Raw genomic sequence first — 57,671 nt, 5'->3', positions numbered from 1 at the left:
CTTGCAGATATCAGACAAATCTTCCTTTTCATCGCACTCATTTGCAATAATATCGAACACACTGGCTTCCAAATCCCTCCCATAAACCACATACTCTCTGGACACATAGGCGAGATACGCCTGTTTCAGACGAAAATACACATTATCCGACAGATAATAATCCTCAAATATCTTCTCTTCCTGAAATAAATTTTCCGAGAAAAGCATCTGCGTAATAATCCGCTCCCCTATCTTATAGGCAGGAATCCCATTCTCCTTCAACGCCTTCCAGAGAAATTTCATTTCCCGCGTAGGGCCGCAGTAAAAATTCGCAAGATACATCAGCGTCACCTTGTCGAAATGCTGCCGCCGGAACAGCTCGAAGCACAGATAACTTAAAAAACTGTCCTCCTCGTAGTTCTCCTCCTTGATGCGTCTAGTCACAAGACGGAACACATCCTTTCCTTCAAATGCATCCAGCCCTTTTTCCAGCAGCCCCTCAAAGGTGGGCGCCTCTTTCTCGTTCTCCTGCTCCCATACGCCCGTCGTTGCGGCATATTTCCGGCACATCTCCACGAACCGCGGCTCGTAGAAAAGGCGTTTCGTCTCATAAACAATGGAGTCCGTATAATGGCGCCCCTCCACAGACTCCCACACCACCCTGGATTCCTTGTCATACAGGCGAATTACCGTCCCCTCTTCTGCATCATAGGGAATCCGCTGGCGGATCTCACCGTCCTTATCTATGACCAGGACGCATTTCATATTCTTCACCCGCGTAGAAATGGAATAGGAATAGCAGATGTCACGCATCGCCTCCATCCGTTCTGCCGTCATCTCCTCGGGCTGGCAGAACCGCTTATACAGGATTCTGAGGGACTCCGTAATGTGCCGCTGCATCAACTGTTTCCAGGTAAATACCACCATCTGCTCACGGTAATTTAGATACAGCTCTCCCGCCTGTTCCTCATAGGTGACTAGATTCGCATATAAAAACGCCGCCTTCTTATAGTTCAATGAATTGCCATGCATGAAGTATAAAAGGATTACCTTAGGCAGCGGTCCCCGGAACTTATCCTCATCGATAGTCATCATATAATATTCATAGAGCTGCGCAATCCTAAGTTCCGAGTCTACCGCCTTCTTATACCAAGGAAAATCCCGCTTCTTTAGCTTATTGCCCCGAATCAACAGCGTACAGATAGTATTAAGAATCATGGGTTCGTCGTACATCTTGTAGATGCGTTCCAGAATCCGGAACATCTTGTCACTGTACTGCTTCTGCTGGCTGGCAAAATTCGCCACATAAAGGGCAAGCTCCTTGGTCATCAGACGGTATTTGGAAGCGAAATTAAGCACCTGCATCTCGAAAGGTCCCAGCTTTTTCAGGAGCGTCGGCCTGTCCTGATAGCACAGATAAGCCTCCAGATAAAAAATCACCCCGTGCATCTCATACTGGAACTGCTGCTCTAACAGCTCAATTCTCTTATAAGAGGTCTTGTATCTGGTATCCAAATCTAACAGCATGTAGAGTAAAAGCAGCGAATCCTGATGCCGCATATAGGTCTTCCCCACCTCGTCCAACACACGCTCCGCATGGATTCCCTTCCCCCGCACCAGTGCGGTCAGGTACAGGTAATAACAGTTGGTCAGCGGGTCCTTGCCGATAGCAAAACGGTTGTAATTATAATTCTCAAGAATCCACTTTGCCTCCTCCACCTTGCTGCCCACCAGATAGACATGGGCCTGCATCAACTGGTACAACTCGCTGTGGGGTTTCAGTTTTCTAAGGGAAATCATCTTCTCCACGGCGCTTTCCAGCCAGTTCCCCATCTCGATCCTGCCCGCAACCAGCCCAATGTATTCCTTCAAAATCTGGGCAAGGAGCAGCTCCGGCTTCCTGTGGTTCTCATTCAAATCCTGGTTCTGCAACACCTCAATATCATAGGTAAGCGTCTCATAAGGCGTAATAAACTTGAGCATGCCAAAATTACGTCCGCCATGCAGACGGTCGGGACGTACCACGTATTCAATCTCATGGGCATTTCCCACAAAATCATCCGTACTCGTCTCCGGGCGGAGTACCTTGATGAATTCCCCTTCCGCCTCGATGTGAATCGGCATATATCCCCAAGTATTCTTCACAATCGTCAGCGTTCCCTTGGTCGGCTCCGAGATATCCTCAAAAAACATCCCTTCGCCGGGAAGAGTCAGGAAAATGCACTCCTTCTGCTTGATTCCTACCAGGAACTCTTCCATCGCCTGATCCCCAAGGGTCCATTTTCGCATATTATCATACAGATAAAACGTCCGTTCATTCTCATATTTTAAAATCTCATAGAATTCCCTGGCGCGGAACAGCCGCCCCGCCTCCGAAAAATCCTTGATAGCAAGCTTCCGGAAATCATCCGTACTCTGAACCTTCCCATAGGATGTCATGACATAAGGCTTCTCTATAATTGCTGTAACCGAAAGCTCATATTCCCCGCCGCCGCATACCACGGTAAACCTTCCGTCCTCCACATGCCCCGGCCGAAGTCCCTTGCCGTCATAAGTAAATTCTACCTTCGCAGGATTTCCGTCAAACCCCTGATTCTTAAAATGCACACGAAAAGAAGACGAGTACGCCAGTCCCCGTATCTTCTTTCCGCTTTTCGTCCTGATTGTAAAACTCCCCCGATATACTTCCCCTTCTCCGATAATGAGTACTAGATTAGTCTCATCAAATATGACATCAGGTTGTGATAACTGAAAATCTCCTTTGGAAAATTTCTGGATTTTATTTTTCAAGTCTGACACCTGCTTCTTTCGCTGCTTATTCGTAAACAATACTACAGAAGATTATAGCATTGTTTGATTGTGAATGGCAATGGCAGAAACATATTTTTTTACTTTTTTACTTTTTTAGTATCAGCGCTATGAAAGTCAAATCTTCTGCCCCTGTGTTCTTCATGCCGTGACCATCGCCGTCTTTGCAGTAAAATACGTCTCCTGCCTCTGCCGGAATTGCCTTGCCGTTGTCGTCGTACATCCCTTTGCCGCTCAGGATATAGTACGTCTCTGTCTCGCCATGATGTTCATGATGGCCCAGTTCACAGTTCGCAGGCAGGGTCACTTTGCTGAACATCCTGCAATGTTCCCCCAACTCTCCTGCGTTAAGCAATGCCTCTTTCATAATGAATCCGGCTCCGCCGCCTACGTGTTCTGCTTTTACAACTTCCCTCTCTCCTGCTTTTGTCATGGTTTTCTCCTCCTTTTCATAAAGGTTCTATGCCCCTAATTATATCATAGGCAGGATATCTGGTCTATCTAAATCATTCACATCAATTCACAATTTTATAGTATTCCCTTGCCGTCAGCGAAAATACGATTCCATAGAAAACCGCAAACACGATGACCGTCGCAACCGTACATATAAGGAACAGCGGTACATTCGTCAGATTCAGCACTGCCAGGAGCTTTGTGACCACGCCGAACGCCACCGTGATGTGGATGACTGCCGCCACAAGTGGAAGGAAGAATACCATTAGGACCTGGCTGCGAATGGATTGCTTGACCTCCCGCTTGCTCATGCCCACCTTCTGCATAATCTGGTAGCGTTCCCTGTCGTCATACCCTTCGGAAATCTGTTTATAGTACATAATCAGTACCGTTGCCATCAAGAACAGCGCGCCAAGGTAAATGCCGATGAACAATAACCCTCCATAGAGGAAGTAAAAATCCCCCCTGCTAAGCTCCTTGCTTTCACAGAATCCGGAGTAGACTTCCCCTTCTACCCTTGCTTTCATGGCCTTAACTGCCTTCAGGCAGTCTTCTTCCTTCCCTTCTAAATCGAAGGTTACACGATAGTTCAGATTTGACATCTGTTCCACCCATTCTGCCTGCATCTCACTGTCTTCGTAGGTCTTTGCCAGGACTTCCTGTATCTGCGCTGCATCGGAGACGATCACATAATACCCGTCCGTCAAATTCTGCTCGTTCTTAGACACTATCTTCATGTCCTTTAACTCTTTTGCCACGCGGTAGGTCCGGCCGCCAATCATAACCGTATCCTTGCCCCATTCTTTGCCCGTTCCGTACACAAATACCTCATCCGGCGCAAGGGTGTCCTTCGTACCTTCCATCTGGTTATAATCTTCTATCGGTATCATAAAGACCTCCACTACATCATTGGCCCCGTAATTTCCAAACTTCTGTAGTGCAAATCCATTTTCCTGAATCAGCGCCGCCATTCCTCCGTCATGGTACCTAAGCAAAGACTTAGGCTTTACTCCCGCGTTCGCCAACTCTTCCTCAACAATCCGGTCCACCGCCTGGTCTGACTCCGGTGTGGAAATATTCGTCTTAGCCTCGAATTCCCGCGGGAACCTCGTATCCAGCATATCTTCCATCCCCACATAGAGAGAAATCGTGGTGGAAATCATCACCAAAACCATGGTGCTTAAAATACAGATGTTCGCAAGCCCCACCGCATTCTGCTTCATACGGTAGATCATCCCTGCTACCGAGCTGAAATGCTTTGTCTGGTAATAAAATTTCTTGTTCTTACGAAGTCCCTTTAAAAGAGCAACGCTTCCTGCCGTAAAAAGTGCGTACGTGCCAAGAATCACGCATACGACGGCTACAAAGAACGCCTGAATCGCCGCCAGCGGATGGTCTACCGTAATTGCGATAACATACCCCACACCCAGGGACGCTATGCCGAACAGGGCCATAAACCACTTGGTCTTAGGTTCTTTCTCCCCCTGGCTGCTTCCATGGAGTAGCTCTACCGGATTAGAAAGCTGAATCTGGAACAGATTGTAGATCAGTGTCATAATAAAAATTACCAGAAAAAAGACCAGTGTATACAGCAATGTAGATATTGAGATTTCAAAATCCATCCCGATATCATAATTCAGGATTTTTAACAGGATGAGAAACATAAGCTTGCTGAATATGACTCCAAAAAGAATCCCGATTCCGATGCTTACTATCGCCGTCACCATCGTCTCAACGGTAAGCATCTTTGCAATATGCCGTTTTCCCATACCAAGGATGTTGTAGACACCGATTTCTTTCTTCCTCCGTTTAATCAGGAAACTATTCGTATAAAACAAAAAGATAACCGAAAATATAACGATGACCATTCGTGCATAGACCAATATCAAATGCAGGTTTTGCTCGCTAAGCGCCGAGTTCCTGACCAGCCCATCCATGATATAGTACATCATGACGGTCAGAATTGCCGTCAGGATATAGGGGATGTAGGTCTTCCGATTGTTCTTTAAATTCGTCAACGCCAGTTTTCCATAGATAGAACTACTCACTCCTCTCACCTCCCGTAGCCAGTACCGTCAGCGTATCGGATATTTTCTGGTACATCTGTTCGTTGGTCAGGTTTCCCCGGTATAACTGATGGAATACTTCTCCATCCTTGATGAACAATACCCGATTCGCGTTGCTTGCCGCCTTGACGCTGTGTGTTACCATAAGGATGGTCTGACCCTCTTCGTTGATTGCCGTAAACAGATTCAAAAGCCCGTCTGCGGCGCGGGAATCCAATGCTCCGGTGGGTTCGTCCGCCAGAATTAACTGGGGCTTTGTAATTAAAGCCCTTGCTACCGCCGCCCTCTGTTTCTGTCCTCCGGATACTTCGTAGGGGTATTTTTCGAGAAGCTCGTCAATTTCCAGCATTTGGGCGATGGGAACGAGCCTTGTCTCCATTTCCTCATATTTTTTTCCGGAAAGTACCAGCGGGAGGAAGATATTATCTTTGAGAGAAAACGTATCCAGAAGATTAAAGTCCTGAAACACGAACCCAAGGTTCTGCCGTCGGAACGCCGCGATTTCTTTCTCTTTTACTGTATTTAAATCTCTGCCCTTCAAGTAGACCTTGCCGCCTGTTGGGCGGTCAAGGGCTGCAAGGATATTGAGCAGAGTCGTCTTGCCGGAGCCGGATTCCCCCATAATTGCCACGTATTCCCTCGGCTCTACGGAGAAATTGACATCCCGTAACGCCTCCACCTGGTTCCCGCCGAATCTGGTGGTATATATTTTCTTTACATTTTTAACTTCTAATAACGCCATAAGATTTCCATCCTTTCCTGTCAGTCATGTTTCTGTTGTCTTCTTGATTACATGGCTTATTATACGGGAAAAGACGGTGGCTTTCCATTGATTCAGGTTACATTTTCAGTCCGGAAACTTACATTCCTGTAAGGAATGGGGACTTGATATATCTTCTTATAACTTCCCATATCCTTATGAAACCCTAATAGAAAAATCATCATAAATTCCAACTGGTATATCTTCCTTAAAAGAATACTGTTCCATTGTCTCTTTTTCAAACCTATACACCATTACTAACTCTTTTGTTGGATCAACAATCCAATACTCCCTAACACCCGCCGTTCGATACTTAAACAACTTTTTATAGTAATCCATCTGTCTGCTTGTAGGAGACACAATTTCAATTATCCAATCAGGCGCACCATAACACCCCTTTTCATCCAACTTTGAAGGGTCACAGATAACAGATATATCAGGTTCTACATAATTGACATCATCATTATTTAAGAATACGGCAAATGGAGCTATATCTACTTCACAATTTCCACCTTTAGAATCAATATAATCTGCAATCTTTCTACTCAATGAAAATAAAATTCTCTGATGTGTCCGACTTGGTGTCGCAAGATAATAAATCTGGCCGTCAATCAATTCTGCCCTCTCACCATCTGGCAGAGCGTATATATCATCTATTGTATAGGTTTCTTTATAAGTCTCTTCTTTTCTTACTATGTTCATACGTTCCACCTCCAATCTTGGTTAATATTATAAGGTACTTGGACAGAGAATACAACTTATTTCTCATATCCTTGAAAAAATGCATTGAAATACACATGAAAAAATCTTAGTTAATGCTATAAATAAATCCACACTTGGATTATTCAATCCCATTTCTACGCAAAGCTAACTCGACTTCCTTTAGATGAGTCTGTACCTACTGATGATAATGAACCTCCTATAGAAGGATATAGCAGTGCAATCGAGAGTTTTAAGAACGGATATGTGCAAGATGTATCGCCTTTAATAATTCAATAAAGACTTTACACCTTATAGGTTACTGTTTACTTGTATAGAAGAGGCTACCAAGGAAATCAATGTCGAGTATGAAAAGCTATTCAAGAAATTAAAGGACAGCCATTCAAGACAGAATACGGCAGAAGGCCTCGAATAAATCCCTCAAAACTATCTGCTAAGGGAGTAATTTTGTAGTCACACTGTTTTTTGTACCCATTTATTTATTACAACTCACTCATGCTGCACTTTTTTTCTCCCAAGCGACAAAAATACTTTCGTCCCTTTTCCTGACTCAGACTCAATCCAAATCTGGTGCCGCAGCTTGTCTATCACAGACTTGCACAGATATAGCCCGATTCCAGTAGATTTCTTATCCCTGCGTCCATTATATCCGGTAAACCCTTTCTCAAAGACCCGCGGCAAATCCTCCTGCCAGATGCCGATTCCAGTATCTTCTATCACGAGACAGATCTCTTTTTTCTGTCTTTGTCCGGAATCCATACTCTCCCTATCATCATATCCTTCCCGCGTCCGAAAAGCATCCTTTACAGTAAAAAGTCCGCCCTCTTCCCAGAGGCTCATATCAAGGGGCGCCTTTTGGAAATGCTCTTCCAGATAGATTCTAATCATCCCAGTCTTCGTGTATTTCAACGCATTTGACAACAACTGTTCCAGCACAAAAACCAGCCACTTCTCATCGGTCAAGACATTCATCTCTACTGGGTCATATTCAAGCCGGATTTTTTTGAGTATAAACATCTGCGAATATTTACGCACAGCCTGTCTGATGATGGAATCCAGAGAATATATTTCAAAAGAAAGATCCGAAGATAACGCTTCCATTCGCAGATACGTAAGAACCATTTCCACATATTGCTCAATTTTGAATAGCTCCATCCTCATCTCTTTCGTGTACTTGTGGTTTTCAACCAGAGCGCCTTCATCAAATTGGCATCCTTCCACAGCCTGCATCAACACACGCAGAGCCGCAATAGGCGTTTTAATCTGATGCACCCACATTCCATAGTAATCCTCCATCTCCTGTCTGGCAATCCGTCCCGCTGATTCTGCCTCGCTCTTCTCCTCATATAGCCTTGTAATGATTCTCTGGTAATCTTCCTCAATCAACGACTCTGCATCCGGCAGCTCTTCCCCTCCCGAAGCAAATCCATCCACTGCTTCAAGCAATTCCTTATGTTTTCTTGCGAACCTAAGATAATCTGGTATGCCCGTCAACAGTATCCAGACTGCCGATAACAAAAAGGCATACTCCACGGCGTCCATACGGATATTATACAGATAAGAAACTCCTGCAAAAGTTCCCAGAAGTCCCCCGCAAAGCCAGAACTCCCGTTTCCGTTCTTTTAAAAATGCTCCTGCTGCTCTCATTGTTCCACCATATACCCGATTCCCTTTTTCGTCCTTATCATCTTTTCAAGCCCAATCTGCTCCAGTTTCTTCCTAAGCCTGGCAATATTTACAGTGAGCGTGTTATCATCAATAAACTCATCACTCTCCCACAGCCTGGTAATAATACTATCCCTGGATACAATCCTGCCGACATTTTCTAATAGCATCTGAAGGATGCGGAATTCGTTCTTCGTAAGCTCTGTCTTCTGTTCCTCATATGTTAGCGTCGCATCATTTAAGTTCAGGACAGCCCCATGGTATTCCATCACATTTACCGTACCCTGATAGGAATAAGACCTCCTCAGGATTGCTTGTACCTTCGCCGTTACCACATTGAGGTCGAAAGGCTTCTCGATGAATTCATCCCCGCCCATGTTCATTGCCATAACGATGTTCATATTATCATTGGCAGAAGACAGGAAAATAATCGGCGCTTCCGATATCTTCCGGATTTCCTGACACCAGTGAAATCCATTGAAGAACGGCAGCATGATATCCAGAAGAACCAAATGCGGCTCAAACTGCCGAAACTCATCCATGATATTTTTTAAATCCTCCACACATTTCGTCTCATAATCCCATCTGCGCAAATGTGATGCAAGAGCCTGAGCGATGATTCGGTCATCCTCTACGACTAAAATTTTATACATTGCTTCCACTCCTTATCATTCAGCCTATTCTCTCATCCTATCCCCACAGGATAAAGTATACCCAAAGGGCATCCCGTGATGCATGCCCTTCGGGCGGGCGGACTTTGTCCGATAAGGTATACCCTCCGGGCATCCCGTAATGCATGCCCTTCGGGCGGGTGGACTTCGTCCAATAAGGTATAAAAGAACGGCGTAAGCAGGTAATACCTCCCGCCTACGCCACGAATCACGCTTCTATATCTTATTCACCGCCGCCGGCAAATACTCATTGCTGATCTCATGGAACCTCTCTTGCTCCACCGCCTCTGCAAGTCTTGCATCTATCGGCATCTTACCCAATACAGGAATCCCAAGCTCCTCTGCCGCCTGGTCAACATGACTCTCACCGAACACGGGAATCTGTTTCCCACAGTCCGGGCACACCAGATAGCTGTAGTTCTCTACGATTCCCAGCACCGGGATATTCATAGCTTTTGCCATATTGTAGGCCTTCTTCACAATCATCTGCACAAGATCCTGAGGAGACGTCACGATTACCACGCCGTCCACCGGAAGAGACTGGAATACCGTCAACGGTACGTCGCCGGTTCCCGGCGGCATGTCCACAAACAGATAATCCAATTCGCCCCACATAACATCTGTCCAGAACTGTGTCACAACGCCTGCAATCACCGGACCTCTCCAGATAACCGGATCGGACTCATTCTCAAGGAGCAGGTTCACAGACATAATCTTCGTGCCGTCCTTCGACTCACAAGGGAAGATTCCTGCCTCATCTCCTTTTGCCTTCTCATGGATTCCATACATCTTAGGAATGGAAGGACCGGTCACGTCAGCATCCAGGATGCCGACAGAAAATCCCTGCTCCCTCATCATCCTTGCAAGGCTTGCCGTCACCAGGGACTTGCCCACTCCGCCCTTACCACTTACGACTGCAATCACTTTCTTTATCTTAGAAAACGGATTCGCCGGCTCTCTCAAATCCTGAGGCTTGCTGCTGCATGACCCAGCATGAGCACATCCGGCACAGTCCGATGATGTACAGCCATTCTGCTGTTCTTCTGCCATGATACTTACCTCTCTTCTGCAACTGCAATCAGTTCTACTTCACACTTCACATTCTTCGGCAGCGTCTTCACTGCAACGCAGCTTCTCGCTGGCTTAGACGTGAAATACTTCGCATACACTTCGTTAAATGCTGCGAAATCTCCCATATCTGCTAAGAAGCAGGTGGTTTTCAGTACTTTGTCAAAAGACGTTCCGGCTTCTTCAAGGACTGCGCCTAAGTTCTTGCATACCTGCTCTGCCTGTCCCTCAATCGTCTCTGCCTCCACATCTCCCGTCTCCGGATTAATCGGAACCTGTCCTGCAGAATAGAAAATTCCATTATGCACATATCCCTGTGAATATGGCCCTAATGCTTCCGGCGCTTTCTTTGTCGCTACTACTTTCATGATGATCTCTCCTTTACTTTATATTATTCCGTGTAATACATCTCTCACATCTAGCATTGTACTACTTTTACATCCAGATTATCAATAGTTTTTTTTCAGATAATGCACCGCTAACTGCGTTCGGTCCCTAAGACCCAGCTTTTCCAGAATATTACTGATATAATTACGCACTGTCCCCTCGCTCAGGAACAATTCTTGGGCGATTTCCTTATTACTTAGCCCCTCCGCCACCAGAGACATGACCTTTAGCTCCTTCTCACTGATTTCATAAGCCGCCCAGTCAAATGTCTTCTTTTCCTGTAAAAGCTGCGGTATCTTCGATACGATTTCCGTCCCGAACACGGTCTGTCCTGTACACACCGCCCGGATTGCGGGAAGAATGCTTGTGTAATCCTGCTTGAGCAGATAGCCTTTGACGCCGTATTTTAGAGCTTTCACAATATATTCATCGTCGGCAAACGTTGTCAAAAGCAATATCTTCGCTTGAGGATATTCCTCAAGAATCTGTTTTGCCGCCTCAAGACCGCTAACCTTCTGCATCCGGATATCCATCAAAAGCACGTCCGGCAAATGCTGCCGATACAGTCCAAGCGCATCGCCCCCATCCTGTCCCGTCCCGGCGACCGTAACGTCTTTGTCAGCCTCCAAAATCGTTTTCAACGCTCCTGCCACCAGCATATCGTCGTCCACAATTACAATCCTCATAAAGCCATCCTCTTTCTCTTTTCCATTGCATCCGCTTCCTACATATCTTCCTAAACTGAATATCCGAATCTCGGGCCCCCCTTAGCCTGCTTTGGCACGGTAATATAAATCCGCCAACCGCCTTGCATCCGAATTTCAAGATTCCCGCCAAACCCATCCACCCGCTCTTTCATGTTGCGGATACCGATTCCCCTGTTTTCCTCCTGCCCCTTCACCGGATTCGCCATTCTTCTATCCAATCCCATACTCTTTGACGTCCCGTTATCCTCTACGATTAACTGATAAAGCCCCGGATGCTCCCTGGCAATCACCTTCACCCAAGTAGCATCGCTGTGCTTCATCACATTGTTCAACGCCTCCTTGACGATTGCAATAAACCCGTACCGGATCTCCCGTGGAACATCATATCCCATATCATACGCAAGCTGCGCCTGACAGAACGTAAATTCCCCCACCAGACTCTCCAGAACTTCCTTTAAGTTGATCGCCTCGTCATGTAAATCATGGACACTCTCGCGCACACTGGTCATGGCGGCGTTTAGGGTGTCCTCCAACTGGCACAGCGGTTCCTTTAGATTACCTTCCTCATGGATCGCCTTCATCGCCCCTACCATTAAAATCGACCGGGACAGCATATGACCTACGTTATCATGAATTTCTCTTGCAATCCGATTCCTCTCCCTGAGAGTGGCCGTATAGATCTCATAGTCCTGCTTTTCCAGAATGCTTTGATTCTTCTCCCTAAGAAGGAGGTTCTTCTCCACGCCGTCATCCCTGATTCTCCGGTATCTCATATCCAACAGGTCATACCGCCTGGTCTGATACTGAATCACCCCCGCAATCAAACAGCCCACTGTTTCAAAACAGACCGCCGTCCGTTCAGACAAAACATAAAAAGCTGCGACCAAACAACAGGCTGCGAGCCCCAACACAAACACATATCTGCGTGTATCCAATATATCACACCCCCAGGACGACTCGCAAGACATATCTCCATTCAGTCCGTTTGAATTACATTCAACAGCCGTGGGTTGGACTGCGTCCAACAAAGTATATACCACAAGAGGTGCAAACACCAGCAAATATTGGTATATCATAGACAGCGCAAGAAACACCGCCGTCATTCCAAACCTTGCACGCCCCGACCGGGCCAGACAGCCGCCGCATGCATAGACCACCGCAGACAGCGCCGCCGCCACAAAGGGAATATTGACCGGCAGAAACACCGCCGCCACCAGACAATAAATCCATAACACTGCTAAATCCAACGCACGCTTCATTCCAACTCCTCCTGTCTAGTGTGCTCCATCCGACTCACTATTCCATTGTTTTCTGGCAAAAGCTCAATCCCCTTCAAACTTCACTGTGACCGCACAGATCTCCGCAATCGTCCCGACCCGCATATACGGTCCGAATATCCCCACGCCAGACGTGACGATATTATGCATATCCCCTTTCTTCAAATATCCGCATGCGTTCTCCCACATCAACCGTATGGTCAGATTCCCCGGCCACACCTGCCCGTCGTGGGTATGCCCGCACAAATCCAAATCCACGCCTGCATCTGCAAGCTCTTGAAGCTCCTTCGGCTGATGGTCAATCACGAACACCGGCTTAGACAAATCCATCCCTTCCGTGACCTCCTCCGGCGTCTTCCGCTTCTTTATCCCCCTTCCGGGACGGTGCCTGTCCGGACGCCCATAGAGATAAATACTGTCCGCGATCAGCACAGACTCATCCCGAAGCAGGGTGACTCCCGCCTTCTCAAGGAACTCATCCATTCGGATGTCGCTTTCCTTCTTCCGGCTCCCTCCAAACGTAAACCCGGCAAGAATCCTCTCCTTGATGTCATGGTTCCCGTAACAGGCGTAAACCCCATATTTACTTTTAATTCCTTTGAAAATCGAAATCAATTCCTCCGGGTCTTCCAACGCTTCATACTCATTGTCGAAAATGTCTCCCGCAAACACCACCAGATCCGGCTCTTCCGCGTTTATCTTTTCCACCATTTCCCGGATATGACCGCACCCGATGTTGTATCCCATATGCAGGTCGGCCGCAAGAACCACCTTCATCTGCTTGATATCGCCCGCATTCTTCTCAATGACCGCCTCATACCTTGTAGTACGAATATTTCCTGCATTCACCATTCCCCAGATACTAAGCGCCGCGATCCCGACGGCACAGATAATCCCTGACACCACGAACACCTTGAAGCTCCTCAGTTTCTCCTGATTAAGCCTCTTGCTTCTTTTCAATATCACATGAACGGCATCTGCAGCGCCGACCACCAGAATCGTATAGAGCAGAATTCCAAGCCAGTAATTCCCAATCTTTACAAAAAAACGTTTCACAGCTCCCGGCGGCAAAAAGAACCCAACCCCCATCGCACTGGCAAAAAACAGATACACCGCAGAAACAATCAAGCGCCCCCGAAACTTCCGAAACTCATGCCTGCAGGCGCCAAGCCACCGGATAATCCAGCGGATAATATAAACATTTACCAACACATACAGCGGGGATAGCAGTATCGCCAGCATAATCTCCACACCTCCCATACTTGATTTCCTCGATAAATTCCCCGAATACTTCCTGGCTGCCGAAATCCCGGGACACAGGCTCATAGTCCGTAATCCCCTTCCCTTCATTGGGATGCCCCATAGAATATCCGCAATCCGCAGTATACAGACAGAGCAGTACCAAACAACAGCACACCAGAACATTTTTCGGTATCCCGCGTATCCGGTTATCCAAAAGAGGCGCGGCAATATACACGATAACCATGCCTCCGATCCCGAATACCAGCAGGCCCTCCGCACAGATCCGACCGTTCAGATTCAGAAAATATCCACTGTAATCCCACCATTTCTTTCCGTCATACACGACCTCAAGATAGTAGGACGTCCAGTATTCCACCATCCCGCATACGAAAATAATACTAAAGAACTGCACTACCGGATGATTCCGCACCCGGTTCAGCAGCGTAAGCAGCAGCACCCCGCCTCCGCCGTAAATAGGCAGCCACGGTCCATGGAGCGTCCCCCGGTTGACGAACACCCCGTCCAAAACCAGATGGATGCTCACTTCCCAGCACCAGCCCATTATAGAAAAAAAGAAAAACAACATAATCAGCGACCATACGGAATAATGGCGCATATAATGGAACGTCCCCACCCGTTTTTGCTTCTCCGTCTCAGGGAAATGGGACAGCCTTCCTGGATAGGCCCTTCCTTCCACCACATCCTTACACATTCCAAGCCGCATCTGAAGCTCTCGGTTCTCCTCGTATCCCCGTTCCTCTTCGGAATCTCCAATGAAAATACCGAGCCAGTCGGAAAGGACGCCCCGGAATCCCTCCGGCTTTTTTACGTTTTCCTTCTGCCCATTCTTCCATTCCACCACATCCTCATAGGTTTCTGCCAGAAGTTCCCCTGACGCCTTCTCGTACAGATAGGTATCATTGAGAAACTCCGCCCCAGGGATGCCCGCCGCCTTCGCCTGCCGCCGCAGTCCCGCATAATACTCACTGAACGCCGCCATCTGATAGGGAAGGGAGTAGAATACTTCCGTAAGCCCAAAGGTAAACGCCCCAAGGACGCTCCACCCAAGAAACGAACATTCCATCACAAAACACTCCCACTTATGCCCCCGCATCATTTTCCGCGACAGCGTGACCGCCTGCCGCCCGCTAAGAGATGGGTTCTCCGCCAGGATATACGGTGCCAGGTAATAGGAATAATATTTCACAATACCGCCGATAATGGTCAGCATCCACAAAAATTCATAGGCCGTGTACACCAGCATGGCAATGGAAACTTTCATCCAACGCTTCCTGCGCAGTAAAAATACAAACCGGTGAATCGCCAGCTTCTCATAGCATCTGCCCTCAAGGAACATTCTCGCCGCAATGACGGTATAAGTATTGACTACCAGCAGATAGAAGCCGAACACTCCGGCAAAAGCCAGCAAGACTAAAAGCAGGCTCCCCAGATTATCCGAGCCGAACAGGGAATTAATTCCCGACACGAACATCACAAGAAAAGAACCGGACGTGACTCCATTGACAATCTTTGATAATGCGCCCCTGCTTCTTCCCAGGGCCCGGTTTCCCTCTTTCGACCGTTCGATTTCCTGCTCTTTCAGTTTCTCCGAGAGTTCTCTCCCTTTTTCTGGATCGCCCATCAAGATATGCCGCACCACGTCAACCAACCCGATACTGCCCATGGCGACCCTTGTATCCGCCATTGGTTCCGCCGAATACATCCTCACAAAATTATCAAAGCTCGAACTCTGCAGCCCCAAAAACACGGCAATCAGCCCTGTCATTACAAGAATCATATAATGCTTTTTTACGTTCTGCCTTGCCCTGGCCTTTATCTCTCTTCTAGTCATAACCATCCTCTTTACGTATATCTTATTGGACGAAGCCCATCCGTCCCGCAAGGGGCATGTATTACGGTATGCCCTGCAGCATCTTTTATCATACAAGATTTTGAACACAATGAAAACGAAATTAAGAATATTATAAGATAAAAAACTGTGATACAATATTTCTATAAGAAATCTATCACATTAGAAAGAAGTGAACCAAACTATGCAGTCACAGCAAGTTGATTTTGGAAATGAAAATGTATCCCGCAATATCCTCTCCGTAGCGGTCCCTATGCTGGCAGCGCAGTTGATACACCTGCTCTACAACATTATCGACCGCATCTACATCGGAAAAATCCCCGGCGAAGGCACTCTTGCCCTGGCAGGGCTGGGACTATGTTTTCCTGTAATCACCATGGTAACTGCCTTTTCCAACCTGTTCGGGGTCGGCGGCGCGCCTCTGTGCTCCATCGCCAGAGGAAAGGATGACGCCAAGAAAGCACAAAAAATCATGAACCATGCATTTTTCATGTTGGTCGTTACCGGGCTTTTCCTAACGCTTTTGGGGCTTATCTTCCATAAGCCGCTGCTCTTTTTGTTCGGTGCAAGCACGGCCACGTACCCTTACGCCTCCGGCTACATGGCCATCTACCTGCTCGGCACCGTCTTTGTAATGATTTCCCTGGGGATGAACCCCTATATCAACAGCCAAGGATTTGCCAAAGCAGGCATGAAGACCGTGCTGCTTGGAGCCGCGTTAAACATCATCCTTGACCCCATTTTCATCTTCCTGCTCCATATGGGAGTGAAGGGGGCGGCGCTTGCGACGATTATCTCCCAGTTCTTCTCCGCCGTATGGGTCCTTCGTTTCCTGACCGGGAAACAGGCGGAACTGACCCTTGATTTTCATGGATTCTCCCCAGACCTCTCCTGCATCTGGGAAATCGCAAAACTGGGAGTCTCCACCTTCTGCATGGCGTTCACCAACGGCCTGGTTCAGATCGTCTGCAATTCCACCCTCCAGATTTTCGGAGGCGACCTTTACATCAGCGTCATGACGGTCATCAGCTCTGTCCGGGAGATTGCCCAGACGCCGGTGATGGCAATTGCAGAAGGAGCCTCCCCCATCATCAGCTATAATTACGGGGCTGACAATATGCGCCTGATGAAACGGGCAATCCGCTTCATGACCCAGTTGGGTTTCACATATACGCTGACAATCTGGGGACTGTTTTCCGTCTTCCCAGAATTCTTCATCCGCATCTTCAACCACAACGAAGGACTGATTGCGGCGGCAGCGCCATCTATGCACGTCTACTTTTTTGGATTTTTTTTCATGGCGTTCCAGTTCGCAGGCCAGAGCGTATTCAAGGCGCTGAACCGCCCAAAACAGGCGGTATTCTTCTCGCTTTTGCGGAAGGTGTTCATCGTCGTTCCGCTGACGCTGATTCTCCCACGAATCGGAAAGCTAGGCGTGACAGGCGTCTTCCTTGCCGAACCCATATCCAATTGTATCGGCGGGCTCTCCTGTTACATTACAATGCGCGCCACCATCCTGAAAAAACTTCCGCCCGAATCCGAAATGTAATTCTATTCCTGCCAGTGCAGCGCCTGATGTTCCGGCCTTCCGTCCCGGAGCATCAGCTCGTTCACTGCCTCCCTCGGGTCTTTCCCTTCAAACAGCACTTCACTCACCTTATCAATAATCGGCAGCGACACTCCGTATTTCTTTCCCAGCTTCACCGCAGCCTTTGCAGAATACACGCCTTCCACCACCATCTGTACCTCGTCCATGGCCTCCTGCATACTCCTGCCCTGCCCGATGAGATACCCAGCCTTTCGGTTCCGGCTGTGGACACTGGCGCAAGTCACAATCAAATCCCCGATTCCCGTAAGCCCGGTAAAGCTCTCCACTGCGCCTCCCATCTTCACGCCAAGCCTTGCAATCTCGGCAATCCCTCTGGTAATCAGCGCTGCCTTCGTGTTGTCGCCATATCCAAGCCCGTCTGCAATTCCCGCCGCCAGCGCAATCACATTCTTGAGTGAGCCGCCTAACTCCATCCCCCGCATATCCGGGCTGATATACACGCGGAACACCTCGTTCATGAACATCTCCTGAAGATACTCGGCAATCTCTTTCTTCCTTGCGCCTACGACCACGATAGTCGGAAGCCCTCTTCCTACTTCCTCCGCATGGCTCGGTCCTGACAGGACTGCCACCTCGGCCTTGGGAATCTCCTCCTCAATCTGCTGCGAAAGCGTCATCAGCGTACTCTCCTCAATCCCCTTCGCCACATCCACGATAATCTGACCATCTGCCACATAAGGGCTCATATTGCGGGCAGTATTCCGTGTAAACGGAGACGGCACGGCAAGCACGATAAAATCCTTCCCCTTCACCGCACACTCCATATCTGTTGTGAACAACATATCCTCCGGAAGTTCCACTCCCGGAAGTTTGCTCACATGTTCCCGTTTCTCAGAAAGCATCTTCACTTCCTCTTCACTGATTGACCAAACCGTGACCTGATGCCCGTTCCTGTGAAGCAGAAGAGCCAGAGCCGTTCCCCAGCTTCCCGCCCCCATAATTCCTACATTTGCCATAGCCTTCCTATCCTTTCTTAAATTGATATTGAACCAATTCGGTTACTTACTCTTCCCTACGCTTAGCTTATTCTCCGTCCCAGACAATAGCCGCTTAATATTCGCCCTGTGCTTGAAGAACGCCGACACCATCAAAAATGCCGCAATCCCGTACATCTCATAGAGATAATTCTGCGCAATCCCATAAAACCCGGTCTGTCCAAGCCAGATTACCTCGCCGAGGTAAAGAACCACCACTACCAAAGAGCCTAAGGACACATATTTCGTCCCCGCCACAATTCCCAAGAATACGGCAAGACAGAGCAATACCATCCATGCATTGGTGGTACTCAGCAGAAGCCCGGCAGTCGTGGCAATCCCTTTCCCGCCTTTGAACTTCATATAGAACGGATAGTTATGCCCCAGAACCGCCCCCATGCCCGCATACATAGACAAAAGCGGCAGCATGTCCCCATGGCTCTCCCGGTAAATGAAACGCACCAGCAAAACCGCGAACACACACTTGAACGCGTCTCCAAAAAGCGTCACCACGCCCGCCTTCCACCCCATCGTCCTGAGCGCATTGGTGGTCCCGGCATTGCCGCTTCCTTTGCTCCTGATATCTATATTGTGCAGTTTCCCGTACAAATATCCCGTCTGTAACAGTCCAAATACGTACCCTATCAACACACTGACCAAGCGTTCCATAGCTAACGTCCCTTTTCCTTTCTCTCCCGGATGAAGAATTTCAACGAAGTCCCGCGGAAACCGAATGCCTCCCGAATCTTATTCTCAAGATATCTGGTATAAGAGAAATGCATCAGCTCCCTGTCATTTACGAAAATTACAAAAGTAGGCGGTTTCACGGCAACTTGCGTAATATAGTAAAGTTTCAGCCTCTTCCCCTTATCGGACGGCGGCTGCTGCATCGCCACGGCCTCCATCATAATCTCATTGAGCACGCCCGTCGCCACACGCAGGGACTGGTTCTCGATTACCATATCAATCATATCATACAATTTGACTAACCGCTGTCCTGTCTGCGCAGACACATACATAATCTCCGCATAGGGCATAAATGACAGCACACGGCGGACTTCCTTCTCGTACTCCCGCATCGTCTTATCATTCTTCTCGATTGCGTCCCACTTATTGACCACAATAATCATCCCTTTGCCCCTCTCATGGGCAATCCCGGCAATCTTCGCATCCTGCTCCGTCACGCCTTCCACGGCGTCGATTACCATCAGCACCACATCTGAACGCTCCACGGCGGATACAGCGCGGATGATGCTGTAACGCTCCAGCTCTTCCTTAATCTTGCTCTTCCTGCGAAGCCCTGCAGTATCGATGAACACATATTCTTTCCCGTTATAAACAATGTCCGTGTCAATGGCGTCCCTGGTGGTCCCGGCAACATCCGACACAATGACCCGCTGCTCACCGAGAAGTTTATTGATGATGGACGACTTTCCTACGTTAGGCTTCCCTATGATTGCCACCCGCGGCCTTTCATCCTCCTCTTCCTCCTGTGTTCCTTCGGGGAAATATTGAACCAGCTCATCCAGCATGTCCCCAAGCCCCAGCCGTGACGCGGATGAAATCGGATACGGTTCCCCGATCCCCAGATTGTAGAACTCATACACATCCGGCATGAACTTCTCGAAATTGTCCACCTTATTCACCACCAGTAAAACTGGCTTTGACGACCGCCTCAGCATGTCTGCGACCTTGGAATCCGCATCCACCAGACCCTGTCGGACATCCGTCAGGAACATAATGACGTCCGCCGTATCAATCGCAATCTGCGCCTGCTCCCTCATCTGTGATAAAATAATGTCCTTGCTCTCCGGCTCGATTCCACCTGTATCTATCAGGGTAAATTCCCGGTCAAGCCAGGAAACATCCGCATAGATACGGTCCCTGGTCACGCCCGGCGTGTCCTTCACAATCGAAATCATCCCGCCCGCCAGTGCATTAAAAAGGGTCGATTTTCCTACGTTGGGCCTTCCAACAATCGCCACTACTGGTTTACTCATACTCTATCTCCTATTCTATTCCATTTTCTTCTATCTCTTCTCCGTCCTGTCTGCGCTCTCTGCCCTCACGATTCAGATACCCTTAACAGCCTCGATAAAATCCTGTCCGCTTGATTTTACAATATCTATCTTCACTTGTAAAGCCTCTTCCAATTCCGGAAGCGTAATATCATCCAGAAAGACTTCCTCCCCGCTGCGGAACATATTGCAGGGCAGCAGCAATCTTTCCCCCAATTCCTTTCCCCTAAGCTGTGCAATCAAATCCTTCCCTGTAATCAGACCTGACACCGTAATCAACTCTCCAAAAAACTCATTCCTGATTGGATATATGAAAATCTCGGTGGCCGGGTACTTCTCCCTAAGCTGCTTCGCCATTTCCCGGATATAAGGATACGCCAGAAGCCCTGTCGCCATAGAAAGTTTCCTTGCCCTGTCGTCGCCTTCTGCCGCTTCATAAGCCTGCCGGAACTCATTTTTAAGCAAGCGCAGCATCCCTACGCCATTCTCAAGCTGTAAATATCCGTCATACCGCTCTTCCTCCGGCAGTTCTTCCCCCGCCAGGATGTACCACTCGTCGCCCCCGTGGATAAAATGAATCCCATGTTCCTCATAAATCCGCTCCTGCCAACGGTGGATGGTATCCAGAACTTTCTTCGCATCCTCTTTCTGAAACGGTTCTAAAGGATACAGCCCTTCCCGGTACTTCGTAAGACCCACCGGAACTACGGACACGCTCTCCAGACAAGGGATGTATCTGGTCAGTTCACGGATACTGCGCTCCAGTTCTTCCCCGTCGTTGACGCCTTTGCACAGCACAATCTGGCCGTTCATCCGAATCCCGCCTTCATAGAGCCTGTCTACCTTCTTCAAAGCCTCACCTGCAAAACGGTTGCACAGCATCCTGCATCTAAGTTCCGGGTTCGTGGTATGGAACGATATGTTGATAGGCTCCAGATGATAATTCACGATCCGTTCGATATCATGGTCACTCATATTCGTAAGCGTCACATAATTTCCCTGAAGGAAAGAAAGCCTGGAATCATCATCCTTAAAATACAGCGTCTTGCGCATCCCTTGGGGCATCTGGTCGATGAAGCAGAACATGCACTTGTTCCTGCAGGAACGGTACTCATCCATCAGCCCTTGCTCGAATTCAATCCCCAAATCTTCCTCGTAATCCTTCTCTATCTCAAGTTCCCACTCCTCACCGTCTGGCTTCTCGATGAGAAGCGTCAGTTCCTCGTCATTTACCAAAAAATGATAGTCGAACACATCCCCGACTTCGTTTTCATTGATGGAAATCAGCCTGTCGCCCGCTTCAATTCCCAATTCCTCTGCGATACTTCCCGGCAGTACGCCTTTTATTACATGCTCATGCTTCTTTCTGCTCATCTTAAATTGATTCTCCCCATATTTTCCTCTAGTATAGCACATCCCTATCTCAATTTCCAACACATTCACGAATCTATAGTTGACCTTCCTCCCCCAAAAGTGTTATAAATATCTTAGGATTGTATCAACAAACACACATAGGAGATTAACATGCCAAACATTAAACTAATGGAAACGGCGCTTCCAATTGCGCCTCTGAAAATCGCTGCCCTTGATTCCTGCAAGGAACTGGGGCAGAGAGTGGATCAATACATTGTGCGGTTCCGCCAGGACACCTTGCGGGAATCTCTGGATTCCCCGCTTTTTTCCAGCTATCGGCTGGATTCCTATCTGGTGGAATCCCAATGCCCGCGCTTTGGCACCGGGGAAGCCAAGGGCCTGATTCACGAATCTATCCGCGGCAAAGATCTATTCATCATGGTTGACGTATGCAATTACAGCCTGACTTACACGGTCAACGGGCACCCAAACCATATGTCTCCGGATGACCACTACCAGGATTTAAAACGAATCATTTCGGCAGCCAACGGCAAGGCTCACAGATTGAACGTACTCATGCCGTTCCTGTACGAGAGCCGCCAGCACAAGCGCACCAAGCGGGAATCTCTGGACTGCGCCCTGGCACTCCAGGAATTAACGGATATGGGCGTGGACAATATTATTACCTTCGACGCCCACGACCCCAGAGTGCAGAATGCCATCCCGCTCCACGGTTTCGACAGCTTCAACCCGCCTTACCAGTTCATCAAGGCTCTCTTGCGCGCCGAGCCTGAGCTCATTGTGGACAAAGACCATCTGATGATCGTAAGCCCTGACGAGGGCGCTATGCACCGTGCCGTCTATTTCTCCAACGTGACCGGCGTGAACATGGGGATGTTCTACAAACGCCGTGATTATTCCACTGTCGTAAAGGGAAAGAACCCGATTGTCGCACATGAATTTTTGGGGGATGATATTCATGGGAAAGACGTTATCATCGTGGATGATATGATTTCCTCCGGGGAAAGCATGCTGGATGTGGCAAAACAGATCAAAGAGCGGGGCGCGAACCGAGTATTCGTATGCACTACCTTTGGCCTGTTCACGGAAGGTTTCGGAATCTTTGACGATTATTACAATAAAGGCTATATTGACCGTGTCATCACTACCAACTTAACTTATCTGCCGCCGGAAGCCTATGAAAAACCCTACTTCGTAGTCGCAGATATGACCAAGTTCATTGCACTGATCATAGATTCCATGAATCATGATATTTCCATCGGAAAAGTCTTGAATCCGACAGATAAGATCCATGCGCTTCTGAATGAACACAACCGCAGGCTAACGTAATCATTGTGTTTCACTGTTAAGGTATACCCACAGGGTGAGTAGAAAGAGAGACTGTCAGAAACCACATTGTTTCCTGACAGTCTCTCTTTTCTATCCCTTACTTACAGAAATCCGTATAACTCGTCCCGTTCTGCATCCCAATTCCCCGCGCCGCCGCAAGCTCGGAAACTGTGACCAACTGATACCCCGCCTCAATCAGCTTAGGAATCAGCACAATTGCCGCATCTATGCTCTCCGTGTGGATATCGTGCATCAGGACAATATCCCCGTCCTTTACCTTCTGCATCACATTGTCAATCGTTGCCTGCGCATTCCTGGTCTTCCAGTCCAGAGTATCAATATTCCAGAGAATCAACGGCAACCCAGCTACGGACTTCAATGTACTTCCAATCGCACCATAAGGCGGACGCAATACAGATGCCGGCTGCCCTGCCGCATCCTTTAGATTCTGGTTCGTGCGGTCGATCTGGTCACGTATCCCTGCCGCATCCATCTTAGAAAGGTCTGGATGGTCAAAAGAATGGCTTCCAAGCTCACACCCAATCTCCTTCATGCGCTTCACTTCATTCTGATATCTCGGCACATTCTTTCCCTGCATGAAGAAGGTAGCATGGGCATGGTTCGCCGCAAGCACCTCCAAAAGCTCCCCAGTACGTTTCCCCGGTCCGTCGTCAAACGTCAGCGCAATCATAGGTCTTGCCGGGTCTACATCACTGTCCTCCATGGATGTAAGTACTCCCTCCTTATCAAAAGAACACTTCGTCATCCCTATGTATAACTCTCCCTTTGCCATCTTCCCTTCCTGGTCAAAATAGTATGTCTTCTCCTCAATATCTTTCCAGCCGGTCACCATATGCCCGTCCCCTTCAAGATAGTATCTGGAATCATCTACATCCACCCATCCGGTCTTACGGATTCCATCTCCGTCCATATAATATCTGACGCCCCCGGCATCCACCCAGCCAGTCGCCTTATTGCCTTCTCCGTCAAAATAATAGGTGTTCCCTTTGGAAACCACGAAATCGTTGGTGACATATGAGCCGTCATACTTCCGAAATCGGTCGCCATCCCACTCGCCGACAGCATTCTTCACCGTCAGCATCGCATCCAGCGTATCCACCCTGACAAGCCCCATCCATTCCTTTCCTAAAGCTGCCTGTATCTCGTCCGAAAGCTTCAAGTGCATCGGGTACTCTCCCTCTGTGGCGACATCCGCCTCACATGTAACCGCATATCCCTTCCCACTCTCGAAATCTTTCAACAAATCCTCCGCCGTATAACCAGACTCCCCGTCCAGAATCACATCGCCATTCCCCACAAGTTCCCCTTCTATCCCGAACGCCGGAAGCTCTTCCCCCTGTAGGATGGAGGCTTCATTAAGCTTGAGATAGATAGAAACTTCCTGCCGGGAAGCGGTGGCCGTAGTCAAAAAGAGAAGAGGCATCACACAAATCATCAAAAGAGTCAGAATACGCAAGCACATTCTCACTCTCCTTACCTTCCGGATTCTCTTCTCTTTTAATAATCTTCTCTCCTTGCTTCTATCATTCGTCATTCCTTACATCTCCCCTGTATATCCAAGCCGCCCCGTCATGTCACTTAGGTAAGAACCGTACGAAAATCAATTCTCCCGGTTCCTTAGCTGAGTATACAGGAAAACGAAAATCAATTCAATAAAGATTATGTTAAGAATATTTAATTATTCTTTAATATTTACTATCTGATAATCCGGACACGCAGCACTTCCCTGACCTTAGCAAGCTCTTCGGACACATTTTCCGGCACCGGACTGTCGATATCAATCATGGTATACGCATACTTTCCTTTACTCTTATTCGTTAAATCCGCAATATTCATATTGTCCTTCGCCAGAATCTTCGTGAATTGCCCAATCATATTCGGCACGTTCCTATGAAGAATGAGAATCCGGGTATTCTCTCCCGGGATACCCATATCACAGTTGGGATAATTGACCGAATTTTTAATATTCCCGTTCTCCAGGTAATCCCTTAACTGCTTCACCGCCATCTTCGCACAGTTATCCTCCGACTCCTCCGTAGACGCCCCCAGATGCGGGATGACAATGGCGCCTTTGACCCCTGCGGTCACAGGCGTCGGGAAATCCGACACATAGTGCTTCACATGTCCTGACAGCAGCGCATCCACCATAGCCTCTTCGTCCACCAGCACATCCCTTGCAAAATTCAGCACCACCACGCCTTTCTTCATAAGGCTGATGGCATTCTTGTCAATCATCCCCTTGGTCTGCTCCATTGCTGGGACATGAATCGTAATATAGTCACAATTCTGATACAGTTCATCCACCGTCTTCGCATGATGGATACTCCTTGACAGCCTCCACGCCGAATCCACGGAAACATAAGGGTCATATCCATATACATCCATCCCCAGGTTCGTCGCTGCATTTGCCACCAGCACGCCGATTGCCCCCAGGCCGATGACGCCCAGCTTCTTGCCCTCTAACTCGCACCCGGCAAACGCCTTCTTCGCCTTCTCCGCATCCTTTGCAATATTGCCGTCCTCCTCGTTCTCCTGTACCCAATTAATACCGCCGATAATATCCCGGGACGCAAGGAACATTCCTGCGATAACCAGCTCCTTCACTCCGTTGGCATTGGCCCCCGGCGTATTGAACACCACGATTCCTTCCTCCGCACACCGCTCCAACGGAATATTGTTGACCCCTGCCCCTGCACGGGCGATTGCTTTCAGGTTCTTTGAAAAGTCCATCTCGTGCATGGCGGCGCTTCTTACCAGCACTGCGTCCGCCTTTTCCACAGTCCCCGCCGGAACATATTCTTCTGTCAGTTTCTCAAGCCCTACGTCAGAGATTGGATTTAAGCAATAATATTTATACATGATTACAGATTCTCCTCTTCAAACTTCTTCATAAATGCCACAAGCGCCTCGACCCCTTCTATCGGCATCGCATTATAAATACTTGCGCGCATGCCGCCTACGGTACGGTGTCCTTTCAAGTTCTCGAATCCCGCCGCCTTTGCCTCTTTCACAAATTTTGCGTCCAATTCCTCATTTCCCGTCACAAACGGTACATTCATCAGCGACCGATCTTTTGGCACTACGGTTCCCCGAAACATCCTGCTCGTATCAAGATAATCATACAGAACCTTCGCCTTCTTCTCATTATGCACCTTCATCGCTTCAAGGCCTCCCTGCTTTTTCAGCCACTTGAACACCTTGCCGCAGATATAGATTCCATATGCCGGAGGCGTGTTATACAGAGAACCTGCGTCCGCGTGGGTCTTGTACTTCAACATGGTCGGAGTCCCAGGAAGCACATCGTCCGTAATCAAATCCTTCCTCATAATTACAATTACCGTTCCTGCAGGGCCGATATTCTTCTGTACCCCTCCATAAATCACCCCGTACTTTGTCACATCCACCGGCTCGGACAGGAAACAGGACGAGACGTCCGCCACAAGAAGCTTTCCCTTTGTATCCGGCAGTTCCTTATATTTCGTCCCGTAAATCGTGTTATTCTCGCAAATATACACATAATCCGCATCTTCGGAAACCGGAAGACTGCTGACATCCGGGATATAGGAAAATGTCCGGTCTGCGGAAGAGGCTATGATATTCACCTTTCCGTACTTCTTCGCCTCCTCGCTGGCCTTCTTTGCCCACTGCCCGGTCACAATATAATCTGCCACACGGTTCTTCATCAGATTCATGGGAATCATGGCAAACTGCTGGGACGCCCCGCCTTGCAGGAACAGTACCGCGTAATCATCGGGGATTCCCATCAAATCACGCAGATCCGCCTCTGCCGTATCAATAATCTCCTGAAATGCCTTTGAGCGGTGACTCATCTCCATGACGGACATCCCAGTCCCCTTATAGTCTAACATTTCCTCTGCCGCTTCCCTCAACACTTCTTCCGGCAAAACTGCTGGTCCTGCTGAAAAATTGTACACTCTGCTCATCTTCATTCCTCCACTTTCTAACTTTTTCCTACTTACTTTCTTCCAAATCCTTCTCGTCGAACACTTCGCTGATTGCCTTCCCCGGCGCCACCATTGGCCATACCTTGTCGTCAGAATCAATCTGACAGTCAATTACCACAGGCCTTCCCAAAGTCAGCGCTTTTGCAAATGCATCCTTGAATTCTTCCTGAGTCGCCGCCCGGATTCCCACTGCGCCCATCGCCTCGGCAAGTTTCACGAAATCTACCGCGTCGTTTAACACCGTAGCCGAATATCTCTGCCCATAGAAAAGGTTCTGCCACTGGCGCACCATCCCTAGCACATGGTTATTGACCACTACTTGAATGACCGGGATGTTATGGCGCACTGCCGTCGCAATCTCATTCATATTCATACGGAAGCATCCGTCTCCCGCAATATTCACCACAATCTTATCCGGCATTCCCATCTTCGCCCCAAGGGATGCTCCAAGCCCATACCCCATGGTGCCAAGCCCGCCGGAAGTCAAAAGCGTCCTTGGCTTCGTGTAGCGGTAGAACTGTGCCGCCCACATCTGATGCTGCCCTACTTCCGTGACCACAATCGCCTCGCCTTTGGTCTGGCGGTACACCTCCTCCACCACGAAAGGCCCGGTCAGCACGTCTGGATGATAGGACAAGGGAAAACGCCCCTTATATTCCATGATTTTTTCAATCCAGTCCTTGTGTTCCTGCTGGGATAATCTGGCATTCAAGATTCCTAAGATTTCCCGGATATCGCCCACGACCCCGGCTGTAATCAACACATTCTTATCCATCTCCGCCGCGTCAATGTCAAACTGTAAGATTTTTGCATGGCTGGCAAATTTCTTCGCATTGCCGGTCACACGGTCGCTGAATCTTGCACCGATGACAATCAGCAAGTCGCACTCACTGACCCCATAATTGGACGTTTTTGTCCCATGCATCCCAAGCATCCCGGTATAGAGGGGGTCTGTTCCCGGAAACGCACCTTTTCCCATGAGGGAATCCGTCACAGGTGCATCTACCTTCCTGACAAATGTAACCAATTCCTCGCTTGCATCCGATAAAATGGCGCCGCCCCCCACAAAGATATAAGGTTTCCTGGATTTTTCAATCAACTTCAGGGCTGTCTCAATCTCTGCCTCGCTCACATCAATGGAATGAGGGATTGGTTTCGGCTCTTCCCTGTGATATTCCGCCTTATTTGCCGTCACATCTTTCGGGATATCAATCAGAACCGGTCCAGGCCTTCCCTTCTTTGCGATGATAAAGGATTTCCGTATGGTGTCGGCAAGGTCGTTTACATCTTTTACAATATAATTATGCTTTGTAATGGGCATTGTGATTCCTGCAATGTCGATTTCCTGGAAACTGTCTTTCCCCAGAAGGCTGACCCCCACATTACAGGTAATGGCCACGATTGGAATCGAATCCATATATGCCGTAGCAATCCCCGTGACAAGGTTGGTAGCCCCCGGACCGCTGGTGGCGAAACACACGCCCACCTTCCCGGTCGCCCTTGCATATCCGTCAGCCGCATGGGCAGCCCCCTGTTCATGGGAAGTCAGGATATGCTTTATCTCGTCGCTGTGCTTATATAACTCATCATATACATTCAGGATGGCGCCGCCCGGATAACCGAACACCGTGTCCACACCCTGCTCTTTTAAACATTCGATCAAAATCTCTGATCCTGTCAACTGCATATTCTGTCGTTCTCCTTCTATATTATATATGTTGTATTCTGAAAATTATCACGGCAAGCCTGCCATCTTCCGGTTCTGCAATCCGCTCGGCTTTCCTTCCGGACTTACTTCTGCCCTGGAATCTCAAGAATCGCCCCCCTGTTTCCGGAAGTCACCATTGCCGCATATCTCGCCAGATACCCTGTCGTAACCTTAGGTTCTCTCGGCTGCCATGCTTCCCTTCTCTTCGTCAATTCTTCCTCTGGCACGTCAAGCTCCAGTTTCAGGTTTGGAATGTCAATCTTGATGATATCCCCCTCTTCCACCAGCGCAATCGGACCGCCGACTGCCGCCTCCGGGGATACATGGCCGATGGAAGCTCCTCTGGAAGCGCCGCTGAATCTTCCGTCCGTAATCAGGGCCACGCTGGAGCCAAGTCCCATCCCTGCAATCGCAGAAGTCGGGTTCAGCATCTCCCTCATGCCAGGGCCTCCTTTCGGTCCTTCATAACGGATGACAACAACATCTCCTGCCACAATCTTACCGTCCTTAATTGCGTCGATTGCATTCTCCTCACAGTCGAACACCCTGGCAGGGCCTTCATGGACGAGCATTTCTTCCACCACGGCAGAACGCTTTACCACGCTTCCGTCCGGCGCAAGGTTGCCCTTTAACACCGCAAGCCCGCCGGTAGGCGTGTAAGGATTGTCGATTGGGCGGATGACATCCGTATCCTTATTTACCGCATGTGCAATATTTTCCCCAACGGTCTTGCCTGTAACAGTCATACAATCCGTATGGAGCAGCCCCTTCTTATTCAATTCTGCCATCACCGCATAGACACCGCCCGCCTCGTCAAGGTCTTCCATATAGGTGGGACCTGCCGGCGCTAAGTGACAGAGATTCGGCGTCTTCTCGCTGATGCCGTTTGCAAAATCAATCTCAAAATCCATGCCGATTTCATGGGCAATCGCCGGGAGATGCAGCATACTGTTGGTAGAACATCCAAGCGCCATGTCTACCGTCAGAGCGTTGAGTATCGCATTCTCCGTCATGATGTCCCTTGGACGGATATCCTTCTCTAATAATTCCATAACCTTCATGCCCGCCTGTTTCGCAAGCCGGATTCTTGCAGAATAGACTGCTGGAATGGTCCCATTTCCCCCAAGCCCCATGCCCAGGACTTCGGTCAGGCAATTCATACTGTTTGCCGTATACATACCGGAACAGGAACCGCAAGTCGGACAGGTCTTGTTCTCGAACTCGCACAAGTCTTCATCGGTAATCATACCCGCCGCATTGGCGCCTACCGCCTCGAACATACTGGAAAGGCTGGTCTTCTTGCCCTTCACATGCCCTGCAAGCATCGGCCCGCCGCTGACAAATATGGTCGGCACATTAATCCTCGCCGCCGCCATCAGAAGCCCCGGCACATTCTTGTCACAGTTCGGCACCATGACCAGTGCGTCGAATTGGTGTGCAATCGCCATCGCTTCCGTAGAGTCTGCAATCAAGTCTCTCGTCACCAGTGAATATTTCATGCCAAGGTGTCCCATGGCGATTCCGTCGCACACTGCAATTGCCGGGAACACGATAGGCGTACCGCCCGCCATGGCGACTCCCTGTTTTACCGCATTCACAATCTTATCCAGGTTCATATGCCCTGGGACGATTTCATTATAAGAGCTGACGATCCCCACCAATGGACGCTCCATCTCCTCCGGCGTAAGCCCTAACGCGTTAAATAAAGATCTGTGGGGAGCCTGTTGTTTTCCTTTTGTAACTGTATCACTTCTCATTGTTTTCCTCCTAAACCTCTTCTCTACCGGATAGATCCGGCAATCAAATCGCCCATCTTCTCTGTGCCAACCTGCTTCTTTCCTTCCGACATGATGTCAATCGTCCGGTATCCTTCCGCAAGGACTTTAGCGACGGCACGTTCTACCGCATCCGCCTCTTTGTCCAAATCAAAGCTGAACCGCAGCATCATCGCCGCAGACAGAATCGTAGCAATCGGGTTCGCAATGCCCTTGCCAGCAATATCCGGCGCAGAGCCGCCGCTCGGCTCGTAAAGACCGAACTTCGTCTCATTCAGACTGGCGCTTGCCAGCATCCCGATGGAACCTGTCACCATGCTCGCCTCGTCAGACAGGATATCCCCAAACATGTTCTCCGTCAGAATCACGTCGAACTGTTTCGGATTCTTCACTAACTGCATAGCACAATTATCCACAAGCATATGTTCCAACGTCACTTCCGGATACTCTGCGGCCACTTCCTCCACGACCTTTCTCCAAAGCCTGGAAGAATCTAACACATTCGCCTTATCCACGCTGGTCACTTTCTTCCTGCGCTTCATAGCAATATCAAATCCCCGCTTCGCAATTCTGCGTATCTCATTCTCATTATATGTAAGAGAGTCGTATGCCGTCATGACCCCGTGTTCCTCCACGGTCTTCCGTTCGCCGAAATACAGGCCTCCCGTCAGTTCCCGCATAATCATCATGTCGAAACCGCCCTCGGTAATCTCCTCTTTCAACGGGCATGCGCCCTTCAGCTCATCATAAAGAATTGCCGGCCTTAGATTTGCAAAAAGATTCAGCTCCTTGCGGATACGAAGCAGACCTGCCTCCGGCCTCTTCGACGGCTCCAACTGATACCATGGCGATGTCTTCGCATCCCCTCCGATGGAACCCATCAATACAGCGTCACAGCTTTTTGCAGCAGCGACCGTCTCATCTGTCAGGGGGACGCCGTGTACGTCAATGGAAGCCCCGCCCATCAAAAGCTGGGTATAATCACAGGTATGTCCATAGATCTTTGCCACCTGATCCAGTACCTTCATTGCCTCCGCCACGATCTCCGGTCCAATCCCGTCTCCCTTAATTACTCCGATATTCAGATTCATAGTCCTCATCCTTCCTGCAATGGCGCGCTGGCATTCCTACATCAATCGGCCTGCGCCAGCCGCCGCAAACTTTATCATCTATATTATCCTATTTTAGTGCAGGTTTCAAGACTTTAATTCGTCAAATTGCGTGTTTCAAGACAAAAAAATCTTCCATAGCACGCGTAAACGCGCCATGGAAGATTTCTTCCTCAGAACATCCTTTTCTTACATCCCTGTCTTTGGTGACTTGTCAGGACTCTGTCCGGAAGGTGTCGTACCCTTTACAAACGCAACTGGTGATAAGCTCGTGAAAGTTGCTGATACGTACTCTGTATCAACCTTATTCGGAGTAATTACTTCCCAATTTTCATTATCATAGCAATGAAGTACGAAAATCGTATCACCTGCGGCAACCCTTGGTACATTAAAAGCAACAGCTAGAGGATTGTCTTTTGTTACCTTTCTTACCGGCGTTACTTCCGTAACATACAGCAGTTCCAGAGTCATTCCTTCTCTGTACTGATTTCCCAGAATCCGTCTCAATCCAGCCGTTGTGCGAATCTTAGCATCTGCTATAGGGTATGCACTCCGATTATATCTGCTGAGTTTAACTTCGGTAGACGTTGAAGATACGATGCCATCCGTTGTCACTGTGCCTGTAGACGCGCTGCCTGTGCCAATACCAACTACAGGTTTTCCCTCGGAATCTATGGCTCCTGTATTTGAACTGTAAATAGTACCGTCATCGACGCCATCTGAAGATGCAAAACTTACCATCCCCATACTAAAAGTTAATCCCAGAACAAGTGCAAGGGAAACCATCTTTTTACCCAATTTAACCATCGGATATCCCTCCTTTCTTTTGTTATTCTATATTAAGCCCCTTAAAGGTCTTAATACCCATCTCATTCGTCCCTTTCTGTGTAGAACATTTCTAGCGTCAGCCGTTCCAGCGCATCTTCATCCGCATAGAACTCTTCATGGGACTCTCCCAGGATGCGCTCTCCCTCAATCGATACGATTGCATCCTCAAAATCCAGCTTATCTATATAAAAGTAAAACGACGGCAATTCTATTTTCCCGATATCCGTTGTCATATTCTCATTCAGAATCGTGTACATCTCAGACAACAGCTTCGGTTCCGTCTTCATCTTTTCTTTCACAGCCCCAATATACCCTTTGATATATTGTTTCTGCCGTTCCGCCCGTTCCTCACAGCTCGCAAAGGCGTGGATATCCCGCACATGGAGGTAAACGAAACTATACCCTCCCGTCAGATGGACCGTATTCCCCGGCGTGAACATAGGGTCTAGTTTCCTAAGTTCTGCATCCACATGCTCCGGATCCATCTGCACCGTGACTCCTCCCACAGCGTCGTTGAGCGCCGGGACTGCATTAAAATTAATGGCGCAATACCTATGTATCGGAATGCCCAAAAGAAGCGCAGACACACTTTCCGCCGTCTTCTTGCAGCTGTCGTCTCCATCCATCCCATAGGCATACTGCAGCGTAATCTGCATGGTCTTGGTGTTGAAAAAATCACCGTCCGAATCATAGATATCCACCGGCATCATCAAATCCCGGGGGATATTTAAAATCTTCATCTCCCGGGTCTTCGTATTCAGGCTGACAAGGAAAATCGCGTCGGACTGCCCCCGATCTCCCGGCAGCACATCCTGGCTCAAGGCATTGTCATGGTCGATCCCAAGGCAAAGGATATTGATCAAATCCTCGTTATATACATAATGCTTCCCCTCATATTGAACCGGCTGCGCCGTGCCTTCCACCGCCTTGTCCCGTTTCAGCAAGGCCGAAGACCGCCACAGAACATACAGGATGCCCCCGGCAATCACAGCCGCCCCGGCAATCACCAGAATACCTATGAATATTTTCCTACGGCTCTTCATCATCCCGCACTCCTATAATCAGCCACCGGTTCGACGGCTGGTCGCTGATACAGGTAGACAGCGTAATCATCGAATCTCTGTCCGTCGGTGCAAATTCCTCGTTAAAATACGCCGGCTGCTGCCCGAAATTCTTAATATCTTCAATAAACCGGGTCCTATCCTCCAAAGTGTCAAAATTGTAGCTCTTAGGGATATAACGGTCGTCAAAAACCACCGCCGCATAGACGTGATATTTGATTGCCTCATCCGGCAGATAAATCAAAATCTCTGAATTTTCCCGAAAAAAGGTCTCGTCATCATAGTCATGGAGGCTGCCGAACATGGAACCGTCATTCATGTCGTGCCCATAGATGACGGTATTGTTCTCATGGAAATCCCGGCTGTTCACGTTCTCCGTATAAATGGAACCCGGCAGCCCTTCCGCCTTCTCCAAGGTTGTGTTGAGATAATCAACACTGCCATCCACACTCTGAAGGATTGGATAGGAAACCTTTGTTCCCGGTATCTCAATATAAGCATAGACATCACTGTTGACTGCCCACAATTCTTCAAAATCGATCGGAATGTCAACCTTTTTCCTCTCATCCGCGTCAAGATTCAGCTCTTGGACCTCTGTCTTCTCCTCTTCCTTTGAATTTCCCGCAAAAAAAATAACTCCCACGATGGCAGCCGCTACTATAACCGTTGCCACGACCCCTATCTTTACGTATTTTTCCACAACCATTCTCCTCACTCATTCATTCGTACCATAAGATTATAATCTTATAAAGTTTAATTGTCAACACCTTTAAAGGTTTATTTTTCTGTACAAACTATTGTTAAAATATCCATGAAAGGGTGTGATCTCATGAAAAACCTGAAATTATTACGAATCCAAAAAGGATTAAGTCAGCAAAAACTTGGTGATATCTTGCACATCAGCCAGCAGTCTGTCTATAAGTATGAAAACGATATTACATCCCCGGATATCGAAACACTCAAAAACATTGCAGATTTTTTTGAAACCTCGATCGACTATATCGTTGGTTACACAGATCTTCCTCACAAGATTGAACCAACCGTCAAATTATCCCTGAACCAGGATGAAGTGAAGTTAATCGAAAAGTATCAGAATCTTTCGCCGAAACGCCGTTCTGTCATCCATTCTGTAATAGACAGCTATTCTGAAACTTACGAATGATTAGGAATATTTCCTGCATTCCTGTGCATACTAAAAAACGGGGTGATACCATGACTTTTCAAGACGAATTTCCAATCGGATTTACCATGTCTCTGGCGCAGCACACCGATGTCCTGACCCGGTTCGCTTCCCTTTCTCCGGACGAACAACAGCGGATCGTGGACGGTTCCCGCCAGATGAAGAGCCGCAGGGAGATGCAGAATTACGTGGAGAATATATTTCAGGGATAAGGCAAGCCTTATCCCTGTTATTATTTTCCCCCATCCTTTCCGTCATCCTCTCTATGCTCCTTCTGATAACGGACAGCCTCCGGGTCTTTCATCTGTCCTACCCGCGTCCACTCCTTTGTCCCATCGTCACGCTCTACTTCCGACTGATGCTGGTATAGAAACCTTACCAGTTCATAGCAGCTTACCCAGATTTCATTGTTCCCATCCCTCTGGGACTCATCAAAAATTAACTGAAGCCCGAAATGCAGATGGTATTCATCGATATTATTTACATTCTCTTCTTTACTGTAACCGGTTCTCCCAATATAACCGATTACATCCCCCGCCTGCACCACCGCTCCTTTCTCAAGCCCCTGGGCATAAGGACGGTCTTGCCGCAGATGTGCATAGTAATAGTATCGTTTTCCATCAAAACTGTTGATTCCCACGCGCCATCCCCCATACTGGTTCCAGCCAAGCTCCGCCACGTAACCAGATTCCACGGCAATGACCGGAGTCCCCACCTGCCCCATCATATCATGTCCCAGATGGTTCCGCCGGTATCCGTAAGTCCTTGACACACCGAAATCATCATAATCCGAGTAAGGGAATGTTTTTGCGATTGGGTGAAATGCTTTTAGACCATACACTTTCTTCCATTTCGATTCTGATTTCTTCTCTTTATCCAAACTTTCCACCTCATAGGCCCCGACCATGCCGTCCAACACAGCCCCATACGCCTCCCGGTAATATTGGTAATACTTCATATCCGCGGTCAATTCCTGCAGCGTTTTTTCTCCCGAGACAAGAACCTTTGCAATCTCCTCCATATCCCCTTCTTCATATCTCGAGAAATCTCCGCCGTACTTTGCCCCCAGAACCGCAAGCAGCTCCACCCAGTTCAAATGTACGTCTTCTCCATAAGTATCCAAGTCATACTGGTAAGCCCGCTTCATGGCTTCACAGGTCACGTCGAATTCCACCCACTTGATATAATCTTTTTCTTCACTGACACCTTCATCATTCCCGACCGTCCCGGTATCATCCCGGCCTTCTCCTGCATCTTCCCTTCCCGAATCCACATCCTCCCCGCTTTTCACTGCCTGATCGGAATCCGCATCTTCCCCCGCCTGATTCCTTATACGCATTGCCATTACACTGTCCCTATAAAAGGACGGAACCATTTCCTCCCCTGCCGTCCATATCCCGCCGGCGGCGAGGGATATACATAAAAGCAGCACTGCCCTATGCTTTTTCATCCACCCATGCCCCACATTCCGTATCTGCTGTTATAGTCAGCTTATGCAGGTTCTACTCCCTGCATACCATGAATCAACGAAAAAAACTGCCGGGAAATGATGCTCTTCACCATTCCCCGGCAGTCCTGCCTTCACATTTTTCTGCTTATTTCAAATGCCAAATATCCTTATTGTAGTCCTCAATCGTCCTGTCAGATGAGAAATACCCAGCCTTGGCAATATTGACCAGCATCTTCCTGCTCCATGCCTTTCGGTCCTCATACTCCTCATAAGCCCGCTCTTTCACGGCAATGTAATCCTTCAAATCCAGAAGTGTCATGAACCAATCCTTATAAATCAACTCCGCATGAATCTGCAGCAGATGATAAGGATCACCTATCTTCATCATCTCCGGGCTGATAATAAAGTTCACAAGAGCGCGGATCTGCTCATCCTCGATATAATAATCCACTGCCCGGTAACTGCTCTTCGCATAATGCTCAATGACCTTCTCGCTGGACTCACCGAAGATATAGATATTCTCATCCCCCACCAGCTCATGGATTTCTACATTGGCGCCATCCTCCGTTCCCAGCGTCACAGCGCCGTTCAGCATAAACTTCATGTTCCCGGTTCCGGACGCTTCCTTAGAAGCCAGAGAAATCTGCTCCGAGATGTCACACGCCGGAATCAGATGCTCCGCCGTAGTCACATTATAATTCTCCACCATTATGACCTTCAGATAGGGCGCAACTTCCGGGTCATTCGCAGTCAATTCCTGCAAACACAGAATCAGATGGATGATATCCTTGGCAATGGCATATGCCGGCGCCGCCTTTGCCCCGAAAATCATGGTAATCGGCGTCTTAGGCTTCTTCCCTGCCTTGATTTCCAGATATTTATAAATCACATACAGCGCATTCATCTGCTGGCGCTTGTACTCGTGCAGACGCTTCACCTGAATATCAAACACAGAATCCGGATTCAGCTCTAATCCTTGTGTCTCTTTCAGATACTCTGCAAGCTGTACCTTCTTCGTATGCTTGACCTCCAAGAGCTTCTCTAATACAGCTTCATCATCGATCCGCTTCATCAACGTATCAAGCTTATCTGCATCCTTCCGGAAATCTCCTTCCACATTCTCATCAAGCCACTTCACCAGCTCCTTATTGCAGTGCAGAAGCCATCTGCGGAACGTGATTCCGTTGGTCTTGTTGTTGAATTTCTCCGGGTAAATGTCGTAGAACGGCTTCAGCTCGGAGTTTTTCAGAATCTCCGTGTGCAGCGCCGCCACTCCGTTGACACTGTATCCGAAATGGATGTCCATATGGGCCATATGCACCCGGTTCTGCTCATCAATAATGGCAACTCTCGGGTCCTGATACCTGCCCTTCATACGCATATCCAGATCCTTGATGATCGGCACTATCTGAGGCGCCACCTGTTCCAGATAATCCAAAGGCCACTTCTCCAACGCCTCCGCAAGGATTGTATGGTTGGTATACGCACAGGTCTTCTGTACGATTTCAATCGCCTCATTGAAATCTACATTCTTCTGCACCAGGAGCCGGATCAGCTCTGGAATGACCATGGAAGGATGGGTGTCGTTGATCTGGATTGCCACATGCTCATGAAGCTTCCTAAGGTCATACCCCTTCTCCTCACACTCCTTCAAGATGAGCTGCGCGCCGTTGGAGACCATAAAATACTGCTGATAAACACGAAGCAGGTTCCCTGCCCGGTCGCTGTCGTCCGGATACAGGAAAAGAGTCAGATTCCTTCCGATATCCTGCTTATCAAAGGAAATACCGTTCCAGATAATACTCTCGTCCACGCCTTCCACATCGAACAGATGGAGCTTGTTCTTTCCATTCTCATATCCTGCCACGTCAATATCATACAGCTTCGACGTCAGCGTAAAATCCTTAAACGGCACCTGAAAACGGATTCCCGTATCTTCAAGCCATGATTTCTCCTCAATCCACGGATTCGGCACTTCTTTCTGCTTATGGGCCTCAAATACCTGACGGAACAATCCCATGTGATAGTTCAAACCGATTCCGTCCCCACAAAGTCCAAGTGACGCAATGGAATCCAAAAAGCACGCAGCAAGCCTGCCCAAGCCCCCGTTTCCCAAAGACGGCTCCGGCTCAATCTCCTCGATTGCAGCCAGCTTCTTCCCATTCTTCTCCAATAATTCTGCGACCTCATCATAAATTCCAAGATTGATGAGATTGTTGGATAACAATTTACCAATCAAAAATTCTGCTGAAATATAATATACCTTCTTATCTCCGGTAATCTGCCGAGTTTCCTTTAATCTCTCCTTTGTGTATGCAAGCAGGGCATAATAAATCTCCTGGTCGCCTGCATCTTTTACTTCCTTATTTAATTCTTTCTGCAAAAATGTTGCTAAATCAAGCATACTATTCCTCCATTCCATGCTTATGCACCCTCTGTTCTCTATGAGTACATTTTGCAAAATTACAGTACTACTTTACCATAAGTTTCCTTACTTGTCTAATAGGATATGCTAAAAAATTGACAAACACCCATTAAGGTATACCTTATTGGACGCAGTCCACCCACCCGAAGGGTATGCATTTCGGTGTGCCCTTGGGTATACCCTAAGGGTATACGTACGTAAAAAACGCACGGTCAGAAATCCTCTTCCCATGCGCTCTTCCTTCCTAAATTCATAATTACTCTGCCGACGCCTTCTCTACCTGTGCGATTGCCGCCTTCTGCATCGGGATACGGCAGTTCCGGTTGCTCCCGAACTCAACAATCACATCACTGTCGCTGATATCAATGATTACGCCATAGAAACCACTTGTGGTAAGAACCGTGTCTCCCACTTCCATCTCAGCAATCATGGACTGAATCCGCTTCTGCTCCTTCTTCTGTGGTCTCATGAAAATAAAATAAAAGCCGCCGAAAATAACTGCATATACAAGAATCAGTAATGCCCAGCTTCCACCCGCACTCTGCGTTGCCAATGTGTACATAAAATTCTTCCTCCTAATTTCTGTCTTAAAAAACACTATTGCTATCATACACAAAAAACAGGCAGACATCAAGTAATTTTATAGAATTCTTGCTTTTTTCATGATATTTTAATGGATGGACTCCATACCCCTAAGCTTCTTCTTCTTATATTCCTGATAACGTCCTTCCTCAATCGCCTCTCGGATCTCCTCCATCATCGTATTATAAAAATACAGATTATGGAGCACGCACAGGCGCATCCCCAACATCTCCTTCGCTTTCAGCAGATGCCGGATGTATGCCCTTGAATATGTACGGCACGCCGGACACTGGCAGCCTTCCTCAATCGGGCTCTCATCCAATTCATACTTCGCATTGAAGAGGTTTCGCTTCCCCTGGTTGGTATATACATGCCCGTGGCGCCCGTTGCGGCTCGGGTATACGCAGTCAAAGAAATCCACCCCCCGCTCCACCGCCTCTAAGATATTCGCCGGAGTTCCCACGCCCATCAAATAAGTCGGCTTCGCCGCCGGAAGGTGCGGCACCACCGCCTCCAGAATCCGGTACATCTCTTCGTGGGACTCTCCCACCGCAAGCCCCCCGACGGCGTAACCGTCAAGGTCAAGCTCCCTAATCTGCTGTGCATGGCGGATACGGATATCCTCGTAAATCCCCCCTTGGTTGATTCCGAACAACATCTGCTGCCGGTTAATGGTATCCGGCAGGCTGTTCAGCCTGTCCATCTCATTTTTACAGCGGACAAGCCAGCGCGCCGTCCGGTCTACGGAGTGCTCCATATACTCCCGGTCCGCAACACTCGAGGGACATTCGTCAAACGCCATCGCAATGGTAGAGGCAAGATTCGATTGAATCCCCATACTCTCCTCGGGACCCATGAAAATCTTCCTTCCATCTATATGGGAGTTAAAATACACTCCCTCCTCCTTGATACGTCTAAGCCCTGCCAGAGAGAATACCTGAAAACCGCCCGAATCCGTCAGAATCGGCTTATCCCACGCCATGAACCGGTGAAGTCCTCCAAGCTTTCTCACCACTTCATCCCCCGGACGGACATGAAGATGATAAGTATTGGATAGTTCCACCTGCGTCTTGATTCCCCTTAAATCGTCTGTGGAAACAGCGCCCTTAATTGCCGCCGCCGTTCCCACATTCATAAATACAGGAGTCTCAACGACCCCATGTACCGTATGTAATCTTCCTCTCTTAGCAAGGCCGTCCCGTTTCAATAACTCATACATAGCCTTCTCCTTGTTTTCTAAAAATAGTATCAATAATGGCAGATAATCGGCACGCCGTCGTATACCAAATCATATAACTGCTGCGCAACACTGTAAGGCAGGTTCACACAGCCATGAGAACCATGGGTCTGATACCTTCTGCCGCCAAACGACGACTGCCAGGTCGCGTCATGGAATCCGATGCCTCCGTTAAACGGCATCCAGAATGCCACCGGAGTCTCGTACTCGTATGTCCCGTCCGGCTGCTTCTCACCTCTAAGCGTCCGATTCTTCTGTTTCCATGCCAGAGAATAATATCCCTGAGGCGTCGCATGCCCTTTGTTGGGATTCCCGGTCACACAGTCTGACTGCAGCACCACCTGGCCATCCTTGATAAAATACATCCTCTGGTTCGTCAAATCTACCTCCGCATAGGTACTGCCCACATCCGTGCCGCCGTGGCTTATGCCCCGGCTGGAATAATTCGGCTCTCTGGTTACAGTCTCCCCGTTCTGGATATTCGCAAGCAGAGCGGCATACTCCGCCTCCTGGTCTATCCGCCAGCCAAACCCGCCGCCTTCTACCGTGACTACATTGCCGCTTGCCGTGGTAAACGGACGCGGCACTCCCTTCGTGTTGTATTTATCAGCCAAAGACTGGACATATGCACGTACCGCCCCTTCATCAAAAGTCACGTTCATATCACCATCGACCTTCACCCACTGGGAAATCACCGACGCATCCACAACTTCGGTATTGGGGTTAAAATCATAGGTAACATTCGCTCCCAGATATCCGTTCATGGCAGCGGCCGCCGCCGTAACCTCGGGAGAATCGGAAACGAACCTCGGGAGGGCGTAACACCCCGTCTCGGAAAGATCAAGCGTCGGCTTAAAACCGCTGATTGCCTCTGCAACTTTCTGGTTCATTACCTCTGCATTAATCTGCGTCCCAATGACCTCCGGCGCGACCACGAACTGCCCTTCCTGAAACTCCGGGTGCGCATCCACAGAAGGCGTCTGCGTCTCCGGATTCATACAGCCAAGGGCTGCCACCGCCGCGCTAAGAGCCGCCTCGTCATACTGAACCCCAATCTCCGTCTCGATCTTTGGGTGTTCCCACAATGATTTCGGCCACAGGAAACCATTCTGTTCCTTCGCAATCTGCTCTAACTTATCGCCCGGCACATATTTCAAAGAAATGTCCGAACCGGCAATCGTCTCCGAACCTCCGCCGGACTCCTTCAGTGTCAGTTTATAATCCGACACCTTTTTCGCCATCTCCTCCTCCACCTGTTCAACACTCTTCATGGAACAGCCTGTTCCATTGATTTCCGTAAAGAACATAAAATGGCTGTTAAAATACATGGCAAGCCCTATGTACGTTACGAGCAATACACCCGCCACGCTTCCTATCGTAATCAACACTGCCTTCTGTGCTTTTTTACTCTTATCCTTCTTTCTTTTTCTGCTTCTCTTTCCGCCCATCTTCTCCTTCTTATCCTCGCCTTGATCAAAAAAATCATCCATATCGTCTATATCAACTGAATCATCAGATACTTGTGATTCCGGATATTTCTTTTTCTCCCTGCGCTTATCTAAGGTATCTTCCGCATCCTTCCGTCTGCCTGTTCGAGATACGTCTCCGCCAGAAGATAGGTCAGGAAGATTAGGCTCTTTCTTACGAGGCTGCTTTTTATACAGGAAATCCGTCTCCGGATCTTCCCCTGACGAAACCGCTTGGGCAGATACCTCCTCATACACTTCTTCCTGCGCAGCAGCTCTGGCAGAATCCTGCCTTTGTCTCTTTTCCTGTGCCGCCTCACTGGCAGATACCTCCCTTCGTCTCTTCTCCCGTGACGGAGCGCTTGCTGATACCGGCTTTCCTTCCCTCTCCCGTGACGGTCCGCTGGCTCGGTTCCTCCTTCGTCCGCCCTCCTGCGCAGAAACCCGGCCGGAATGTCCTTTTCCTGATGTACTCTTATGACTCGAATACCGCTTATGTGAAGCATTGCTGCTATCCATCTCATTCATAGATTTTGATTGGTCAAGGTCGTCAAAGATTGCTCTCATAGTCTCTTCGATTATCTCTTCTGCCTTCCTGTCACTACTACCCATCAACCTTACTCCTCTGATAGAATTTCAAACATTTTCAGACGAAATCCGTCTGCCTTATACATTATAATATGCATAAATTCAAAAGTACAGAAAAAAAGCCCTAAAAAATAATGAATATTTCCTGAAGATATTGCAATTTTATTACAAATATATTAAAATTATACAATTTAATGCTCTCTTAATTTACGAAAGGAGAAAATAGATATGGCTGGATCAACTTATGGGAACTCATTTACATTCACGACATGGGGGGAATCCCACGGCCCGGCAATCGGAGCCGTTATCGACGGCTGCCCCGCAGGGCTGCCCCTTACCGCTGAGGATATACAGCAATTTCTGGACCGCCGGAAACCGGGGCAGAGCAAATTCACCACGGCGCGAAGCGAAGCAGACCGGGCAGAGCTCCTCTCGGGCGTCTTTGACGGCAAGACCACCGGAACGCCAATCTCCGTTATCGTGCATAACCAGGACCAACGCTCCCGGGACTATGGCAAAATCAAAGACTGCTATCGTCCGGGACATGCAGATTACACCTTTGACGCCAAATACGGCATCCGGGACTACCGGGGCGGCGGCAGGACCTCCGGGCGGGAGACAATCGGGCGGGTTGCCGCAGGAGCCATTGCATCCAAGATCCTCCAAAGGCTGGGAATCCGCATCACCGCTTATACCAAGGCAATCGGCCCTATCACCGTGCCGGAATCGGAATATGACTATGGATGTATCAACGATAATCCTCTCTATATGCCAAACCTTGGGTATGCGCTGGAAGCGGCGGCCCATCTGGAAAAATGCGTGAAAGACCAAGACTCTTTGGGCGGCATCATCGAATGCGTCATCGACGGCATGCCGGCCGGGATTGGAGAACCCGTATTCGATAAACTGGATGCGAACCTTGCCAAAGCCGTAATGTCCATCGGAGCGGTCAAGGGTGTGGAGATTGGAGACGGATTCCGTGCCGCCTGCGCAACAGGAAGTGATAATAATGATGCGTTCTATTCGGAGAACGGGGGGGTGCATAAGCGGACCAACCACTCAGGCGGGACGCTGGGCGGACTCAGCGACGGGAGCCGGATTGTGCTGCGGGCAGCAATCAAGCCCACCCCCTCCATCTCCCGTGAACAGGAAACCGTGGATATACACGGTGAAAATACACGCATCGCGATTACCGGACGGCATGATCCCGTAATCGTGCCGCGGGCTGTCGTAGTGGTAGAATCTATGGCGGCAGTTACGGCGGTGGATTTGCTGATGGCGAATATGAGTGTACGGATGGAATTTCTGGAGAAAATTTATTGTAAAAATATTATACCGTAGGGGCATGTATTGCGGGATGCCCTTTGGATATACCTAAGAAACGCAATGGAAGGGAGATTTCGCACTTTAAATCTTCCTTCCATTCAAATTCGCAACTCCTACTACCCTTCCACCACCTTCACATAAAACCTCCGATTCCTCGGCCCGTCGAACTCACAGAAATACACATCCTGCCAGATTCCCAATACCAGCTCTCCTTCATGCAGAATCAATGTCTGTGAAGGGCCGACAAAACTGGTCTTGATATGCGCATGGGAATTTCCTTCTATATGCCGGTAATAATCCCGTCTGGTAGGGAACGACTCCTCTAGCCCGTACAGCATATCATGTACCACATCCGGATCAGCATTCTCATTAATGGTAAATCCCGCTGTAGTATGGGGCGAGTACACGACCACGATTCCTTCCCTGACCCCGCTCTTGGTAATATCCTGGCGGATCATATCCGTCACCTTTGCCATCTGCTGCGCTTCCCTTGTTGAAATCTGATGTTCATATAGATTCATACCTGTACCTCCTGACACTTTATACATAGTTCCTCATCTGTCCGGATACGCCTGCAATTTTACACACAATTTCTCATCTGTCCAGATATGCCTGCAATTCCGGATACTTCCGCTTCGCCTGCTGATACCCATGCTCGTAGAAATGCATCAGCGCATCATAATCCTTCTCCACCCTTGAAACCGTAGGAATCCTAGGACAAAAGACAAATAATTTCCCTTCCCGCACAAGCTGCTCCACCTGCCGGATCTGCCTGTTATACTCATAATTGCGCCGAACCGTCACCCGCACAAGCTCCGGATACTTTCGGTATGCCCTGCGGTAAAGCTCTGCCACCGCATGGGACGTCGGCTTCTTGCGGTATCCCGGATTCCTGGTCAGTACCACGATAATCTTCCAGTTCCCGATTTCCATTGCCCGCCTGACCGGAATGGAATCCGCAAGCCCTCCGTCCAGATACGGAACACCGTCCACATTCACGATAGGCGACACCAACGGCATACTGCAAGACGCACGGCAGATCTTCATCAAACGCTCCCGGTCATGCCGCTCCGTCATATATTCCGCCTGTCCTGTCTCACAATTGGTCGTGACAATCTCACACTCCGTCTCAGATGCAAAAAACGTATCATAATCAAAAGGGAAGAACTCGTTGGGATACCGGTCGAAAATCATATCCATATCCATCAGGCTCTTCTCCCGAATAAATTTCCGGAAACCATAGTAATAGCTGTATTCTCTCTCCTTATGAATCATACAGTCCCTGGTCCTTCCCGGCTGTCTCGATACATAATCCACGCCATTACAGGCTCCGGCAGACACGCCGACCACATGGGACGTGTACATTCCCTGCTCCATCAGGAAATCTAAGACTCCCGAAGTGAATACGCCTCTCGTCGCTCCGCCTTCCAATACCATCGTTGCATTTATCATCATTAAAACCCCACTTTCTCATTTGCTATTATATACCTATTTCCCCATCTCGTACAGGGGATATTGATCACCAAGCGAAAGTAATCGCAAAAGCCTTGCTATTTCTTTCTTTTTTTGGTAAGATATGCAAGGCATATACAGCAAATGATTTTAATGGCAATCAAATAAAAGGAGTGTGATTTGCTATGATTAGCACAAGCAATATAACATTACGCGTAGGGAAGAAAGCTTTGTTTGAAGATGTAAATATTAAATTCACCGAAGGGAACTGCTACGGCCTAATCGGCGCAAACGGAGCCGGTAAGTCCACTTTCTTAAAAATCCTTTCCGGTCAGTTAGAACCAAGCAAGGGCGAAGTCGCCATCACCCCGGGAGAACGGCTTTCCTTCCTGCAGCAGGATCATTTCAAATATGATGAGTACCCTGTCCTTGACACGGTCATGATGGGGAACCCCCGGCTTTACGAGATTATGAAAGAAAAAGAAGCCATCTATGCGAAAGAAGATTTCACCGACGAAGACGGCATCAAGGCAAGCGAGCTGGAAGGTGAATTTGCAGCCATGAACGGATGGGAGGCGGAATCCGACGCCGCGACCTTGCTGAACGGGCTTGGCATCCCCACCGAGATGCACTATGAAATCATGCAGAATTTAAACGGTCCGGAAAAGGTAAAAGTGCTGCTTGCGCAGGCGCTCTTCGGCAACCCGGACATCCTTCTTCTGGACGAGCCGACGAACCATCTGGATTTGGACGCTATCGCATGGCTGGAAGAATTCCTGATTAATTTTGACAACACCGTAATTGTAGTATCTCATGACCGTTATTTTCTGAACAAAGTCTGCACCCAGATTGCGGATATCGACTACGGCAAGATTAAGCTCTACGCCGGAAATTATGACTTCTGGTATGAGTCTAGCCAATTACTCATCCGCCAGATGAAAGAGGCGAACAAGAAGAAAGAAGAAAAGATTAAGGAATTGCAGGAATTTATTTCCCGGTTCAGCGCCAACGCATCCAAATCCAAACAGGCAACATCCAGAAAGCGGGCGTTAGAGAAGATTCAGCTTGACGACATTCAGCCGTCCAGCCGCAAATATCCTTACATTGATTTCCGTCCCAACCGCGAGATTGGAAATGAGGTCCTTTCCGTGGAAGGCTTGAGCAAGACCATCGACGGGGAGAAGGTCTTAGACAACCTCACATTTACCCTGAACCGGGACGACAAGGTCGCCTTTGTCGGAAGCAACGAGCTTGCCAAGACGACCCTGTTCCAAATCCTCACCGGGGAGATGGAGCCGGACGAAGGAACCTACAAATGGGGAATCACCACCTCACAGGCATACTTCCCGTTGGACAGCAAAGATGAATTTGAAAATGATTCAACCATCGTGGAGTGGCTGACCCAGTATTCGGAAGAAAAAGACGTCACCTATGTCCGCGGATTCTTAGGGCGTATGCTGTTCGCCGGAGACGACGGCGTGAAGAAGGTACGCGTCCTCTCCGGAGGGGAGAAGGTGCGCTGTCTCCTTTCCAAGATGATGATTTCCGGGGCAAATGTATTGATTCTCGACGAGCCAACGAACCATTTAGATATGGAGTCGATTACGGCGCTGAACAATGGTATGATTAAGTTTCCGGGCGTAATCCTGTTCTCATCAAGGGATCACCAGATCGTACAGACCACCGCGAATCGTATTATGGAGATTGTTCCCGGCGGCAAACTGATTGACAAGATTACTACTTATGATGAATATCTTGAGAATGACGAGATGGCAAGAAAGAGACAGACTTATACCATCCAAGGGGAAGAGGATGACTAGAATGATTGTTTGAAAACAAAAATAGAAGGGCTGCGGCAAGTGTAATCTGTTTATTTTGCAACAGCCCCTCTCTTTGACTTGAAGTGAATGCTATACTCTCTCGTTCAGGATGCGGCAGGCACGCTCAAACTCCTCTTTCTCCTTATCTCCCTTCCCACAGGAAAGAATCTCATGTTGCGTCCCTTGTCTGTCTGTAAAGAACAGTGTCTTCCCGGATTTTCCCCGAACTTTAGTTTCCACTTTCTCCATATCGGAAAACGGATAGATAAACACATCTTTTTTCATGACCAGCAGATAATCCTTCGCAACCATCAAACGTGCGTCTTTTTGCTCAATCAAATCCGTATCCGTCAACTGCCGGAAAAATTCTTCTTTATCCCCCACAACATCTAATTTTCCCTTCAATGCCTGCAGCGACCTCACATTCCGTATGGCAAGGGCAACCCCGATAACAGCCAAAATGACGGCAAGCCTTGCATCCGAGAACATCCCGATAAACGCCACCGCCAGAAGGCTTCCCCATACAATCATTCCTGTCCTGAGCTGTTTCACCCGTTCCTCTATAAAACCATAATATTTCTGCTCTCCTGCCGTGTGTATTCCCATATGCTATCCTCTCTCCTGACACGTGTTCCAATATTTGGCCAAACCGTATTCCCACATTGGCCTTCGGCCTGTCTGTCCATAGCCGGCTATCGTATCCTCTCTGGGAACCCAATCTTTTTCTGCACCTTCCGCAGCGTCTTATTGGCAAAATACTGCGCTTTCTCCGCATTATTTTTAATGGCTCCATCAATATAAGCCTTATCCTTCTCAAGCCTTGCCACCTCTTCCTGCAAAGGCTTCAATACAGATACCACCGCTTCCCCTACAGCCAATTTAAAGTCACCGTATCCCTTTCCGTCGAATTCAGCGACCACTTCTTCCGGCTTCTTTCCGGTGCATGCGCTGTAAATATCAATCAAGTTCTTGACTCCCGGCTGCTCGTCACGGTACAAAATCTGCGCCTCCGAATCCGTTACGGCACGTTTGCATTTGCGTATAATGGTATCCACATCGTCCATCAGGTAAATGCTGGCGTTGGGATTCTCATCGGACTTCGACATCTTCTTCGACGGGTCCTGCAAACTCATGATTTTTGCGCCGACCTTGCCGATATACGCCTCCGGTATAGTAAATACATCTCCATAAATGTTGTTAAACCGTTCCGCAATGTCCCTGGTAATCTCCAAATGCTGCATCTGGTCTACGCCCACCGGAACCACGTCCGCCTGGTAGAGCAGGATATCAGCCGCCATCAGCACCGGATAGGTAAATAACCCCGCATTAATGTTATCCGCATGCTTGGCTGACTTATCCTTGAACTGAGTCATACGGTTCAGCTCACCCATGTAAGTGAAGCAGTTCAGAATCCATGAAAGCTCCGCATGTCCGGACACATGGGACTGATAATAGATGCAGTTCTTCTCCGGGTCAAGCCCCGCCGCAATGTAAAGGGTCAGAAGCGCCCTCGCCCTCTTCCTAAGCGTCGCCGGCTCCTGCCTTACCGTGATAGAATGCATATCCACTACGCTGTAGAAACATTCATACTCATCGCTCAGCGTCACCCAGTTCTTGAGCGCCCCAAGGTAATTGCCAAGGGTCAGATTCCCCGTTGCCTGCATCCCGCTGAATAATACTTTCTTATCATTAATCATCTTTCTTATCCTCCAATTTTTAACCCTAGTGTGCGAAGCCTACTCGTCCCATGGCTCCACTTCGTCGTCATAATACACTACGTTTTCAGAAATAATCTTAGGCTTGCCATCCGTCACCTCTACTTCTGTCACGGCACAGTTCTTATGTACTCCCTCTCCCCAGTATTCCGCCAGAGATTTCCCCCTTATGTTATTCAGAAGCCCTGCCAGCGCCGCCCCATGGGTGGCAATCAAGATATTATACTTTTGGTATTCCTTCTTCTCATAAATTTCCTGCAAAAAATCTCCTGTCCGCTTCTTCACCTGAGCAAAATCCTCTCCGCCTTCCGGAGCCCGATACCGATCCGGCTCATCGAAAAAAAAGCGGAACTCCTCCGGAAGATTCCATCCGCTTTTGGAACAGCATCTCCCTTCATATTCCCCGAACGCTATCTCTACAATCCGTGCATCCTCTATGATCTGCGTCGTACTTCCTGCCAGGATCAGCCGCGCCGTCTCCTTTGCCCGGGACATGGGGCTACTATAACACAGGTCAAAATGAACGTCCGCTAATCCTGCCCCCGTCTTTCTAGCCAACATCCTGCCAAATTCATTCAGCGGGATATCCGCCTGCCCCTGAATCTTACGCGCCTTATTCCACGCAGTCTCTCCATGTCTCACAATATATAACTTCATCTTTTGACTCCTATTTTTTAAGAAATGATTTCTATGCATACTCTGTAAGTATACCACATATCCAAAGATTTTCCATAGCATTTGCCCGAAAATATGCCATATACAAAAATACAGGTAAAAACTACCAAAATTTACGAACTTCTGTTAAAAGCATTGCAATCGGAACAAATCTATGTTAGTCTCTCTCTATCGAAACAAATTCTCAAGTTCAGACTATGATTGGAGTGATTTTTATGAAATTAACATCACCTAATACGACAGATAACAATCTATTCAAAGATACCTATCTTTTCCAGATGCTTGATAGTGGGATTTGCGACATGGAAGCCGGAAAGGAGCTGCCTTTGGCAGATGCATTTCAAAAAATCTCCGAGTTAAGAGAATGCAGAAGGAATGCCAGACTATAATATTATTCTGACCCATGAGGCAATTCAAGATATAACGGATATTGCCGAATATATTGAAATCCGATTCGGGACTGCATGTGCAGACCGGTTTCAGAACCGTCTTCAGAAAGAACTCTCACAGCTAGGCTATATGGGTGGCATATTCTATAATACACAGATTTTATATAAAGGCTATGCCATCCATAAAAAACCTTTTCCACCTTCCATTATATTCTATACTATCAATGAATCCCAAAACGAAATTCATATACTTCGCATTTTACGCAGTGAACGTAACTGGAAAAGAATTTTATCAAATTAATTATCCTACATATTCTCCACAAAATAGTATCGGCATCGAATTTCATGATTTATTGATATTTACGTAGAAAAATATCAATAAAAGTGCTATAATAACTTCGCATAAAATTGAAAAAGGAGATATGACTATCATGGAAAAAATCGCAAGCTTTACCATAGACCATCTCCGTCTGGTTCCGGGACTCTATGTTTCCCGCATCGATCAGGTAGAGGGTCATCCCATTACCACATTTGACATCCGTATGACAAGCCCTAATGACGAGCCCGTCATGAATACCGCAGAGATGCACACTATCGAACATCTGGCGGCCACCTTCCTGCGCAATCATTCCGATTACGCAGACAAAATCATCTATTTCGGACCCATGGGATGCCGGACAGGCTTCTATCTGCTGCTTGCCGGAGCATATACATCCAAAGATATCGTGCCGCTGATGACGGAGATGTTTACCTTCATTGCCGGATTCGAGGGAGACGTTCCCGGCGCATGTGCGAAAGACTGCGGGAACTATCTGGACATGAATCTTCCTATGGCAAGATATCTTGCAAGGAAATACTTGAAAGAAGTTCTCACGGACATCACGGATAAGCAACTGAACTACCCCGCCTAATACAAGGGTACGGTTTGCCGCATACAAAAGATTTCCGTCCGGGGCAGAATATTTGGTCATTTGCATCATTTCTGCCCACCGTTACGGAAATCTTTCCATTATTCTTCACATATAATCTGGCACATCTTCATCGCTTCCAACGCATTCTTATGGCTTTGGGGCGTTACCCCCGCACAGCACGAAGCATCCACAATGACCGGCACTTCCGGTATGAATGCTTTTGCAATCATCGCATTTGAGATGACGCAGATATCCGTACACAGTCCTACGAATGTGACGGATTCAAGACCGCCCATTTCCTTTAATATACATCCAAGCTGCGTACTCCCAAACGTCGGCTTATCTAACGCATCTTCTTTACGGAGCGCCTCTATCTCAGGATGCAGTTCCCAGCCTTCCGTCCCTTTGATGCAGTGCGCCACCGGAAGCTTCTTTCCCTCCTGTGTATCCAGATAATCCTCTTTGTGGGTGTCCCGGGTAAACAACACCCTTCCCTCAAAATTCCGGATTTTTTCCACAACCTTAGGCACAATGGCCACTGCCTCTTTCGTCCCTAACGCCCCGCCGATAAAATCATTCTGCATATCTACTACAACTAAAACCTTCATACCGGCCAAACTCCTTATTCCATATTCCCCGGGAATCTCGGGATTCCATCGAATCCTGCCTTGAGCTCCTCATCCGTAGGAATGTAATCTTTCATCTCTCCATTGTGGAACTTCTCATACGCCACCATATCAAAATATCCCGTACCGGTAAGCCCGAACACGATCGTCTTCTCTTCCCCGGACTCCTTGCACTTCATTGCCTCATCAATCGCGACCTTAATCGCATGGCTGCTCTCCGGCGCCGGAAGGATTCCTTCCACCCTTGCGAACTTCTCCGCTGCCTCAAAAACTGCCGTCTGCTCCACAGACCTTGCCTCCATATAGCCATCCTCATAGAGCTGTGACAGGACGGAACTCATACCGTGATAGCGCAGTCCGCCTGCATGGTTCGCAGAAGGAATGAACCCGCTTCCCAGTGTATACATCTTCGCCAACGGACACACCATGCCCGTATCGCAGAAATCATAGGCATAGACGCCTCTGGTCAGGCTCGGACAGGATGCCGGTTCTACCGCAATGAAATGGTAATCCTTTTCGCCTCTCAATTTTTCTCCCATAAATGGGGAAATCAATCCGCCAAGGTTCGAGCCGCCGCCTGCACATCCTATGATAATATCGGGTGTGATTCCATATTTATCCAATGCACGCTTCGTCTCCATACCGATAATCGACTGATGAAGCAATACCTGATTCAGCACGCTTCCAAGCACATACCGATATCCTTCGCTTCCGACTGCCACCTCTACCGCCTCTGAAATTGCACAGCCAAGGCTTCCCGTCGTTCCCGGATGCTCTGCCAGAATCTTCTTTCCCACCTCTGTCTCCATGGAAGGCGACGGCGTAACGCTCGCCCCATAGGTACGCATCACTTCGCGGCGGAAAGGTTTCTGCTCATACGAACATTTTACCATAAATACCTTGCAGTCCAAATCAAGGTAAGAACACGCCATGGAAAGCGCCGTTCCCCACTGCCCTGCCCCTGTCTCTGTCGTCACGCCCTTCAAGCCCTGTTTCTTCGCATAATAAGCCTGGGCAATCGCAGAATTCAGCTTATGGCTTCCGCTGGTATTATTCCCCTCGAATTTGTAATAAATCTTCGCCGGCGTGTCTAGCTTCTCCTCCAAACAGTATGCCCGGACAAGAGGCGCGGGACGGTACATCTTATAAAAATCAATGATTTCCTGCGGGATATTGATGTAACGATCATCGTTGTTTAACTCCTGCCTTACCAGTTCTTCACAGAACACTCCGGAAAGCTCCTCTGCTGTCATCGGCTTCAACGTCCCGGGATTCAGAAGCGGCGCAGGCTTGTTCTTCATATCTGCCCGTACATTATACCATTGCTTCGGCATCTCGCTCTCTTCCAGATAGATTTTGTAAGGGATTTTTGCTGTACTCATTGTCTTGTTCTCCTTTCACATTTTGAGGTTAAGCGGGACAAGGTTTCTTCTATCTAAGCCTGACAATATCTCGATCTTGCAGCTCCATATTTATGCTGAAATAAAAAAATACCCCTATCCCACACAATAAACAATTGCTGGGACAAGAGTAATTATAATCATTCACTCCTGCGGTGCCACCCGGCTTGGTATATCATTCCTATACCCTCTCATGCGTACCATCATACGCGTACTTTGTTAACGGAGTACCCTCTCCGGCTCACTTACTGCCATCCAAAAAACGGACACTTCAGCTCGCCCTCGGAAGTCCATTCCTGCCAGCCCTGACTTGCTGTATTCCACCATCCACAGCTCTCTGTAAAGCAGATATCTAACAGTACTCACTCTTCCTCAACGGTTTAATAGAACTTTACCACGGCAGACCGCCGATGTCAAGGATTTTTTCATCTTTTTACTTGACTTTTATCTGACGTCCCCAAATCTTTCGCGCCAAATTAAGCCAATTTCGCTTTTGCGGCCTCTGCCAATGCAGTAAATCCTGCCGCATCATTCACTGCCAGCTCTGCCAGCATCTTCCTGTTCATATCAACATTCGCCAGCTTCAGCCCATACATGAACTTGCTGTAGGATAAGCCATTCAGCCTTGCAGCCGCATTGATACGCGCAATCCATAACTGACGCATCTGGCGCTTGCGCTGCTTTCTTCCCGCATAAGAAGAAGTAAGCGCCCTCATCACGGACTGCTTTGCAACCCTGTACTGTTTGGAACGTGCTCCCCTGTATCCTTTTGCTAATTTTAAAACTCTGTTATGCTTCTTTCTAGCGTTCATTCCGCCTTTAATTCTTGCCATGTCTTGTTTCCTCCTTCAATACTTTGATCCGCTCTTTACAGATACGGTAATACCTTCTTCATGTTCTTTACATTCGTTTCATCAGTAATGATTGATTTTCTAAGATTTCTCTTTCTCTTTGCAGACTTCTTAGTTAAGATATGGCTCTTATACGCTTTATTTCTTTTTAACTTTCCTGTACCTGTCTTCTTGAAGCGCTTTGCAGCTGCTCTATTTGTCTTGATCTTTGGCATGATTATTTCCTCCTTAATTTGTAAATATATTTTTAACGTCTTTCAGTTAAAACCATACTCATGCTTCTGCCTTCCAGTTTCGGCTGTTTCTCCACGACGGCAATATCCTTGAGCAGCTCTGCAAAATCATCCAGAATGTGCTTGCTCTGCTGTACATGCGCCATCTCGCGCCCTCTGAAACGCAAGGTAATCTTCACTTTATTACCCTTACTGATAAACTTCTTTGCATTGTTGACCTTGGTGTTCAGGTCATTCGTGTCAATATTGGGTGAAAGACGCACTTCCTTCACTTCAACGGTCTTCTGCTTCTTCTTCGCCTCTTTTTCTTTTCTTGCAAGTTCATATCGGTACTTACCGTAATCGATGATCTTACATACCGGCGGCTGAGCCTTTGGAGCGATCTTCACAAGATCTAATTCTGCTTCCTGAGCCAGTCTCATTGCCTCCTTAATCGGCATGATTCCCTTCTGCTCTCCATCTTCTCCAATTAATCTTACTTCCTTGTCTCTGATCTGCCCGTTAATCATTAAATCGCTAATTGTCTTGCACCCCCATCATAAAAATATACATAAAAATAAGTGAACAGCATTCAGACTATCCACTTAACATATCTGTATCACAGGGCTGCTGACATGATATCATAAATATTATAATAAAATATCAGCAATAACGACCGAAATACGCAATATCAAACCAATAGTCACCCGATTGTGCTATGGTGAGAGTGGATACTCTACTTTCTTTTTTGCCTCACGCATATATAAATTTAACACATCTGCTCTTTGATGTCAATACCTAAATTTCCGTTATCCCCCAAGCAACTGGCGCAAAATCTTGATTTTCTCCCTTCCCACAGGCAGAATCTCCTTCTCATATCCTTCCATCTTAATCGCAAAGCTGTTATTTTTCCACAAAAACAGCTCCTTCACCTTGTTCAGATTCACCAGATAGCTCTTCTGACTCCGGAAAAATCCCATATCACACATTCTCTTCTCGAATTCTCCAATCGTCTTCCCCTCGAAATAGTCTTCCTCCACCGTGTGAATCAGGCACCCCCTGTTATACGTCTCTATGTATACAATATCGCCCACTTCCTTAAAAATCGTCTTTCCTTCCGTATTAATCGCAATCCGCTTCATGGAATCCAGCGGTTTCTCAGACTTCTTCATCCCACATTTTTTCAGCATCTTTTCCAGGCGTCTCTTGTCAAAGGGCTTCATGATATAATCCTCTACCTCCAGCTCAAACGCCTTCACGGCATACTCCGAATAAGCCGTTACAAACACAACCTTCATATTCGGCTGCATATTTTTCAGCGCATTCACAAGAACAGTCCCGTTAATATCTCCGAGATTGATATCGAGAAAAAACAGGTCATAGCACACTTCTCCCGCCATCTCAAGAGCCTGCGCCCCGCTCTCGCCCTCATCGATCTGTGCATCCGGCAGAAGCTCTGAGAGCTGATGCCTCAGTTCACTTCTTGCCGGTCTTTCGTCGTCTACAACCGCGATTCTCATCTGCATTCCTCCTCCATCCCGCACTGACTATCTGCCCTGCCTGAAAAATGCAATTCTACACAAGTTCCCTCGTCGGCGCTGGTAATCCTAAGCCCGTTCTCCTCCCCGTAGATACTCTTCATCCGCTTATGCACATTGCTAAGCCCTACACTGTTCCCGATTGCCTGCCCATTCATCAGATTCTCCAGAACCTCCTTGGGTATCCCTTTCCCTTCATCCCGGATATAGACCCGGCATCCTGACGGTTCCGCCTTGGCCAGGATTTCCACGATCCGTTTCCCTTCCCGGTTCATTCCATAACGCACGGCATTTTCCACGATGGGCTGCAAAATCAGCGTAGGAATCTTGATTCCAATATTCTCCGGCACATCATACGTAATAATCAGCTTTTCTTCAAACCTGGCCTTCTCAAGTTCCAGATAATCACGTACATGCTCCATCTCCTCATCGAAGGGAACCATATACGCCTCGCTGTTCAGATTATACCGGAAATAGTTAGCAAGAACAATCAAAAGCTCCCTTGCACGGTCCGGATTCTCCCGGCATACGCAGGAGACAGTATTCAGCGCATTAAACAGGAAATGGGGATTCACCTGAAATTGCAGTGCTTTGAATTCCGCCTTCTGACGCATATCCTTCTGCCTCTCAAGCTCCGAGAGCGCAAGCTGATAAGAACTCAGGTTCACCAAATGCTGCTGTAACTCCAGTTCACTCTGCATGAACACCCACTGTTTCTTCACCCACACGATCAGGCATCCCACAGCCTGATCCCGTATCATGAAGGGCGCCGCAACCAGAGAATAATCCTTCATCCACTCATACCACGGGCTGGTCAGCGGAACCTGAGACATGGTCATTAGATTCCCGGACTCCATCGCACGGATACCGATGCCCGGTATCTGTCCTTCCGGCCAAAACTCCTTCTCCGCCTTCTTCTGGCGGCACGCAATAATCTCATTCCTGTCTGCGATAATAACCCCCGCCCAGTCCGTCTCCTCCAGAATCGTCCCGGCGAACCTCTCCATATTTCCGCGGTTCCCGATTCCCTGCAAAAGAAGGGGCAGACATTTGCGCGCAAGCTCCGAGGCCTGTTGAAGCTGGCGGCTGCGCTCCACATCCTGCAGCACAAATACCTGATTAAAGCTGGAAATAAAAATCAGAATACCGCTGGCATTCAGCAAAATCATAGGCAGAGAGATTTCAAGTATGGTATTCAGCGCCATCTGAACCGGCACGGTGAACCTAAGCAGGCACACCATGTCGCATACCTCTGCAAAACACGCCAGAAGAAATAAGTCCTGGTATTTCCACTTTCCCCGCTGAAAATAAGGGTAAAAACCGCCTCCCAGAAGTCCGAACAACATGGTCGAGAATGCCGACGCCATGGCAAAGGCCTGAGGCGAAGAAAAAACGTATACATAGACTGCGCCAATCAACGAAGCATACAGTCCCACAATCGGCCCTCCCAGAAGCCCTGCCGCCATGGCTCCGATGACCCGGGTATTCAGGCTGTAAGAGCCGATATCTATCCCCGTATAGGTGGACAAAACCACCATCCCTCCGAACACCACGGACAGGAACGCCTGGCTTCTGAGGCTTCGCCGCTCCTGTAAGATCAAATTCTGAATCAGCCTGAATTTTGAGAGCAGGTTGGCAATCAGAACCAGGAGCGCAATATTTAAAATCAGTTCAAACACCAGCCTGTTTCCCTGCATGTTCTCCCTCCCCATATCTATGAAGCTTTGTTGAAACGTCCCTGACACGTCCTCCCATTCTTCCTAAGCCGCATCAAAATCCATATTTATAATCTTACATGGAATCTTACCTATTGTCCAGCAGATAATCGCGAAGTTTCCTAATATAGTAAAAAAGACCTCCGGCTATCTTTCCAATACCCGGAGGTCCTCCGAAGCCTTCCGGCCCCTTGAGAGAGTTATGTATGTATGTTCAAATAATGATTTGAAACCTCAATTAATTATAGGTAACTGCCTTCTTTTCGTTATATACGTCACGGTCCAGCTCGCCCAGCTTGCTTGCCACCAGCATACCGACCATAACATCCACGTCTACATTCATCAACGTACGGAACATTCCTGCAAACCAGTCAATACCAATCAATACCGCAATGCTCTCCAACGGAAGTCCCAGCGAAGACGCAAGGAACGTATACACGATTACAGAACCGCCCGGCACGGAAATCGTTCCCATACACATCAGGCAGGATAAAAGAATCGCCATTCCCATCTGATAGACTGTCATCTCGATACCCGTAGACTGGGCCATGAAGAAGATTGCCGCCACATAGCACTGTGCAGCCCCGCAGCTATTCATGGACATGGTAATCGGCCCAGTAAAGTCAGCCACCTTACGGCTGATGCCAAACCTGGTCACTGCATCCTCCA

Annotated in this window: 54 protein-coding genes (2 of these 54 only partly in view); 9 read left to right on the top strand and 45 right to left on the bottom strand. The window is 48.3% G+C overall.

All coding sequences use genetic code 11. The annotated features are described in order from the left end of the window. The 13 genes from AC6I3O_RS11650 to AC6I3O_RS11590 form a co-directional block, all read right to left on the bottom strand. Positions 1-2,778 carry the 5' portion of a DUF5717 family protein gene (locus tag AC6I3O_RS11650; RefSeq protein ID WP_497851018.1) on the bottom strand. The gene continues 525 nt to the left of window position 1, outside the view, so the window shows 2,778 of its 3,303 coding nt (coding positions 1-2,778); its start codon is at positions 2,776-2,778; the stop codon falls past the left edge of the window. A gap of 97 nt (positions 2,779-2,875) precedes the next feature. Further along, a complete protein-coding gene (locus AC6I3O_RS11645; RefSeq protein WP_497851017.1) occupies positions 2,876-3,220 on the bottom strand; it encodes a cupin domain-containing protein in 345 nt (114 codons plus the stop codon). An 82-nt stretch (positions 3,221-3,302) separates the two neighbouring features. After that, positions 3,303-5,288: an ABC transporter permease gene (locus tag AC6I3O_RS11640; RefSeq protein WP_497851016.1), complete on the bottom strand. Its 1,986-nt coding sequence runs from the start codon at positions 5,286-5,288 to the stop codon at positions 3,303-3,305. Then, positions 5,281-6,048: an ABC transporter ATP-binding protein gene (locus AC6I3O_RS11635; RefSeq protein WP_497851015.1), complete on the bottom strand. Its 768-nt coding sequence runs from the start codon at positions 6,046-6,048 to the stop codon at positions 5,281-5,283. Before AC6I3O_RS11635 ends, AC6I3O_RS11640 begins: the two co-directional genes overlap by 8 nt. A gap of 174 nt (positions 6,049-6,222) precedes the next feature. Further along, entirely contained in the window at positions 6,223-6,768 is a 546-nt protein-coding gene (locus AC6I3O_RS11630; RefSeq protein ID WP_497851014.1) for a Uma2 family endonuclease, read from the bottom strand. A gap of 507 nt (positions 6,769-7,275) precedes the next feature. Further along, positions 7,276-8,433: a sensor histidine kinase gene (locus AC6I3O_RS11625; RefSeq protein WP_497851013.1), complete on the bottom strand. Its 1,158-nt coding sequence runs from the start codon at positions 8,431-8,433 to the stop codon at positions 7,276-7,278. Then, positions 8,430-9,104: a response regulator transcription factor gene (locus AC6I3O_RS11620; protein ID WP_497851012.1), complete on the bottom strand. Its 675-nt coding sequence runs from the start codon at positions 9,102-9,104 to the stop codon at positions 8,430-8,432. Before AC6I3O_RS11620 ends, AC6I3O_RS11625 begins: the two co-directional genes overlap by 4 nt. A 234-nt stretch (positions 9,105-9,338) precedes the next feature. Continuing rightward, on the bottom strand, positions 9,339-10,172 hold the full coding sequence (locus AC6I3O_RS11615; RefSeq protein WP_497851011.1) for a P-loop NTPase: 834 nt from the start codon (positions 10,170-10,172) through the stop codon (positions 9,339-9,341). A gap of 5 nt (positions 10,173-10,177) precedes the next feature. Continuing rightward, a complete protein-coding gene (locus AC6I3O_RS11610; protein WP_497851010.1) occupies positions 10,178-10,558 on the bottom strand; it encodes a RidA family protein in 381 nt (126 codons plus the stop codon). 81 nt (positions 10,559-10,639) lie between these two features. Beyond that, positions 10,640-11,263, bottom strand: coding sequence for a response regulator (locus AC6I3O_RS11605; protein ID WP_497851009.1), 624 nt, complete (start codon positions 11,261-11,263; stop codon positions 10,640-10,642). Between the two features lie 50 nt (positions 11,264-11,313). Next, positions 11,314-12,543, bottom strand: a complete 1,230-nt coding sequence (locus AC6I3O_RS11600; protein ID WP_497851008.1) for a sensor histidine kinase — start codon at positions 12,541-12,543, stop codon at positions 11,314-11,316. Between the two features lie 63 nt (positions 12,544-12,606). Next, the gene (locus AC6I3O_RS11595; protein WP_497851007.1) at positions 12,607-13,803 is read right to left on the bottom strand and encodes a metallophosphoesterase; all 1,197 of its coding nucleotides are present in this window, start codon (positions 13,801-13,803) and stop codon (positions 12,607-12,609) included. Continuing rightward, positions 13,712-15,655 (bottom strand): DUF975 family protein, encoded by a 1,944-nt coding sequence (locus AC6I3O_RS11590; RefSeq protein ID WP_497851006.1) that lies wholly within the window; start codon positions 15,653-15,655, stop codon positions 13,712-13,714. Before AC6I3O_RS11590 ends, AC6I3O_RS11595 begins: the two co-directional genes overlap by 92 nt. A gap of 202 nt (positions 15,656-15,857) precedes the next feature. Between AC6I3O_RS11590 and AC6I3O_RS11585 the strand changes: the two genes are divergently transcribed. Beyond that, positions 15,858-17,222 (top strand): MATE family efflux transporter, encoded by a 1,365-nt coding sequence (locus AC6I3O_RS11585; RefSeq protein WP_497851005.1) that lies wholly within the window; start codon positions 15,858-15,860, stop codon positions 17,220-17,222. Between the two features lie 2 nt (positions 17,223-17,224). Here the strand turns inward: AC6I3O_RS11585 and AC6I3O_RS11580 are convergent, their stop codons facing one another. The 4 genes from AC6I3O_RS11580 to AC6I3O_RS11565 all read right to left on the bottom strand — a co-directional run bounded on the left by AC6I3O_RS11580 (position 17,225) and on the right by AC6I3O_RS11565 (position 21,648). Next, entirely contained in the window at positions 17,225-18,238 is a 1,014-nt protein-coding gene (locus AC6I3O_RS11580) for an NAD(P)H-dependent glycerol-3-phosphate dehydrogenase (protein WP_497851004.1), read from the bottom strand. 42 nt (positions 18,239-18,280) lie between these two features. Beyond that, entirely contained in the window at positions 18,281-18,925 is a 645-nt protein-coding gene (gene plsY, locus AC6I3O_RS11575; protein ID WP_497851003.1) for a glycerol-3-phosphate 1-O-acyltransferase PlsY, read from the bottom strand. A 2-nt stretch (positions 18,926-18,927) separates the two neighbouring features. Continuing rightward, positions 18,928-20,256 carry a ribosome biogenesis GTPase Der gene (gene der, locus AC6I3O_RS11570; RefSeq protein WP_497851002.1) on the bottom strand — a complete coding sequence of 443 codons (1,329 nt, stop codon included), beginning with the start codon at positions 20,254-20,256 and terminating at the stop codon, positions 18,928-18,930. A 72-nt stretch (positions 20,257-20,328) separates the two neighbouring features. Continuing rightward, positions 20,329-21,648, bottom strand: coding sequence for a DUF512 domain-containing protein (locus AC6I3O_RS11565; protein ID WP_497851001.1), 1,320 nt, complete (start codon positions 21,646-21,648; stop codon positions 20,329-20,331). 150 nt (positions 21,649-21,798) lie between these two features. Here AC6I3O_RS11565 and AC6I3O_RS11560 point away from each other — a divergent pair, with 150 nt between their 5' ends. Beyond that, positions 21,799-22,977, top strand: coding sequence for a ribose-phosphate pyrophosphokinase (locus tag AC6I3O_RS11560; protein WP_497851000.1), 1,179 nt, complete (start codon positions 21,799-21,801; stop codon positions 22,975-22,977). A gap of 97 nt (positions 22,978-23,074) precedes the next feature. On the opposite strand, the gene AC6I3O_RS11555 is transcribed toward AC6I3O_RS11560, so the two are convergent. The 9 genes from AC6I3O_RS11555 to AC6I3O_RS11515 form a co-directional block, all read right to left on the bottom strand. Beyond that, complete coding sequence (locus AC6I3O_RS11555; protein ID WP_497850999.1) at positions 23,075-24,532, bottom strand: polysaccharide deacetylase family protein; 1,458 nt, start codon at positions 24,530-24,532, stop codon at positions 23,075-23,077. A gap of 161 nt (positions 24,533-24,693) precedes the next feature. Then, positions 24,694-25,857 (bottom strand): phosphoglycerate dehydrogenase, encoded by a 1,164-nt coding sequence (locus AC6I3O_RS11550; RefSeq protein WP_497850998.1) that lies wholly within the window; start codon positions 25,855-25,857, stop codon positions 24,694-24,696. A gap of 2 nt (positions 25,858-25,859) precedes the next feature. Beyond that, entirely contained in the window at positions 25,860-26,942 is a 1,083-nt protein-coding gene (serC, locus tag AC6I3O_RS11545; RefSeq protein ID WP_497850997.1) for a 3-phosphoserine/phosphohydroxythreonine transaminase, read from the bottom strand. A 28-nt stretch (positions 26,943-26,970) separates the two neighbouring features. Beyond that, a complete protein-coding gene (gene ilvB / locus AC6I3O_RS11540; RefSeq protein WP_497850996.1) occupies positions 26,971-28,650 on the bottom strand; it encodes a biosynthetic-type acetolactate synthase large subunit in 1,680 nt (559 codons plus the stop codon). Positions 28,651-28,754: 104 nt separating this feature from the next. Continuing rightward, positions 28,755-30,428 (bottom strand): dihydroxy-acid dehydratase, encoded by a 1,674-nt coding sequence (gene ilvD, locus AC6I3O_RS11535; protein WP_497850995.1) that lies wholly within the window; start codon positions 30,426-30,428, stop codon positions 28,755-28,757. 23 nt (positions 30,429-30,451) lie between these two features. Further along, positions 30,452-31,537, bottom strand: a complete 1,086-nt coding sequence (leuB, locus tag AC6I3O_RS11530) for a 3-isopropylmalate dehydrogenase (RefSeq protein ID WP_497850994.1) — start codon at positions 31,535-31,537, stop codon at positions 30,452-30,454. Between the two features lie 207 nt (positions 31,538-31,744). Then, on the bottom strand, positions 31,745-32,362 hold the full coding sequence (locus AC6I3O_RS11525) for a hypothetical protein (protein ID WP_497850993.1): 618 nt from the start codon (positions 32,360-32,362) through the stop codon (positions 31,745-31,747). Positions 32,363-32,424: 62 nt separating this feature from the next. After that, positions 32,425-33,429: an LCP family protein gene (locus AC6I3O_RS11520; RefSeq protein ID WP_497850992.1), complete on the bottom strand. Its 1,005-nt coding sequence runs from the start codon at positions 33,427-33,429 to the stop codon at positions 32,425-32,427. Beyond that, positions 33,413-34,144, bottom strand: a complete 732-nt coding sequence (locus tag AC6I3O_RS11515) for a class B sortase (protein ID WP_497850991.1) — start codon at positions 34,142-34,144, stop codon at positions 33,413-33,415. The genes AC6I3O_RS11520 and AC6I3O_RS11515 overlap by 17 nt, the downstream gene beginning before the upstream one ends. Before the next feature lie 129 nt (positions 34,145-34,273). On the opposite strand from AC6I3O_RS11515, the gene AC6I3O_RS11510 reads away from it, so the two are divergent. Both AC6I3O_RS11510 and AC6I3O_RS11505 read left to right on the top strand, forming a co-directional pair. After that, the gene (locus tag AC6I3O_RS11510; protein ID WP_497850990.1) at positions 34,274-34,606 is read left to right on the top strand and encodes a helix-turn-helix domain-containing protein; all 333 of its coding nucleotides are present in this window, start codon (positions 34,274-34,276) and stop codon (positions 34,604-34,606) included. A gap of 50 nt (positions 34,607-34,656) precedes the next feature. After that, a complete protein-coding gene (locus AC6I3O_RS11505) occupies positions 34,657-34,836 on the top strand; it encodes a hypothetical protein (RefSeq protein ID WP_497850989.1) in 180 nt (59 codons plus the stop codon). Between the two features lie 20 nt (positions 34,837-34,856). Here AC6I3O_RS11505 and AC6I3O_RS11500 read toward each other — a convergent pair whose 3' ends face one another. The 5 genes from AC6I3O_RS11500 to AC6I3O_RS11480 form a co-directional block, all read right to left on the bottom strand. Then, complete coding sequence (locus AC6I3O_RS11500; RefSeq protein WP_497850988.1) at positions 34,857-36,074, bottom strand: M23 family metallopeptidase; 1,218 nt, start codon at positions 36,072-36,074, stop codon at positions 34,857-34,859. A 145-nt stretch (positions 36,075-36,219) separates the two neighbouring features. After that, positions 36,220-38,478, bottom strand: a complete 2,259-nt coding sequence (locus tag AC6I3O_RS11495; protein WP_497850987.1) for a glycogen/starch/alpha-glucan phosphorylase — start codon at positions 38,476-38,478, stop codon at positions 36,220-36,222. Between the two features lie 277 nt (positions 38,479-38,755). Next, positions 38,756-39,061, bottom strand: a complete 306-nt coding sequence (gene yajC / locus AC6I3O_RS11490; RefSeq protein ID WP_497850986.1) for a preprotein translocase subunit YajC — start codon at positions 39,059-39,061, stop codon at positions 38,756-38,758. A 108-nt stretch (positions 39,062-39,169) separates the two neighbouring features. Next, complete coding sequence (gene tgt, locus AC6I3O_RS11485) at positions 39,170-40,300, bottom strand: tRNA guanosine(34) transglycosylase Tgt (RefSeq protein ID WP_497850985.1); 1,131 nt, start codon at positions 40,298-40,300, stop codon at positions 39,170-39,172. A 29-nt stretch (positions 40,301-40,329) separates the two neighbouring features. Then, positions 40,330-42,396 carry a L,D-transpeptidase family protein gene (locus tag AC6I3O_RS11480; RefSeq protein ID WP_497850984.1) on the bottom strand — a complete coding sequence of 689 codons (2,067 nt, stop codon included), beginning with the start codon at positions 42,394-42,396 and terminating at the stop codon, positions 40,330-40,332. A gap of 204 nt (positions 42,397-42,600) precedes the next feature. Between AC6I3O_RS11480 and aroC the strand changes: the two genes are divergently transcribed. Then, positions 42,601-43,713 (top strand): chorismate synthase, encoded by a 1,113-nt coding sequence (gene aroC / locus AC6I3O_RS11475; RefSeq protein WP_497850983.1) that lies wholly within the window; start codon positions 42,601-42,603, stop codon positions 43,711-43,713. Between the two features lie 101 nt (positions 43,714-43,814). On the opposite strand, the gene AC6I3O_RS11470 is transcribed toward aroC, so the two are convergent. After that, entirely contained in the window at positions 43,815-44,219 is a 405-nt protein-coding gene (locus AC6I3O_RS11470) for a secondary thiamine-phosphate synthase enzyme YjbQ (RefSeq protein ID WP_497850982.1), read from the bottom strand. Positions 44,220-44,292: 73 nt separating this feature from the next. Then, complete coding sequence (locus AC6I3O_RS11465; protein ID WP_497853455.1) at positions 44,293-45,150, bottom strand: patatin-like phospholipase family protein; 858 nt, start codon at positions 45,148-45,150, stop codon at positions 44,293-44,295. A 185-nt stretch (positions 45,151-45,335) separates the two neighbouring features. Here AC6I3O_RS11465 and AC6I3O_RS11460 point away from each other — a divergent pair, with 185 nt between their 5' ends. Continuing rightward, complete coding sequence (locus AC6I3O_RS11460; protein ID WP_497850981.1) at positions 45,336-46,970, top strand: ABC-F family ATP-binding cassette domain-containing protein; 1,635 nt, start codon at positions 45,336-45,338, stop codon at positions 46,968-46,970. A 90-nt stretch (positions 46,971-47,060) separates the two neighbouring features. On the opposite strand, the gene AC6I3O_RS11455 is transcribed toward AC6I3O_RS11460, so the two are convergent. The 3 genes from AC6I3O_RS11455 to AC6I3O_RS11445 form a co-directional block, all read right to left on the bottom strand. Next, entirely contained in the window at positions 47,061-47,576 is a 516-nt protein-coding gene (locus AC6I3O_RS11455; protein WP_497850980.1) for a hypothetical protein, read from the bottom strand. An 86-nt stretch (positions 47,577-47,662) separates the two neighbouring features. Continuing rightward, positions 47,663-48,667, bottom strand: a complete 1,005-nt coding sequence (trpS, locus tag AC6I3O_RS11450; RefSeq protein ID WP_497850979.1) for a tryptophan--tRNA ligase — start codon at positions 48,665-48,667, stop codon at positions 47,663-47,665. A 39-nt stretch (positions 48,668-48,706) separates the two neighbouring features. Then, positions 48,707-49,342, bottom strand: coding sequence for a histidine phosphatase family protein (locus tag AC6I3O_RS11445; RefSeq protein ID WP_497850978.1), 636 nt, complete (start codon positions 49,340-49,342; stop codon positions 48,707-48,709). A 233-nt stretch (positions 49,343-49,575) separates the two neighbouring features. On the opposite strand from AC6I3O_RS11445, the gene AC6I3O_RS11440 reads away from it, so the two are divergent. The 3 genes from AC6I3O_RS11440 (at position 49,576) to AC6I3O_RS11430 (ending at position 50,660) form a co-directional block, all read left to right on the top strand. Then, on the top strand, positions 49,576-49,749 hold the full coding sequence (locus tag AC6I3O_RS11440; protein ID WP_497850977.1) for a hypothetical protein: 174 nt from the start codon (positions 49,576-49,578) through the stop codon (positions 49,747-49,749). Continuing rightward, positions 49,736-50,050, top strand: a complete 315-nt coding sequence (locus AC6I3O_RS11435; protein WP_497850976.1) for a type II toxin-antitoxin system RelE/ParE family toxin — start codon at positions 49,736-49,738, stop codon at positions 50,048-50,050. The genes AC6I3O_RS11440 and AC6I3O_RS11435 overlap by 14 nt, the downstream gene beginning before the upstream one ends. Before the next feature lie 130 nt (positions 50,051-50,180). Further along, positions 50,181-50,660, top strand: coding sequence for an S-ribosylhomocysteine lyase (locus AC6I3O_RS11430; RefSeq protein WP_497850975.1), 480 nt, complete (start codon positions 50,181-50,183; stop codon positions 50,658-50,660). Between the two features lie 98 nt (positions 50,661-50,758). On the opposite strand, the gene AC6I3O_RS11425 is transcribed toward AC6I3O_RS11430, so the two are convergent. From AC6I3O_RS11425 to AC6I3O_RS11385, 9 genes are all read right to left on the bottom strand, one after another. After that, entirely contained in the window at positions 50,759-51,268 is a 510-nt protein-coding gene (locus AC6I3O_RS11425; protein WP_497850974.1) for a cysteine hydrolase family protein, read from the bottom strand. A 14-nt stretch (positions 51,269-51,282) separates the two neighbouring features. Beyond that, entirely contained in the window at positions 51,283-52,668 is a 1,386-nt protein-coding gene (locus AC6I3O_RS11420; RefSeq protein ID WP_497850973.1) for a TrpB-like pyridoxal phosphate-dependent enzyme, read from the bottom strand. Positions 52,669-52,905: 237 nt separating this feature from the next. Continuing rightward, the gene (locus AC6I3O_RS11415) at positions 52,906-53,052 is read right to left on the bottom strand and encodes a hypothetical protein (protein ID WP_497850972.1); all 147 of its coding nucleotides are present in this window, start codon (positions 53,050-53,052) and stop codon (positions 52,906-52,908) included. 110 nt (positions 53,053-53,162) lie between these two features. Further along, entirely contained in the window at positions 53,163-53,519 is a 357-nt protein-coding gene (gene rplT, locus AC6I3O_RS11410) for a 50S ribosomal protein L20 (RefSeq protein ID WP_497850971.1), read from the bottom strand. 35 nt (positions 53,520-53,554) lie between these two features. Further along, on the bottom strand, positions 53,555-53,752 hold the full coding sequence (gene rpmI, locus AC6I3O_RS11405; protein ID WP_016218802.1) for a 50S ribosomal protein L35: 198 nt from the start codon (positions 53,750-53,752) through the stop codon (positions 53,555-53,557). Positions 53,753-53,784: 32 nt separating this feature from the next. Further along, on the bottom strand, positions 53,785-54,279 hold the full coding sequence (infC, locus tag AC6I3O_RS11400) for a translation initiation factor IF-3 (protein WP_497850970.1): 495 nt from the start codon (positions 54,277-54,279) through the stop codon (positions 53,785-53,787). A 279-nt stretch (positions 54,280-54,558) separates the two neighbouring features. Then, the gene (locus AC6I3O_RS11395; protein WP_497850969.1) at positions 54,559-55,269 is read right to left on the bottom strand and encodes a LytR/AlgR family response regulator transcription factor; all 711 of its coding nucleotides are present in this window, start codon (positions 55,267-55,269) and stop codon (positions 54,559-54,561) included. Next, the gene (locus AC6I3O_RS11390; protein WP_497850968.1) at positions 55,266-56,984 is read right to left on the bottom strand and encodes a LytS/YhcK type 5TM receptor domain-containing protein; all 1,719 of its coding nucleotides are present in this window, start codon (positions 56,982-56,984) and stop codon (positions 55,266-55,268) included. Before AC6I3O_RS11390 ends, AC6I3O_RS11395 begins: the two co-directional genes overlap by 4 nt. A 256-nt stretch (positions 56,985-57,240) precedes the next feature. Beyond that, positions 57,241-57,671 carry the final stretch of a dicarboxylate/amino acid:cation symporter gene (locus tag AC6I3O_RS11385; protein ID WP_497850967.1) on the bottom strand. It continues 823 nt past the right edge of the window, so the window shows 431 of its 1,254 coding nt (coding positions 824-1,254); the start codon falls outside the window, past its right edge; its stop codon occupies positions 57,241-57,243.

Source organism: Sporofaciens sp. St.21A7 (genome assembly GCF_059728535.1).
Note: the sequence above shows the minus strand (reverse complement) of the source record. Positions and strands in the feature narration are given on the sequence as shown.

Coding starts and splice junctions, on each gene's coding strand:
- AC6I3O_RS11645 (WP_497851017.1), bottom strand. CDS start 3,220: ATGACAAAAGCAGGAGAGAGGGAAGTTGTAAAAGCAGAACACGTAGGC.
- AC6I3O_RS11635 (WP_497851015.1), bottom strand. CDS start 6,048: ATGGCGTTATTAGAAGTTAAAAATGTAAAGAAAATATATACCACCAGA.
- AC6I3O_RS11630 (WP_497851014.1), bottom strand. CDS start 6,768: ATGAACATAGTAAGAAAAGAAGAGACTTATAAAGAAACCTATACAATA.
- AC6I3O_RS11625 (WP_497851013.1), bottom strand. CDS start 8,433: ATGAGAGCAGCAGGAGCATTTTTAAAAGAACGGAAACGGGAGTTCTGG.
- AC6I3O_RS11620 (WP_497851012.1), bottom strand. CDS start 9,104: ATGTATAAAATTTTAGTCGTAGAGGATGACCGAATCATCGCTCAGGCT.
- AC6I3O_RS11615 (WP_497851011.1), bottom strand. CDS start 10,172: ATGGCAGAAGAACAGCAGAATGGCTGTACATCATCGGACTGTGCCGGA.
- AC6I3O_RS11610 (WP_497851010.1), bottom strand. CDS start 10,558: ATGAAAGTAGTAGCGACAAAGAAAGCGCCGGAAGCATTAGGGCCATAT.
- AC6I3O_RS11605 (WP_497851009.1), bottom strand. CDS start 11,263: ATGAGGATTGTAATTGTGGACGACGATATGCTGGTGGCAGGAGCGTTG.
- AC6I3O_RS11600 (WP_497851008.1), bottom strand. CDS start 12,543: ATGAAGCGTGCGTTGGATTTAGCAGTGTTATGGATTTATTGTCTGGTG.
- AC6I3O_RS11595 (WP_497851007.1), bottom strand. CDS start 13,803: ATGCTGGCGATACTGCTATCCCCGCTGTATGTGTTGGTAAATGTTTAT.
- AC6I3O_RS11590 (WP_497851006.1), bottom strand. CDS start 15,655: ATGACTAGAAGAGAGATAAAGGCCAGGGCAAGGCAGAACGTAAAAAAG.
- AC6I3O_RS11585 (WP_497851005.1), top strand. CDS start 15,858: ATGCAGTCACAGCAAGTTGATTTTGGAAATGAAAATGTATCCCGCAAT.
- AC6I3O_RS11580 (WP_497851004.1), bottom strand. CDS start 18,238: ATGGCAAATGTAGGAATTATGGGGGCGGGAAGCTGGGGAACGGCTCTG.
- plsY (WP_497851003.1), bottom strand. CDS start 18,925: ATGGAACGCTTGGTCAGTGTGTTGATAGGGTACGTATTTGGACTGTTA.
- der (WP_497851002.1), bottom strand. CDS start 20,256: ATGAGTAAACCAGTAGTGGCGATTGTTGGAAGGCCCAACGTAGGAAAA.
- AC6I3O_RS11565 (WP_497851001.1), bottom strand. CDS start 21,648: ATGAGCAGAAAGAAGCATGAGCATGTAATAAAAGGCGTACTGCCGGGA.
- AC6I3O_RS11560 (WP_497851000.1), top strand. CDS start 21,799: ATGCCAAACATTAAACTAATGGAAACGGCGCTTCCAATTGCGCCTCTG.
- AC6I3O_RS11555 (WP_497850999.1), bottom strand. CDS start 24,532: ATGACGAATGATAGAAGCAAGGAGAGAAGATTATTAAAAGAGAAGAGA.
- AC6I3O_RS11550 (WP_497850998.1), bottom strand. CDS start 25,857: ATGTATAAATATTATTGCTTAAATCCAATCTCTGACGTAGGGCTTGAG.
- serC (WP_497850997.1), bottom strand. CDS start 26,942: ATGAGCAGAGTGTACAATTTTTCAGCAGGACCAGCAGTTTTGCCGGAA.
- ilvB (WP_497850996.1), bottom strand. CDS start 28,650: ATGCAGTTGACAGGATCAGAGATTTTGATCGAATGTTTAAAAGAGCAG.
- ilvD (WP_497850995.1), bottom strand. CDS start 30,428: ATGAGAAGTGATACAGTTACAAAAGGAAAACAACAGGCTCCCCACAGA.
- leuB (WP_497850994.1), bottom strand. CDS start 31,537: ATGAATCTGAATATCGGAGTAATTAAGGGAGACGGGATTGGACCGGAG.
- AC6I3O_RS11525 (WP_497850993.1), bottom strand. CDS start 32,362: ATGGTTAAATTGGGTAAAAAGATGGTTTCCCTTGCACTTGTTCTGGGA.
- AC6I3O_RS11520 (WP_497850992.1), bottom strand. CDS start 33,429: ATGATGAAGAGCCGTAGGAAAATATTCATAGGTATTCTGGTGATTGCC.
- AC6I3O_RS11510 (WP_497850990.1), top strand. CDS start 34,274: ATGAAAAACCTGAAATTATTACGAATCCAAAAAGGATTAAGTCAGCAA.
- AC6I3O_RS11505 (WP_497850989.1), top strand. CDS start 34,657: ATGACTTTTCAAGACGAATTTCCAATCGGATTTACCATGTCTCTGGCG.
- AC6I3O_RS11500 (WP_497850988.1), bottom strand. CDS start 36,074: ATGAAAAAGCATAGGGCAGTGCTGCTTTTATGTATATCCCTCGCCGCC.
- AC6I3O_RS11495 (WP_497850987.1), bottom strand. CDS start 38,478: ATGCTTGATTTAGCAACATTTTTGCAGAAAGAATTAAATAAGGAAGTA.
- yajC (WP_497850986.1), bottom strand. CDS start 39,061: ATGTACACATTGGCAACGCAGAGTGCGGGTGGAAGCTGGGCATTACTG.
- tgt (WP_497850985.1), bottom strand. CDS start 40,300: ATGTATGAGTTATTGAAACGGGACGGCCTTGCTAAGAGAGGAAGATTA.
- AC6I3O_RS11480 (WP_497850984.1), bottom strand. CDS start 42,396: ATGGGTAGTAGTGACAGGAAGGCAGAAGAGATAATCGAAGAGACTATG.
- aroC (WP_497850983.1), top strand. CDS start 42,601: ATGGCTGGATCAACTTATGGGAACTCATTTACATTCACGACATGGGGG.
- AC6I3O_RS11470 (WP_497850982.1), bottom strand. CDS start 44,219: ATGAATCTATATGAACATCAGATTTCAACAAGGGAAGCGCAGCAGATG.
- AC6I3O_RS11465 (WP_497853455.1), bottom strand. CDS start 45,150: ATGATAAATGCAACGATGGTATTGGAAGGCGGAGCGACGAGAGGCGTA.
- AC6I3O_RS11460 (WP_497850981.1), top strand. CDS start 45,336: ATGATTAGCACAAGCAATATAACATTACGCGTAGGGAAGAAAGCTTTG.
- AC6I3O_RS11455 (WP_497850980.1), bottom strand. CDS start 47,576: ATGGGAATACACACGGCAGGAGAGCAGAAATATTATGGTTTTATAGAG.
- trpS (WP_497850979.1), bottom strand. CDS start 48,667: ATGATTAATGATAAGAAAGTATTATTCAGCGGGATGCAGGCAACGGGG.
- AC6I3O_RS11445 (WP_497850978.1), bottom strand. CDS start 49,342: ATGAAGTTATATATTGTGAGACATGGAGAGACTGCGTGGAATAAGGCG.
- AC6I3O_RS11440 (WP_497850977.1), top strand. CDS start 49,576: ATGAAATTAACATCACCTAATACGACAGATAACAATCTATTCAAAGAT.
- AC6I3O_RS11435 (WP_497850976.1), top strand. CDS start 49,736: ATGCCAGACTATAATATTATTCTGACCCATGAGGCAATTCAAGATATA.
- AC6I3O_RS11430 (WP_497850975.1), top strand. CDS start 50,181: ATGGAAAAAATCGCAAGCTTTACCATAGACCATCTCCGTCTGGTTCCG.
- AC6I3O_RS11425 (WP_497850974.1), bottom strand. CDS start 51,268: ATGAAGGTTTTAGTTGTAGTAGATATGCAGAATGATTTTATCGGCGGG.
- AC6I3O_RS11420 (WP_497850973.1), bottom strand. CDS start 52,668: ATGAGTACAGCAAAAATCCCTTACAAAATCTATCTGGAAGAGAGCGAG.
- rplT (WP_497850971.1), bottom strand. CDS start 53,519: ATGGCAAGAATTAAAGGCGGAATGAACGCTAGAAAGAAGCATAACAGA.
- rpmI (WP_016218802.1), bottom strand. CDS start 53,752: ATGCCAAAGATCAAGACAAATAGAGCAGCTGCAAAGCGCTTCAAGAAG.
- infC (WP_497850970.1), bottom strand. CDS start 54,279: ATGATTAACGGGCAGATCAGAGACAAGGAAGTAAGATTAATTGGAGAA.
- AC6I3O_RS11395 (WP_497850969.1), bottom strand. CDS start 55,269: ATGAGAATCGCGGTTGTAGACGACGAAAGACCGGCAAGAAGTGAACTG.
- AC6I3O_RS11390 (WP_497850968.1), bottom strand. CDS start 56,984: ATGCAGGGAAACAGGCTGGTGTTTGAACTGATTTTAAATATTGCGCTC.